The organism is Exiguobacterium sp. s130, assembly GCF_018619055.1.
Lineage (GTDB): Bacteria > Bacillota > Bacilli > Exiguobacteriales > Exiguobacteriaceae > Exiguobacterium_A.
This window is the reverse complement of sequence record NZ_JACSNI010000007.1, coordinates 56,657-113,350: the sequence shown is the minus strand read 5'-3', so window position 1 is coordinate 113,350 and position 56,694 is coordinate 56,657. Positions and strand designations below refer to the sequence as shown.

General features: G+C 46.6%; 61 protein-coding genes (2 of these 61 only partly in view). 28 read left to right on the top strand and 33 right to left on the bottom strand.

The annotated features are described in order from the left end of the window. On the bottom strand, positions 1–588 hold the 5' portion of the coding sequence (locus HZS85_RS14890; protein WP_214856702.1) for a response regulator transcription factor. It extends 90 nt beyond the left edge of the window; 588 of the gene's 678 nt are visible here — the first part of the coding sequence; it begins with the start codon at positions 586–588; its stop codon lies beyond the left edge, outside the window. Positions 589–689: 101 nt separating this feature from the next. Between HZS85_RS14890 and HZS85_RS14885 the strand changes: the two genes are divergently transcribed. The 3 genes from HZS85_RS14885 to HZS85_RS14875 are packed head-to-tail and all read left to right on the top strand — an operon-like array spanning position 690 to position 2,463. Beyond that, complete coding sequence (locus HZS85_RS14885) at positions 690–995, top strand: hypothetical protein (protein WP_214856701.1); 306 nt, start codon at positions 690–692, stop codon at positions 993–995. Positions 996–1,006: 11 nt separating this feature from the next. After that, positions 1,007–1,897: an FAD:protein FMN transferase gene (locus tag HZS85_RS14880; RefSeq protein ID WP_064300705.1), complete on the top strand. Its 891-nt coding sequence runs from the start codon at positions 1,007–1,009 to the stop codon at positions 1,895–1,897. After that, a complete protein-coding gene (locus HZS85_RS14875) occupies positions 1,885–2,463 on the top strand; it encodes a ferric reductase-like transmembrane domain-containing protein (protein ID WP_214856698.1) in 579 nt (192 codons plus the stop codon). Before HZS85_RS14880 ends, HZS85_RS14875 begins: the two co-directional genes overlap by 13 nt. Positions 2,464–2,472: 9 nt before the next feature. Here HZS85_RS14875 and HZS85_RS14870 read toward each other — a convergent pair whose 3' ends face one another. The 4 genes from HZS85_RS14870 to HZS85_RS14855 all read right to left on the bottom strand — a co-directional run bounded on the left by HZS85_RS14870 (position 2,473) and on the right by HZS85_RS14855 (position 5,682). Beyond that, positions 2,473–3,258: an alpha/beta hydrolase family protein gene (locus HZS85_RS14870; protein WP_214856697.1), complete on the bottom strand. Its 786-nt coding sequence runs from the start codon at positions 3,256–3,258 to the stop codon at positions 2,473–2,475. A 132-nt stretch (positions 3,259–3,390) separates the two neighbouring features. Continuing rightward, positions 3,391–4,947 (bottom strand): ABC-F family ATP-binding cassette domain-containing protein, encoded by a 1,557-nt coding sequence (locus HZS85_RS14865; protein ID WP_023469741.1) that lies wholly within the window; start codon positions 4,945–4,947, stop codon positions 3,391–3,393. Positions 4,948–4,978: 31 nt separating this feature from the next. Beyond that, entirely contained in the window at positions 4,979–5,152 is a 174-nt protein-coding gene (locus tag HZS85_RS14860) for a hypothetical protein (protein ID WP_023469740.1), read from the bottom strand. An 86-nt stretch (positions 5,153–5,238) separates the two neighbouring features. Next, positions 5,239–5,682: a hypothetical protein gene (locus HZS85_RS14855; protein ID WP_214856696.1), complete on the bottom strand. Its 444-nt coding sequence runs from the start codon at positions 5,680–5,682 to the stop codon at positions 5,239–5,241. Positions 5,683–5,829: 147 nt separating this feature from the next. Between HZS85_RS14855 and HZS85_RS14850 the strand changes: the two genes are divergently transcribed. From HZS85_RS14850 to HZS85_RS14835, 4 genes are all read left to right on the top strand, one after another. Then, positions 5,830–6,159 carry a hypothetical protein gene (locus HZS85_RS14850; protein WP_035395686.1) on the top strand — a complete coding sequence of 110 codons (330 nt, stop codon included), beginning with the start codon at positions 5,830–5,832 and terminating at the stop codon, positions 6,157–6,159. Further along, on the top strand, positions 6,156–7,355 hold the full coding sequence (locus HZS85_RS14845) for a glutathionylspermidine synthase family protein (protein WP_214856695.1): 1,200 nt from the start codon (positions 6,156–6,158) through the stop codon (positions 7,353–7,355). The genes HZS85_RS14850 and HZS85_RS14845 overlap by 4 nt, the downstream gene beginning before the upstream one ends. A gap of 20 nt (positions 7,356–7,375) precedes the next feature. After that, on the top strand, positions 7,376–8,011 hold the full coding sequence (locus tag HZS85_RS14840; protein ID WP_058704374.1) for a Rossmann-fold NAD(P)-binding domain-containing protein: 636 nt from the start codon (positions 7,376–7,378) through the stop codon (positions 8,009–8,011). 239 nt (positions 8,012–8,250) lie between these two features. Continuing rightward, a complete protein-coding gene (locus HZS85_RS14835; protein ID WP_023469735.1) occupies positions 8,251–9,744 on the top strand; it encodes a peptide MFS transporter in 1,494 nt (497 codons plus the stop codon). Between the two features lie 44 nt (positions 9,745–9,788). Here HZS85_RS14835 and HZS85_RS14830 read toward each other — a convergent pair whose 3' ends face one another. After that, a complete protein-coding gene (locus HZS85_RS14830) occupies positions 9,789–11,060 on the bottom strand; it encodes a purine/pyrimidine permease (protein WP_023469734.1) in 1,272 nt (423 codons plus the stop codon). Positions 11,061–11,218: 158 nt separating this feature from the next. Here HZS85_RS14830 and HZS85_RS14825 point away from each other — a divergent pair, with 158 nt between their 5' ends. Next, positions 11,219–11,914, top strand: coding sequence for an alpha/beta hydrolase (locus HZS85_RS14825; protein ID WP_214856694.1), 696 nt, complete (start codon positions 11,219–11,221; stop codon positions 11,912–11,914). A gap of 87 nt (positions 11,915–12,001) precedes the next feature. Here HZS85_RS14825 and HZS85_RS14820 read toward each other — a convergent pair whose 3' ends face one another. The 5 genes from HZS85_RS14820 to HZS85_RS14800 form a co-directional block, all read right to left on the bottom strand. Continuing rightward, entirely contained in the window at positions 12,002–12,937 is a 936-nt protein-coding gene (locus HZS85_RS14820) for a carbohydrate kinase family protein (RefSeq protein WP_214856693.1), read from the bottom strand. Beyond that, a complete protein-coding gene (locus HZS85_RS14815; protein ID WP_231681717.1) occupies positions 12,924–13,766 on the bottom strand; it encodes a PRD domain-containing protein in 843 nt (280 codons plus the stop codon). The genes HZS85_RS14820 and HZS85_RS14815 overlap by 14 nt, the downstream gene beginning before the upstream one ends. Before the next feature lie 126 nt (positions 13,767–13,892). Beyond that, entirely contained in the window at positions 13,893–15,305 is a 1,413-nt protein-coding gene (locus tag HZS85_RS14810) for a sucrose-specific PTS transporter subunit IIBC (RefSeq protein WP_214856692.1), read from the bottom strand. A gap of 169 nt (positions 15,306–15,474) precedes the next feature. Further along, complete coding sequence (locus tag HZS85_RS14805; RefSeq protein WP_214856691.1) at positions 15,475–16,278, bottom strand: endonuclease/exonuclease/phosphatase family protein; 804 nt, start codon at positions 16,276–16,278, stop codon at positions 15,475–15,477. Positions 16,279–16,364: 86 nt separating this feature from the next. After that, positions 16,365–18,032, bottom strand: a complete 1,668-nt coding sequence (locus tag HZS85_RS14800; protein WP_214856689.1) for a PTS transporter subunit IIBC — start codon at positions 18,030–18,032, stop codon at positions 16,365–16,367. A 251-nt stretch (positions 18,033–18,283) separates the two neighbouring features. Here HZS85_RS14800 and HZS85_RS14795 point away from each other — a divergent pair, with 251 nt between their 5' ends. Next, positions 18,284–18,571 (top strand): helix-turn-helix domain-containing protein, encoded by a 288-nt coding sequence (locus HZS85_RS14795; RefSeq protein ID WP_214856688.1) that lies wholly within the window; start codon positions 18,284–18,286, stop codon positions 18,569–18,571. 53 nt (positions 18,572–18,624) lie between these two features. Here HZS85_RS14795 and queF read toward each other — a convergent pair whose 3' ends face one another. The 9 genes from queF to HZS85_RS14750 all read right to left on the bottom strand — a co-directional run bounded on the left by queF (position 18,625) and on the right by HZS85_RS14750 (position 24,782). Next, positions 18,625–19,113 carry a preQ(1) synthase gene (gene queF / locus HZS85_RS14790; protein ID WP_035412002.1) on the bottom strand — a complete coding sequence of 163 codons (489 nt, stop codon included), beginning with the start codon at positions 19,111–19,113 and terminating at the stop codon, positions 18,625–18,627. Positions 19,114–19,126: 13 nt separating this feature from the next. Beyond that, a complete protein-coding gene (queE, locus tag HZS85_RS14785; RefSeq protein ID WP_214856687.1) occupies positions 19,127–19,843 on the bottom strand; it encodes a 7-carboxy-7-deazaguanine synthase QueE in 717 nt (238 codons plus the stop codon). Continuing rightward, a complete protein-coding gene (gene queD / locus HZS85_RS14780; RefSeq protein WP_023469724.1) occupies positions 19,840–20,295 on the bottom strand; it encodes a 6-carboxytetrahydropterin synthase QueD in 456 nt (151 codons plus the stop codon). Before queD ends, queE begins: the two co-directional genes overlap by 4 nt. Beyond that, complete coding sequence (queC, locus tag HZS85_RS14775; protein ID WP_023469723.1) at positions 20,292–20,948, bottom strand: 7-cyano-7-deazaguanine synthase QueC; 657 nt, start codon at positions 20,946–20,948, stop codon at positions 20,292–20,294. Before queC ends, queD begins: the two co-directional genes overlap by 4 nt. Before the next feature lie 171 nt (positions 20,949–21,119). Then, the gene (gene bshB2 / locus HZS85_RS14770) at positions 21,120–21,770 is read right to left on the bottom strand and encodes a bacillithiol biosynthesis deacetylase BshB2 (RefSeq protein ID WP_214856686.1); all 651 of its coding nucleotides are present in this window, start codon (positions 21,768–21,770) and stop codon (positions 21,120–21,122) included. Continuing rightward, positions 21,767–22,135, bottom strand: a complete 369-nt coding sequence (locus HZS85_RS14765) for a YojF family protein (protein ID WP_029342921.1) — start codon at positions 22,133–22,135, stop codon at positions 21,767–21,769. Before HZS85_RS14765 ends, bshB2 begins: the two co-directional genes overlap by 4 nt. Before the next feature lie 61 nt (positions 22,136–22,196). After that, positions 22,197–23,012: a pyridoxine/pyridoxal/pyridoxamine kinase gene (gene pdxK, locus HZS85_RS14760; RefSeq protein ID WP_214856685.1), complete on the bottom strand. Its 816-nt coding sequence runs from the start codon at positions 23,010–23,012 to the stop codon at positions 22,197–22,199. A gap of 131 nt (positions 23,013–23,143) precedes the next feature. Next, on the bottom strand, positions 23,144–24,148 hold the full coding sequence (locus HZS85_RS14755) for an inorganic phosphate transporter (RefSeq protein ID WP_035412015.1): 1,005 nt from the start codon (positions 24,146–24,148) through the stop codon (positions 23,144–23,146). Positions 24,149–24,164: 16 nt separating this feature from the next. Beyond that, a complete protein-coding gene (locus HZS85_RS14750; RefSeq protein WP_035412018.1) occupies positions 24,165–24,782 on the bottom strand; it encodes a DUF47 domain-containing protein in 618 nt (205 codons plus the stop codon). Between the two features lie 341 nt (positions 24,783–25,123). On the opposite strand from HZS85_RS14750, the gene cbpA reads away from it, so the two are divergent. The 5 genes from cbpA to HZS85_RS14725 all read left to right on the top strand — a co-directional run bounded on the left by cbpA (position 25,124) and on the right by HZS85_RS14725 (position 31,415). Next, positions 25,124–25,762: a cyclic di-AMP binding protein CbpA gene (gene cbpA, locus HZS85_RS14745; protein ID WP_035412021.1), complete on the top strand. Its 639-nt coding sequence runs from the start codon at positions 25,124–25,126 to the stop codon at positions 25,760–25,762. Positions 25,763–25,821: 59 nt separating this feature from the next. Then, positions 25,822–26,592: a pyrroline-5-carboxylate reductase family protein gene (locus tag HZS85_RS14740; protein WP_214856684.1), complete on the top strand. Its 771-nt coding sequence runs from the start codon at positions 25,822–25,824 to the stop codon at positions 26,590–26,592. A 170-nt stretch (positions 26,593–26,762) separates the two neighbouring features. Further along, positions 26,763–27,320, top strand: coding sequence for a TetR/AcrR family transcriptional regulator (locus HZS85_RS14735; RefSeq protein WP_214856683.1), 558 nt, complete (start codon positions 26,763–26,765; stop codon positions 27,318–27,320). A gap of 14 nt (positions 27,321–27,334) precedes the next feature. Next, on the top strand, positions 27,335–30,541 hold the full coding sequence (locus HZS85_RS14730) for an efflux RND transporter permease subunit (protein ID WP_214856682.1): 3,207 nt from the start codon (positions 27,335–27,337) through the stop codon (positions 30,539–30,541). Positions 30,542–30,761: 220 nt separating this feature from the next. Next, complete coding sequence (locus tag HZS85_RS14725; protein WP_214856681.1) at positions 30,762–31,415, top strand: C40 family peptidase; 654 nt, start codon at positions 30,762–30,764, stop codon at positions 31,413–31,415. Positions 31,416–31,469: 54 nt separating this feature from the next. Here HZS85_RS14725 and HZS85_RS14720 read toward each other — a convergent pair whose 3' ends face one another. Then, complete coding sequence (locus tag HZS85_RS14720) at positions 31,470–32,423, bottom strand: LacI family DNA-binding transcriptional regulator (protein WP_214856680.1); 954 nt, start codon at positions 32,421–32,423, stop codon at positions 31,470–31,472. A gap of 14 nt (positions 32,424–32,437) precedes the next feature. Continuing rightward, positions 32,438–32,698: a hypothetical protein gene (locus HZS85_RS14715; RefSeq protein ID WP_035412036.1), complete on the bottom strand. Its 261-nt coding sequence runs from the start codon at positions 32,696–32,698 to the stop codon at positions 32,438–32,440. A gap of 171 nt (positions 32,699–32,869) precedes the next feature. Here HZS85_RS14715 and HZS85_RS14710 point away from each other — a divergent pair, with 171 nt between their 5' ends. Together HZS85_RS14710 and HZS85_RS14705 are read left to right on the top strand one after the other, a co-directional pair. Continuing rightward, positions 32,870–33,328, top strand: coding sequence for a MarR family winged helix-turn-helix transcriptional regulator (locus HZS85_RS14710; RefSeq protein WP_029342913.1), 459 nt, complete (start codon positions 32,870–32,872; stop codon positions 33,326–33,328). A 146-nt stretch (positions 33,329–33,474) separates the two neighbouring features. Further along, positions 33,475–34,107: an NAD(P)H-dependent oxidoreductase gene (locus HZS85_RS14705; RefSeq protein WP_023469709.1), complete on the top strand. Its 633-nt coding sequence runs from the start codon at positions 33,475–33,477 to the stop codon at positions 34,105–34,107. Between the two features lie 55 nt (positions 34,108–34,162). Here HZS85_RS14705 and HZS85_RS14700 read toward each other — a convergent pair whose 3' ends face one another. Beyond that, positions 34,163–34,888, bottom strand: a complete 726-nt coding sequence (locus HZS85_RS14700; RefSeq protein ID WP_214856679.1) for a WecB/TagA/CpsF family glycosyltransferase — start codon at positions 34,886–34,888, stop codon at positions 34,163–34,165. 80 nt (positions 34,889–34,968) lie between these two features. Here HZS85_RS14700 and ung point away from each other — a divergent pair, with 80 nt between their 5' ends. Then, positions 34,969–35,628, top strand: coding sequence for a uracil-DNA glycosylase (ung, locus tag HZS85_RS14695; protein ID WP_197026245.1), 660 nt, complete (start codon positions 34,969–34,971; stop codon positions 35,626–35,628). A 49-nt stretch (positions 35,629–35,677) separates the two neighbouring features. Here the strand turns inward: ung and HZS85_RS14690 are convergent, their stop codons facing one another. After that, entirely contained in the window at positions 35,678–36,508 is an 831-nt protein-coding gene (locus HZS85_RS14690; protein ID WP_214856678.1) for a Cof-type HAD-IIB family hydrolase, read from the bottom strand. 178 nt (positions 36,509–36,686) lie between these two features. Here HZS85_RS14690 and HZS85_RS14685 point away from each other — a divergent pair, with 178 nt between their 5' ends. The 6 genes from HZS85_RS14685 to HZS85_RS14660 all read left to right on the top strand — a co-directional run bounded on the left by HZS85_RS14685 (position 36,687) and on the right by HZS85_RS14660 (position 42,419). Continuing rightward, positions 36,687–37,892, top strand: a complete 1,206-nt coding sequence (locus HZS85_RS14685; RefSeq protein WP_251138014.1) for a hypothetical protein — start codon at positions 36,687–36,689, stop codon at positions 37,890–37,892. Between the two features lie 20 nt (positions 37,893–37,912). After that, complete coding sequence (locus tag HZS85_RS14680; RefSeq protein WP_035412051.1) at positions 37,913–38,605, top strand: response regulator transcription factor; 693 nt, start codon at positions 37,913–37,915, stop codon at positions 38,603–38,605. Beyond that, positions 38,602–39,987: a sensor histidine kinase gene (locus HZS85_RS14675; protein WP_214856675.1), complete on the top strand. Its 1,386-nt coding sequence runs from the start codon at positions 38,602–38,604 to the stop codon at positions 39,985–39,987. Before HZS85_RS14680 ends, HZS85_RS14675 begins: the two co-directional genes overlap by 4 nt. A gap of 93 nt (positions 39,988–40,080) precedes the next feature. Beyond that, positions 40,081–40,458 (top strand): DUF1499 domain-containing protein, encoded by a 378-nt coding sequence (locus HZS85_RS14670; RefSeq protein ID WP_056064860.1) that lies wholly within the window; start codon positions 40,081–40,083, stop codon positions 40,456–40,458. Continuing rightward, positions 40,455–41,882: a dihydrolipoyl dehydrogenase family protein gene (locus tag HZS85_RS14665; RefSeq protein WP_035412058.1), complete on the top strand. Its 1,428-nt coding sequence runs from the start codon at positions 40,455–40,457 to the stop codon at positions 41,880–41,882. The genes HZS85_RS14670 and HZS85_RS14665 overlap by 4 nt, the downstream gene beginning before the upstream one ends. Before the next feature lie 3 nt (positions 41,883–41,885). After that, the gene (locus HZS85_RS14660; protein ID WP_056064864.1) at positions 41,886–42,419 is read left to right on the top strand and encodes a DUF420 domain-containing protein; all 534 of its coding nucleotides are present in this window, start codon (positions 41,886–41,888) and stop codon (positions 42,417–42,419) included. A gap of 39 nt (positions 42,420–42,458) precedes the next feature. Here HZS85_RS14660 and HZS85_RS14655 read toward each other — a convergent pair whose 3' ends face one another. From HZS85_RS14655 to HZS85_RS14645, 3 genes are all read right to left on the bottom strand, one after another. Next, complete coding sequence (locus tag HZS85_RS14655; RefSeq protein ID WP_035412064.1) at positions 42,459–43,232, bottom strand: flagellar motor protein MotB; 774 nt, start codon at positions 43,230–43,232, stop codon at positions 42,459–42,461. Beyond that, positions 43,207–43,992 carry a flagellar motor stator protein MotA gene (gene motA, locus HZS85_RS14650; RefSeq protein WP_035412066.1) on the bottom strand — a complete coding sequence of 262 codons (786 nt, stop codon included), beginning with the start codon at positions 43,990–43,992 and terminating at the stop codon, positions 43,207–43,209. Before motA ends, HZS85_RS14655 begins: the two co-directional genes overlap by 26 nt. A 98-nt stretch (positions 43,993–44,090) precedes the next feature. Next, the gene (locus HZS85_RS14645) at positions 44,091–44,330 is read right to left on the bottom strand and encodes a hypothetical protein (protein ID WP_214856674.1); all 240 of its coding nucleotides are present in this window, start codon (positions 44,328–44,330) and stop codon (positions 44,091–44,093) included. Between the two features lie 159 nt (positions 44,331–44,489). On the opposite strand from HZS85_RS14645, the gene HZS85_RS14640 reads away from it, so the two are divergent. Continuing rightward, positions 44,490–45,881 carry a TrkH family potassium uptake protein gene (locus HZS85_RS14640; protein WP_214856673.1) on the top strand — a complete coding sequence of 464 codons (1,392 nt, stop codon included), beginning with the start codon at positions 44,490–44,492 and terminating at the stop codon, positions 45,879–45,881. A gap of 51 nt (positions 45,882–45,932) precedes the next feature. On the opposite strand, the gene HZS85_RS14635 is transcribed toward HZS85_RS14640, so the two are convergent. Continuing rightward, entirely contained in the window at positions 45,933–46,997 is a 1,065-nt protein-coding gene (locus HZS85_RS14635; RefSeq protein ID WP_251138013.1) for an SDR family oxidoreductase, read from the bottom strand. Then, positions 46,997–49,129: a PAS domain-containing sensor histidine kinase gene (locus HZS85_RS14630; protein WP_214856671.1), complete on the bottom strand. Its 2,133-nt coding sequence runs from the start codon at positions 49,127–49,129 to the stop codon at positions 46,997–46,999. Before HZS85_RS14630 ends, HZS85_RS14635 begins: the two co-directional genes overlap by 1 nt. Positions 49,130–49,474: 345 nt before the next feature. Here HZS85_RS14630 and HZS85_RS14625 point away from each other — a divergent pair, with 345 nt between their 5' ends. After that, entirely contained in the window at positions 49,475–49,819 is a 345-nt protein-coding gene (locus HZS85_RS14625; RefSeq protein ID WP_235147606.1) for a restriction endonuclease, read from the top strand. Between the two features lie 171 nt (positions 49,820–49,990). Then, a complete protein-coding gene (locus HZS85_RS14620; RefSeq protein WP_214856669.1) occupies positions 49,991–50,467 on the top strand; it encodes an LURP-one-related family protein in 477 nt (158 codons plus the stop codon). Between the two features lie 45 nt (positions 50,468–50,512). On the opposite strand, the gene HZS85_RS14615 is transcribed toward HZS85_RS14620, so the two are convergent. After that, positions 50,513–51,136, bottom strand: a complete 624-nt coding sequence (locus HZS85_RS14615) for a DUF1836 domain-containing protein (RefSeq protein ID WP_214856668.1) — start codon at positions 51,134–51,136, stop codon at positions 50,513–50,515. Positions 51,137–51,247: 111 nt separating this feature from the next. Between HZS85_RS14615 and HZS85_RS14610 the strand changes: the two genes are divergently transcribed. Next, positions 51,248–51,895 (top strand): diacylglycerol/polyprenol kinase family protein, encoded by a 648-nt coding sequence (locus HZS85_RS14610; RefSeq protein ID WP_214856667.1) that lies wholly within the window; start codon positions 51,248–51,250, stop codon positions 51,893–51,895. A gap of 3 nt (positions 51,896–51,898) precedes the next feature. Here the strand turns inward: HZS85_RS14610 and HZS85_RS14605 are convergent, their stop codons facing one another. The 3 genes from HZS85_RS14605 to HZS85_RS14595 all read right to left on the bottom strand — a co-directional run bounded on the left by HZS85_RS14605 (position 51,899) and on the right by HZS85_RS14595 (position 55,389). After that, entirely contained in the window at positions 51,899–52,759 is an 861-nt protein-coding gene (locus tag HZS85_RS14605; protein WP_214856666.1) for a tetratricopeptide repeat protein, read from the bottom strand. 166 nt (positions 52,760–52,925) lie between these two features. Then, positions 52,926–54,050, bottom strand: a complete 1,125-nt coding sequence (ald, locus tag HZS85_RS14600) for an alanine dehydrogenase (protein ID WP_029342897.1) — start codon at positions 54,048–54,050, stop codon at positions 52,926–52,928. A gap of 121 nt (positions 54,051–54,171) precedes the next feature. Then, a complete protein-coding gene (locus HZS85_RS14595) occupies positions 54,172–55,389 on the bottom strand; it encodes a PucR family transcriptional regulator (protein WP_035395605.1) in 1,218 nt (405 codons plus the stop codon). A 144-nt stretch (positions 55,390–55,533) separates the two neighbouring features. On the opposite strand from HZS85_RS14595, the gene HZS85_RS14590 reads away from it, so the two are divergent. Further along, positions 55,534–56,694: the 5' portion of an alanine/glycine:cation symporter family protein gene (locus tag HZS85_RS14590; protein ID WP_214856665.1), read on the top strand. Its footprint extends 216 nt past the window's final position; only the first 1,161 of its 1,377 coding nucleotides appear in the window; it begins with the start codon at positions 55,534–55,536; its stop codon lies beyond the right edge, outside the window.

Below are 56,694 nucleotides of genomic sequence, written 5' to 3'. Positions count from 1 at the left end.
GAGTCGGACGAGCGCATCGAGCGCGTTATCCGTAATATCCGCTCCGATTCCCCATACGACTTCGATGATCAATTCACGACTCATCACCTGTTCAGGTCGTCTTAAGAGCAAAGAAAGGAATTCAAATTCACGTCGTGTTAAATCGATTGGATGTCGCTCGTAGGAAATCATTTGTGAGGACAGATCGAGGACTAGTCCATTGAAAGAGACCGTCGACACGAATGCCTTTTGTTGACGACGACTGAGCGCGCGCAGTCGTGCCAGTAATTCATTCGATTGAAACGGTTTAACGAGATAGTCATCGGCTCCACTATCGAGACCATGAACGAGATCGATTTCCGTATCACGAGCAGTCAGCATCAAGATGCCACCTTCGAACTGTTCTTTCCGTAAGGTAGCGGCGACTTCGACTCCGCTCTTACGAGGCATCATCCAATCGAGAACGAGTAAGTCATAGCGATACGTCTGACATTGGAGGAGCGCTTCCACTCCATCCTGCGCAACATCTACCTGATATCCTGCCCGCTCCAAATGGAGGCGTAACATCTTTGCAAGACGCTGATCATCTTCTGCTACCAAAACGTGCATGCACATCGCTCCTCTTTTTTTCTCATTATCCCATAGTTACCGTCAGTTAGTTGTCAGTTTTTTTCGATACAGTAAACGTAACAAGAAGGGAGAGGAAACAGATGAAACCCAAACCATTTGCGAAATGGCTCGTCGGGCTTAGTAGTTCCGTTTTCATCGGACTTGCGATTGGTCAGTTGAGTGTCAGTTCGAACGATTCCTCGACGACACCTGTTTCGACAGGCGATACGTATTCGAACGATACGACATTACCATCTCAAGGGAATCAGTATAGCGATGATGAAGGCGAATACGAAGGGGATGATGGATATTACGAAGACGATGATGATCAATGGCAAGGTGATGAATCATCTGGCTTCAGTCAACCCGGTGGATCGAGTGACGGTCAGTCTAGCCATTCGAGGTAAGGAGGAGGAAGATGGAGCGACAATTGTATGCGATGCATAATCAGGTGCGGTTCGTGACGGATCAGCCGATCGATGAAGCAGAATGGGAGGAGCTTGTCCGATTCTTTCATTATGTGGATCGGCAGTGGTCACGCTTTGATGAGCAAAGTGAAGTCAGTCGATTGAATCGCTTACGGATCGGCGACACGTTATCGGTGTCCTTACCGTTAGCCCGCTTGCTTGCCCGCGCTACACGATATTTCGAGCAGACCGAACGTTATTTTTCCCCATTCCTGCTGGCGCAACAACAAGCCAATGGCTATCGACAATCATTTCCCTTCACACAAGCTGTCGCTTATGAAGAGGTTGCTCCACCAGAAATCGCTCCATTCATCATTGAAGGATGTGACGTGACTCGAGTCGGAGGCGGTTTTATCGACCTAGGTGGCATCGGAAAAGGAGCTGCCGCGATGATTGCAGCGCAACGACTACGAAAAAGCTGGAATCGTGGATTGATTGAAGCGGGAGGCGACGTCATCGTCTGGTCTGATGAGGAACCATGGAATATCACGATCACGCATCCCGAGACCGAACAACGCGTCGCTGATGTGCAGTTGCGACAAGGCGCGGTCGCGACATCGAACCGTGTCTATCGATCGTGGAAGACGGACGGACAGACGCATCATCATTTATTGGATGGACGAACAGGACGTCCGACGAAAAGTCCGATTCTTCAAGTGACCGCATCTGCGCCACAACTCTATGAAGCGGAAGTCATGACGAAACTTGCCTTTCAGATGACAGAGACAGAACGTCAAGAAAAGCTGTTTCGTTGGTTTCCAAAAGGGCGATTATTGATTTTGGATACTGCTGGGGAATGGCGAAGTGAACAGAAAGGAGTGAGTGAGACATGGACTGGATGAAATGGTTGTTCTCAACATGGACGATGATCCGGTTGAGTGGATTAAGTGGGCACTTCTTCATGACGATTTCTGTCTTAGCGGGATTGCTCGGTTCCTACCCGGCATTCAAAAAACAAAAAGCACGACTGCATCACGTGCATTTATATAGTGGCTGGGCAGGTTTGCTCGCAATCGTCCTTCATGCGACGCTCATCATCGTCGATTCATACGCACCACTGACGATCTTTGAAGTCCTGATTCCGAGCCAAGCTTCTTATGAACCACTCTGGAATGCGCTAGGAACGATTAGTCTCTACTTATTCGGGTTCGTTCTCGTGACTTCGGATTTCTTAAAGGAGACGTTAGGCAAGACGCTTTGGAAATTGACACACTGGCTCGTCTTACCTGCTTGGCTATTAATGACGGCACACGGTCTATTCATCGGTACGGATACCGGAACACTATTTACGACGATTTGGTACGCTGTCTCAACACTGACGATGTTTACGCTCGTCCTATACCGGATGCGGATCCGTCCTATGCAACGGACTCGAACTTCAGCAAAAGAGCGCTCAGTCGTACACTGAGCGCTCTTTTCATTGTCGTGCGAGCCAAGCTGTCCATTCGTTAAAGGCAGCGTCTCGATTCTCGATATAGTTGTGATCACTATCGACGATCGCTTCCTCGAACGGACTGTCGGGTAGCAATAAGTCATGATGGAGCGCTTTGATCGATGTTTCGTCCCGTTCTGACGTCATAAGCAACATCGAGCGATCGGCTAGACGTTCTTTTAGCGTCAGTAAGTTCCAAGTCGTATGATGCTGCTTCAACTCGTCGAGTAACGCGTCAGCAGCGGCACCATTCAGGAAAGCAGCTCCTCGCTCGAGTACACCGTGTAGCGCAGCTTCGTATTCCGGATGTTCGAGGACAAGCTGACCGACGAGACCAAAATTAAAAGGAGAAATCCCGACATAATGTGCAGCCTCCGGTGTCTCAGCAAAAGCATGCAGACCGGCGAAGCCGCCCATGCTATGACCGACGACGGTAACCTGATCTGCCTTGATGCCATGTTCGGCAGTGAAAGACTCTGAGCAGACGTGCTGTAGTGTCGCGGTCGCGTCTTCCAAAACATGTTGGAATCGGAAGGTTCCAGGGCTCCCGATCGTTCCACGATACGACGTGACGAGTACATGGTATCCTGCGCTTTGAAGTTGAACTGCCCAGTCCATGTTCAACTGTTTCCCGGGAAATCCGTGGAAGAGGACAATCAGTGGAGCATCCGCTGTGTGTTCAGGTGAATAGAGACGGGCAATCAACTGTTCTGAACCACCGCTTGGAACATGGAGATAGGATAGTGTTGCCTTTTTCGTGATCGTTTCCAAAAAAACACGCTCCTTCATAATCATTTTCTAAGTCTTAGTGTGCGTGAAGATGCACGATCATGCAATGATTAAGTGTGTGAACTAAAAAGATGGGATACCCTTCTGGGCATCCCATCTTTTGTATGATGTAGCTTAGAATACTTTTGTCGTCCATGATTCACAGTTCCATAAGTCTGTCGCAACAGCTTCATAGAATTCTGGTTCGTGTGAGATCAACAGGACTGTTCCTTTGTACTCTTGTAACGCACGTTTTAATTCTTCTTTGGCTTCGACGTCCAAGTGGTTCGTCGGCTCATCGAGTACGAGGATGTTCGATTCCGTATTCATCAATTTACAAAGACGGACTTTCGCTTTTTCCCCACCGCTGAGCACTTCGATTTTCGATTCGATGTGTTTCGTCATCAAACCACACTTCGCGAGCATGGCACGGACTTGTTGTTGTGTCAGAGACGGGAACGTATTCCAAATCTCTTCGATACATGTATTCGAGTTCTTCTCTTTGACTTCTTGTTCGAAGTACCCGATATGCAAGTTCTCGCCTCGCTCAACGACACCCGAGACAGCTGGAATTTCACCGAGCAAACTCTTGAGCAACGTCGATTTCCCGATTCCGTTCGCACCGTGCAACGCAATCTTCTGCCCACGTTCGATCGTCAGATCAAGAGGGCGCGAAAGTGGCTCATCGTATCCGATGACGAGACCTTTTGCTTCGAACATCAATTTACTTGGTGTCCGTGCTTGGAGGAAGTGGAACTCTGGTTTTGGACGCTCTTGCGCAAGTTCGATGACATCCATCTTATCGAGCTTCTTCTGACGTGACATCGCCATGTTCCGTGTCGAGACACGTGCCTTGTTCCGAGCAACGAAGTCCTTCAACTCAGAGATTTCCTGCTGTTGACGCTTGAACGCAGACTCGAGTTGCTTTTTCTTCGCTTCATGGATCGTAACGAAGTTGTCGTAATCACCGACATAACGATTCAATTCTTGATTTTCCATATGATAAATCAAGTTGATGACGCTATTGAGGAATGGAATGTCGTGCGAAATCAAGATGAACGCATTCTCATATTCATTCAAGTAGCGTTTCAACCATTCGATATGCTGGACATCGAGATAGTTGGTCGGCTCATCAAGTAAGAGAATGTCTGGTTTTTCAAGAAGGAGTTTGGCGAGCAGGATTTTCGTCCGCTGTCCACCACTGAGCTCTTGTACATCCCGATCGAGTCCGATTTCATCAAGACCAAGACCGCGCGCGATTTCTTCGACTTTTGCATCGATCGTATAGAAGTCGTTATTCGTCAGAATGTCCTGCAAGACGCCAACTTCTTCGAGCATCTTTTCAAGTTCTTCTGGCTCGACTTCGCCCATTTTACCGTACAAATCATTGATTTCCTGTTCGATGTCGAACATGTACTGGAATGCACCTTTAAGTGCATCGCGGATGGTTAATCCTTTTTCAAGGACAGCGTGCTGGTCTAAATAGCCGACGCGCACATGCTTCGCCCATTCGACTTTTCCTTCATCTGGCTCAAGTTGCGACGTAATGATGTTCATGAACGTCGATTTTCCTTCACCGTTCGCACCGACGAGACCGATGTGCTCGCCTTTTAACAGGCGGAAGGAGACATTTTCGAAAATGGCGCGGTCACCGAATCCGTGACTTAAGTTAGATACCGTTAAAATACTCATAATTACTCCTTATTTCATGAATTCCTGTGACTTAGACGCCTGTCCGTTTTTTCTGGTTGTTTGCTTTTTTCGTCTGTTGGCTCGTCAATTGTTTCGTTTGTGTTCCTTGTAAGCCAGTCGGACGTTTTGTTTGCGCTTGTTTTTTTGCTTTCAAGCGTTCGATCATTGCCTCTTGCAACGATAGTTTTTTTGGTTGTTCACTCATGTTCGTTCACCTCGATTGATTCGTTCTTACTTTCTAGTATGCCAAAAAAAACGTCTCTTGGAAATGAAGAGACCTGATTTTACATCTCAAAGTGTATCGGCGAGATAGACGACGTAACAATTCCGGTCGATATCGATTTCACAGCTGTCACGCTCAAAAATACCGTGGCCTTCGACTTCGATCTTGTCTTTGATCAAAAAACGCATCGCTTGGATGTGATTCGGAACCGTTGATGTCTTTAGGAGCGGTTGAGCGCTGTCGGACAAATACTGTCTGAACTCGATATGAATTTGGTGCGGTGGATAAACGCGTTCTTCTGTCGCACGCGGTGATGCCTTGATATGATCGACGATCAATTGATCGTAATCACCTGCCATCTCATTGGAACGAAGCTCGTATTGATGTCCTTCGATGATATGGAATTCACAAAGTTGGTGGGCGATGATCTCTTCCGGTTCGATCGCATAGCGATCATATTGATAGATCGGCTGGAATTCACCATTTTCTTCAACATAGTAGGCAAGTGACATGCGTAAATCCTCCTTTTCATTCTATAGATACTATTACCACCTTCAAGGAAAAAAAGTTCCGGCAGAACAAAGAAACTTTTCTCTCCAAAAAAGCGTATACTATCCATAAAGAGAGTAAAAGGAAAGGGGACTGAGACAGTGAATTGGATGAAACAAGCGACACTAGCTGCAACACTGTTGATCGGAACGACACTGAGTGGGTGTGGATCGGATGATGCACGAGCGGAACGACCAGATGATCCGGATTGTGATGACTATGAGTATGATAATGATGAAGGCGTTTGGTACTGTGATGATAGTTCATCAACCCATTCAGGATACTATTACTGGGGTGGTAGTTATTTCGCATCACGTGCCTTGATGCATAGTGCGATGCGAACAAAAGGGTATACGCCGAAATCAAAAGAAGTAAAGAGTTATAACACGAAGACAAAGGGATTCGGAACAGGCTCATCTTCCGGCTTTTTCGGCGGATGAGTAGACGACAAACCTTTTACGGAGACATCGATCGTTTTTGGGATGTGCTAGACGGGGAACCGTACGCTGTGACGGAAATCATGCCCATCTCGGAAGAACGAATCGACCAACTGCATATCGCGGCGCAAGAAGTTTACAAGATATTTGAAAAAGTACTTCCGATTCTTCGATCGATGGATGATGAGGCACTGCTAGAGCTTGGCTTCCCGTCTGAGAGTCTCGCTTTTTTACGACTCGAGACGATGCGACCGTTGACCGTCATCGGACGCTTTGATTTCATTGCGACGGCAGATCGTATCTCACTCATGGAATGGAACGCGGATACGCCGACTTTCATTAAAGAAGTATTTGAAGTCAATGATGTCGTAGCGGAAAAACAAGGTTTTGAACGGGTCAACGATGGGGAAAACAAATGGCTGAAGGCAACTGTCTGTCGTGCGATCGAAGCCGCGATACATCGGACGAAACAGCATCCGCATGTCGTCTTCACCTCACATGGTGACCACATCGAGGATCGATTGACGGCTGAGTATTTGCAGTCGTTTTGGAGTGATGCGACCTATTGTCCACTTCATGCATTAGAGATTCGTCCGGAAGAAGGTCTGTACGATGAGGCTGGTAAAAGAATCGATATCTTATATCGTCAAACCTTTCCGATCGAGATGGCCTTACTTGACCGGGATGAGGACGGAAGAAATTTAGGACAATTACTCCTGCAACTCGTCGAGACGGGTCGACTCGAAATCATCAACCCGCCGTCTGCCTTTTTAATGCAAGCTAAGTCGGTTCTTGCATTGATCTGGATGTTGCATGAAGCCAATCATCCGTACTTGAGCGAAACGGACCACATGACGATTGCGCGTTATTTTTTACCGACGTACTTATCCGCTGATCCATTCATTTCAAGCCAGCGATCATTCGTTAAAAAACCGATTTTCGGGCGTGAGGGAGATACCGTGACGGTCCATGATGGACACGGAAATATCATGTTAAAGAACGAACAGCATACGTTTCGTGATCAACCGGCTGTTTATCAAGCGTATCAAGAACTACCGACGTACTCACTTCAGGAAGAGGGAGAAGTCGCGTATATGTACGGTGTCTTTATTTTAGGAGGAAGACCAAGTGCGATTGGTGTACGTGCCGGAGAACGGATCACTGGAAACCGTTCTTATTTCGTACCAATTGGTCGATAGCATGAAGGAGGGAGAAACGTATGAGAGCAGCAATTTTAGGAGCATCTGGTCTAGTCGGACAAGAACTCGTGGATCGTTTGTTGGCAGAAGATGCATATAGCGAGGTACATGTTCTCGTTCGCCGCCCGATGCGCCGTTTTCATCCGAAACTTGAAGAATGGGTGATTGATTTTGATCGTGTGACAGAAATCGAATTACCTGTCGTCGACCATGTCTATTGTGCACTGGGCACGACGATCAAACAAGCAGGATCGCAAGAGGCATTTCGTTTGGTTGACTACACATATCCGATTGAACTTGGCCGTGAATTGTTAGACCTCGGGGCGACACGATTTGCCTTAATTTCGGCGCTCGGTGCCCATCCGAATGCCAAAACCTTCTATAATCGTGTAAAAGGGGACACAGAAAACGGATTACGTGTACTGGGGTATGACGCGTTATTGATTTTTAGACCATCCTTGTTATTAGGGGATCGAGATGAATTCCGCTTAGGCGAACAAGCGGCTGCGAAAATTTCGACGGTTTTACGCCCCTTGTTGAAGCGGAGCGCCATTGCTCCAATCGAAGCTGGTCAAGTCGCTGCGGCGATGATACGTGAAACATTACATGCACCGCCTGGAATTACAATCATCGAATCGAAACAGATGCAATCCTGAGCAGTCGAGTAGTCGACTGCTCTTTTTGTTATTCTTGTAACGTAAATAATATTTGACTCGTCAAATGATTTGCGGTTGAATGGTAAAGTGCTGTCTCATATATAAAAAAAGAAGTGAGACAATTCAGGCAAAACAGTGTATTCGTATCCTATCTGTTTCGTCACGCTTATCGTTTGGGGAAAGCGGGAAAAGATGATGGATTATGCACTTATTTAGGATTGATGAAAGGAGCCGATCATATGGCAGAGTTTGATCGCGATCAGGTCTATAAGACCGTTCCGCAAAAAGGATTCTTCGGGAATCCGAAAGGGTTGTTCACCCTCTTCTTCACTGAGTTTTGGGAGCGTTTCTCCTACTATGGCATGCGTGCCATCCTTATCTTCTACATGTACGATTCAGTTGCCAACGGTGGTCTAGGTATCGATAAGACGACAGCTGCGTCAATCATGGCCGTTTATGGTTCGCTCGTCTACATGTCAGGGATCATTGGGGGATGGGTAGCTGACCGTTTACTCGGTACGTCACGGACCGTCTTCTATGGTGGTATCTTGATCATGTTAGGACATATCGTCCTTGCTTTACCAGCAGGCATTACAGCCCTCTTCATCTCGATGGGACTCATCGTCATCGGTACTGGTTTCTTGAAACCGAACGTATCGAATATCGTCGGTGATTTGTACAGCAAGACGGATAACCGCCGCGATGCTGGTTTTAGTATCTTCTACATGGGGATCAACGCTGGGGCATTCCTCTCACCACTCGTCGTTGGTGAAGTGGCTGACCGCGGTGGATATCACGCTGGTTTCGCACTCGCTGCCATCGGGATGTTCGCAGGACTTGTCGTCTTCGTCTTGACGAAAAAGAAAAACCTTGGTCAAGCGGGTACGTACGTCTTGAACCCATTAAAAGGGGACGAGAAAAAACGCTTCATCACGATCGCATCAATCGTTGTCGTCGTCGTTGCGGTACTCGGTGTCGTTGCATCGATGACAGGACTGTTGACGATTTCTCGTTTTACTCTAATGGTCACGATTCTCGGGATCTTGATTCCGATCGCTTACTTCACAGTCATGCTTCGTAGTCCAAAGATCACGGATGATGAGCGCTCACGTTTGATTGCGTATATTCCGTTGTTCATCGCAGCAGCGATTTTCTGGGCAATCCAAGAACAAGGTTCATATGTCCTCTCCATCTTCGCAAGTGAACGGACGAACCTTTCATTCTTAGGATTTGAGATTCAACCGGCATTCTTCCAATCGTTGAATCCGCTCTTCATCATCGTGTTAGCACCTGTTTTTGCGAGCTTCTGGGTCAAACTCGGTGACCGTCAACCAACGACGATGCAAAAGTTCTCGTTTGGTCTTCTGTTCGCTGGACTTTCGTTCATCGTCATGACACTACCAGGTATCCTGTTCGGTGTGGAGACGTCAGTTAGTCCACTCTGGCTTGCACTGAGCTTCTTCCTCGTCGTCATCGGTGAGCTCTTCTTGTCACCAGTCGGTCTATCAGCAACAACAAAACTGGCGCCGGCTGCCTTCTCAGCGCAAACGATGAGTCTGTGGTTCTTGACGAACGCGACGGGTCAAGCGGTCAACGCACAAATCGTTAAATACTACACGAATGACACGGAGATTTTGTACTTCGGTATCACGGGTATCGTTGCCGTCATCTTCGGATTGCTTTTGTTCGCTTTCGCACCAAAACTTCAAAAATACATGCGCGGTATTCGCTGATGCATGAAAAAAGACGCTTTCTCGATCGAGAAAGCGTCTTTTTATTAATCATTCGTCCGGATATGGCGTAACCCTTCTGCGAGCAAGGCGACCAATGTTCCGAGGACGAGACCGTTTGACATCAGGGTCGTCACGAGTGGCGGTAAATCGGCCGTTGCTCCTTTCGGTAGTAACAACGCACCGATGCCGACGAGGACCGGGAGACCGACCGTGATCATCGCCGTTTGACGATTCAAGTCGCGGGCTGCTTCCGTGACGCCGATGATCGCCATCCCGGCAACGATCGGTGCGACCATCGCATAACCGACAGCGACGGGGATTTTAGCGATCAATCCGACGAATGGTGTCACGATACTGAGGAAGAGACACGTGATGTTCGCATAGACGAACGCTTTGCGGTCCGTGTTATCTGTTGAAGCAATGAACCCAGCCGTTCCGGAAATGGCGACAGGCCCCACCGTACCGAACAGACCAGCGAAGAGTTGTCCGATACCAGCCGTGATACCAGCTGTTCCGACTTGTCCTTTGACGGTTTCACCACGCTTGGCACTGATGATCCGTTCGATGACCTTGATGTTCGCTAAGACGTTCGTCATTAACAACAACGAGATGATGAGAGCTGTCGGTAATAAGCTCCAGTCGACATGAATACCGCCGAACGGCAATAAACTCGGTAAAGTGAACAGTGGACCATCGAAACTTGGCATCTCGGCACGACCGATCAATGCAAACATGCTCCAACCGACGAGTAGCGTGATTAATAAAGCGTACTGGCGTAAGCGATCACTTCGTTCTAAATAAAGCGAGATCAAGACCGTCAGAATCGAGATGACGGCAGGTAATACTTGAATTCGTCCATCCTCGATATTGAGCAATCCTTTCATGACGGATCCGGACAGTTGTGCCGACAGCAGTAGCATGTAGACACCGATGACTTGCGGTGTAAAAAGAGGGACTAAGCGCCGTAAGACACCCGTCATCGTCAATACGATACAGATGATACCGCTGAGTAGGAGTAAGAATCCAAGCGACTGTAAAGTGTTTGAATAACTGCCGTACAATGTGACACCAATCGACGAATAAAGGGCAAATACACCCCACCAAATTCCAGCAGGACCTTCCATGATTGGTAGACGGTGTCCGAGCAGGACTTGAAAGAGACTTAAGATGGCAAATACGAATAGACAACGAGATAAGAAGGAAAGCGTCTCGGCACCCGAGAGTTCAAACGATGCTGCGATGGCAAGGGGCGGGGCAATGTTAGTACAGATGATGAATAAAAACCATTGAATCGTAGACACAAGGGTACGCGGCAAAACGTGAATCTCCTTTCGAAAAAACAATATTGGTTTCATCTTAAACCAATTCATGAAAAAGAGATAGGGATGCTTACAATGACTGAAAATTCTAATATTTGTTTTCATATGTGATTTAACACATAATATGGAGTATAACGGTAACGGGAGGGAATGAGATGAAAAAATGGAGTATAAGAATCATTGGAACGATTGCTGCGCTGTTGGCACTGCTCGTATTTGCCTTCATGATTTGGGCACAATTCGACTATGATGCTTCTACGCAAGCGAAGTCTTACGTGGAGACAGATACACCCCGTGAACTGACATTTGGAAAGAAGACGAGTGATGTCGGATTCATCTTTTATCAAGGGGCAAAAGTCGATGCAGCGGCCTACAGTTATTACGGTAAGCAACTAGCGAAAGACGGGCACTTCGTCGTCATCCCGAAGCTACCGTTTCGGATTGCGTTGCTTGACTCAAACGAAGGACTCGATATCATCGAGGAATATCCGCAAATCAAAAAATGGTATCTGATCGGGCATTCGCTCGGTGGAAGCGCAGCTTCCACGATCGTTGAACAACATCCAAAAATTAAGGGGATCGTTTTCCTCGCGTCCTATCCGATTGATTCGATTGATGTGCCCTCGTTGACGATTTATGGTGGACGAGATGGTGTCTTACCAGTCGCTGATATCGAAAAAAGTAAACAGGACGTTCGAAAAGATGCGGTATTCCATGAAATCAAGCAAGGGAACCATGCGAACTTTGGTATGTACGGTCGACAAAAAGGGGACAATAGCAGCTCGTTAACGTCAAAAGAACAACAGGATGAGTCATTAGATGAAATCAAACGATTTATCGATACACCTTAATCGATTCATCAATCAAACGAAAAGGATGGAGAGATTTCGGCACTGAGTCCGGAATCTCTCCATCCTTATTTTTACTGAGTCATCGATTCAACTCAAGCGATGAGCGACTTCGTCGAGCGTTGGCAGAGCAGCCATCGCGCCTTTGACGGAAGCAGCAAGTCCGCCTGAAATCGCAGCGAATCGACCGATGTCGTGAAGTTCATCTTCAGACCAATCAAATGAAAAATCGCGTAACGCACACTGGTAGAGTAAACCGGACATGAAGGCATCTCCAGCTCCTGTCGTATCGATTGCGTCGACCGTAATCGCATCGATGACAGCCATCGCACGATCCGTATAGAGAATCGATCCTTCACTTCCTCGCGTGATGGCAAGAAGACGAATCGGATATTCAGCTAACAATTCAGCAGCCCCGTCATCAAGATTCGTTTGTCCAGTTAGAAACGTCAATTCTTCCTCAGCAAGTTTGACGATTTGTGCATCCGGTAGGACAGACCGAATCGTCGTCCGTGCTTCGTCAAGATTCGGCCATAACGACTCTCGTAAGTTCGGATCGTAAGAAACCGGTACTTGGTGTGCTTTTGCACGTGCGATGGCTTTTCGTGTCGCGTTGACGGATTCTCCAGTGATTAAAGAGATCGAACCGATGTGTAATAAATCGACGGATGTGAAATCCTCCGGGACATGTGTTTCGTGGAATTGCATATCAGCGCGTTCCGCATTGATGAACTCAAATGACCGCTCGCCATCCTGCCCATTCGTGACGAGGACAAGACCTGTCTTTTGTGTTGAATCATGGACGAGATGATCGGTACGAACACCGTAATGATGTAACGTATCTTTCAAGAAATGCCCCATCGAATCATCACCGACAGCTCCAAGAAAATAACTATCAGCGCCTAATCGAGCGAGTCCGACAGAGACATTGGCAGGAGCACCCCCAGGATTTTTTTGAAACGTCATGTTTTCAGCATCAAGAGGAATCAAATCAATCAATGCTTCCCCCAAACTAAAGATTTTCATACGTAGAACTCCTTTCAAGATCCGGACGAATCCGTTCGATGTGTAAAGCCATATAGCCGATTTCTGATTCAGGTACACGTGTATCGAGTTCGACAGTCAGCCAATTGCCCATTTGACTCGCACAGGCATAAGCCTCGGCATAACGTGTTTTGACGGCAGATAAAATCACATCATCCATGTCGTGTAAGGTTTCTCCTTGTTCAATTCGGGCGAGGACCAATTTCATATGCGTGAAGAAACGATAATACGTCATCGATGAGGTCTCGATCGTTTGTCCAAAAAAGACTTCAATCTGTTCGCGCAGTTCATTGAGTAACGTCACCGTCTGCAAAGCAGTTGCCATGTTCGGATGAGTCTGGCGTGCATTATATAAGTGAAGCGCGATGTTCGCTGCTTCTTCTTTAGGGAGGGTGACCTGTAACGCGCGTTCGATTTCAAGGACTGCCCATTCTCCGATCGCATACTCCGGTCCATATAAAAGACGAATCTCTTCCGCTAGTCGATTATGCACGACGAGTTGTTCACGTGCTAGCCGTACGGCATGAGCGAGGTGATCCGTCAGACTGACATGAATATAGTCATGAAACGGCGTCTGAAGTTCACCTTCTGCATGCGAGATGATGCGTTCGGATAAGTCGATGATCTCAAGTGGTGTCGTCGTCAGAATCTCTTTGAACTGTTCCGCATTTTCAAACGAAGGGATGAACATTTTTTCGATCTTCGTCGCTTGGATCGGATCTTTTTTCTTTTTTCCAAAGGCGATACCGGGTCCCATGACGATGCGTTCTTGTCCATTTTCTTTAACGACAACTGCATTGTTGTTGAGGATTTTATGAATAATCAGCCTGACGTCCTCCTTTCCAGTCTTTTCTTTATTATAAAGCGAACGTAGACGCTTTGCGAACCGACAAATGCGACCACCGAGTCAGTGGACCCGGTTTGGTCGCATGAAGGATTAAGCAGCAATGTCTGTTTCTTTTTGTTTACGTGCATCAAGACGCATCAAGACGACAGTCGAAACAAAAGCAGTGACGACCGCAATCACGAATCCAACGAGGTAGTTGATCAAATTCGTTGCACCGAGCGGGGCGACGATCGCGATCATCGGGATTCCAGTTAGTCCGTAGGCGTTCGCCGCGACTTGCGTCAAGACGACATAACCGCCACCAATCGCACCACCGATTGCACCGCCGATGAATGGTTTTCCAAGACGTAAGTTGACGCCGTAGATGACAGGTTCCGTGATACCGAGAAAGGCTGAGAACGCAGACGGTAGGGCAAGTGCTTTGAGTTTGACGTTCTTTGTCAAGAAGTAGACGGCAAGTCCGGCACCGCCTTGAGCGACGTTCGCCATCGACCAGATCGGTAAAAGGAAGTTCTTTCCGATACTTTTATCGGCAAGTAACCCTGCTTCGATTGCATGGAAACTGTGATGCATCCCAGTGATGACAATCGTCGAGTAAAGTCCACCAAAGAGGAGACCAGCGACGACTGAGAACTGTTCGTAGAAGAAGACGAGTACGAATGAGATTCCTTTCCCGAGCAACGTTCCGATTGGACCGATGACGATCAACGCCAGGAAACCAGTGACGAGGACCGTAACGAATGGTGTGACGAGTAAGTCGAGCGTCTCGGGTGTTCGTTTCCGGACTTGTTGTTCAATCTTTGCCATGACCCAGACAGTTAAGAGAACCGGGAAGACCGTTCCTTGGTATCCGATTAACTCGATGTTCATTCCGAGGAATTTCATGACTTCAGGATCACTGTTCCCAAGTGTCCATGGATTCAAGAGGGACGGGTGTGTCATGATTCCCCCGATGACGGCACCGAGATACGGATTTGCACCGAATTCACGAGCTGCCGAGAAACCGATCAGAATCGGTAAGATGATGAAGGCTGAAGATGAGAACATGTCGAGTAGCTGAACGATCGGCGAATCGCCTTGAACCCAACCGAATGCTTTGATCATGCCGAGTAATCCCATCAAGAGACCGGCAGCGACGATTGCTGGAATGAGTGGCACGAAGACGTTCGAGAGCGAACGGGCAAGACGGGCGAACGGATTTAATTTTTGAGAGGCGGCCTTCTTAACGTCGAGTGGTTCCTCGCCATCGACTTTCACACCAGCGAGTGGTGCAAACGCAGCAAATACCTTGTTGACGGTACCAGTACCGAAGATGATTTGATATTGACCAGAGCTCGAGAAGGCGCCGCTGACACCATCTAAGTCTTCAAGTGCTGCTTGATCAACCTTTGATTCGTCATGCAAGACAAGGCGTAAGCGTGTCGCACAGTGAGCGGCAGTGATGATGTTCTCACGTCCGCCGACGAGTTCGAGCACACGTTTAGCAGTTTGTTGATAATCCATCGGAAAAGTCCTCCTTTTTCATGAAACGTGCTGAATGAGACAAAAAAAGGCAAGACCGAACAACACCTCTCCTAACGAGGTGTCATTTCGGTCTTGCCAGCCGTACTGTCACAATCCGCACTATTGATTTGATTTCATCTTAAAGGAGAAAAGAAAGCGTTGTCAATACTTAATATTCATTTTTTTGAATCTGAATATCGACCTCAACACCGTAGTGATCGGAAACGACGGGACCGTGAATCCCATCAAACACGACACCGACGCGTTCAACGTCAATTTTCCGATTCGATAAGACGAGATCAATCCGCAATCCTTGTTGATTGTCTTCCCATCCATCGATGTTGCCATTGATCGTCTCAATTCCGACCGTTTCCTTAGCTAGTAGGAAGACGTCGTGCAATCCTCGTTGCATCATAAAGTCATAACCTGTATTTCGTTCTAAGGCATCGTTGTTGAAATCACCGAGGAAGAATGTCCATTCGAGTGGGTCCATCCGAGCCATCAAGTGGTTGAATTGTTCCTGGAACGGCTCGACTTCATCTGCCCACCAGCCAAGATGGCATGTATTGAACGTAATCGGTGTACCGTCGACTTGGATCGTCGCGCGGACGATTTTTCGCGATTTCCAATCGAATGTATCTTGACTACGGCTGACATAATAACTGTCCGATTTTAAGATTGGATGTTTCGTCAAAAGAGCGAGTCCTTCTTCATACTTATCATAGCCGATATGAGCAAAATCCCAGACGAGGGAGTAGGTTTGACCTTGTTCTTTTAGCGCTTGCTGGATCAAATAGGCAAAGTTATCGTTGCGCACATCGTCATAGACGATCGGTGTGTCCATCAATTGACTCACTTCTTGTAGTGCGATGACATCATAATCTTGAGCGAGAATTTGTTGAACGATCTGGTTTAATTTTTCGAGTGGCTGTTCTTCCTGCCATGAATGACAGTTTAGTGTGAGTAGACGCATGAGTGGTCCTCCTGATTTTTCAAATAAGAAAGGTGAAACTCTTATAAAAGAGCTTCACCTTTAGGTAGTTCCCTAATCTCGCAGGTTTATGCGCCGATCCGGTCTTGGATATCTGATTTTAAGATATCGGCTTTTGGACCGTAGATGGCTTGCACGCCATTGTTCTTAAGGATCAGACCAAGTGCACCGTTTGCTTTCCAGTCTGCTTCTTTTGCGACAAGCGCTGGATCTTTGACAGTGACACGAAGACGTGTCATACAGGCATCGACGTCCTCGATGTTTTGCTGTCCACCAAGCAAATCGATGATTTGTGAAGCTTGCGAACCGTCGGCAGGAGATGATGTCGCAGCAGCCTCACCTGAAGCTTCAGTTGTCGATACGTTGATATCGTCAAGATAGTTCCCGTTACGACCTGGTGTCGCATAGTTGAACTTCTTGATGACGAAACGGAACGTGAAGAAGTTCAAGAAGAAGAAGAACACACAGACACCGATGAAGCGAATTAAATCACCAATCAAACCAGCTTTTGCAATCAATGGAATCCGCGTCAAGAGTTCGATCGCACCGAATGCGTGAATCCGAAGATGCATGACATCTGCTAGTGCAAAAGCAACACCGGTTAGTACAGCATAGATGATGTAAAGAACAGGAGCGATGAACATGAACATGAATTCGATTGGCTCCGTGACACCTGTCAAGAAGACTGCAAGTCCAGCAGATAAGAAGACCGGTTTGTATGCTTTCTTCTTATCTTCATCAACTGACATATACATTGCGACAGCAATACCGATCAATGAAGCAAGTGATGTGACGACTTGTCCTTCTTTAAAACGAGCAGGCACGACACTGTTGATCAAATCATTGTATCCTTGTGTGTTACCGGCTTGTTTTAAGTTAACAAGGTCAGTGATCCAAGCGAGCCAAAGCGGATCTTGACCGGCAACCGTCGATCCTTGAGCAGCACCTGTCAGGATTTTGTACGTTCCACCGAGTTCCGTGTAATTCATCGGGACAGTCAACATGTGATGAAGACCGAACGGAAGTAATAGACGCTCGAGTGTACCGTATACGAACGGTGCAATGATCGGTGCAGAATCACGTGAAGAGGCAATCCAGCGACCGAAGTCATTCAATAAGCCTTGAACGAACGGCCAAACGAGTGATAAGGCGAATGCTGCAACGACTGATCCACCGATGACGACGAATGGAACAAAACGCTTTCCGTTAAAGAAGGCAAGCGCATCTGGCAATTTACTGAAGTTATAAAATTTATTAAAGAGAACGGCACCAAGGAAACCAGAGATGATTCCGACGAATACTCCCATGTTGAGAGCCGGTGCCCCTAAAACTGAAGTGAAATAATCTTTTACGATGAGCTCAGAACCAAGCAATGAATCGACCGTTGCTTTTGGATCCGCGATCATGTCAGTGTTGACGCCGAAGATAGCTCCTGTGACGCGGTTGATCAAAATGAAGGCGAGTAACGCTGCGAACGCACCACCAGCACGTTCTTTTGCCCATGACCCACCAATCGCGACGGCGAATAAGACGTGAAGGTTCGTAATGATGGCCCAACCTAAATCTTCAACGATTCGAGCAATCGTTTGCATTAACGCGATATCGCCTCCATACATGCCGATCAGTTTCCCGACCGAGATCATGATTCCTGCAGCAGGCATAACCGCGATGACGACCATCAAGGCTTTACCGAGTTTTTGCCAAAAATCGAACGAAATAGCATTTTTCAAGATCATTCACTCCTTTTTATCTCTTTTTCTCTAATATGTGTGTAAGAACAGCGCAATAATGTAAGCGATTAATGCAACCGTTTGCATATAGAATTGTAAGCGATAACTTTTTAAAAAGCTAGTGTTTTATAAGAAAAATATTTAAATTTTATTTTGATTAAAAATTGATAGTTCGGAAAGGTATTCAGATTTAAAAAAAGTGGGAATAAGACTACAGTGAACGTTGTTTGGTTTCAAAAAGAAAAGATGTTGGGCGGATGAAAGAAGGGATTCAACCGATCGGGCAGTACGGTCAGCGGATTCGTACATTACGAGAACGTCATCAGTTAGATCAGCATACATTAGCTGAATTGACTAAAATGACACCTGAGGTGATTCGATGTATCGAAAATAGCATTGTGGATCCGTCTTTTTCGATGATTGAGCGGCTGGTCCGTGCTTTGCAGATTACTTCGGATCATTTGTTACGGCATATTTATATTTGGTCATCTGAAGTCATCGGTCAGCACGATCGTACGACCTTGATCGACATCCCATCGAGTTAATAGGTATGAAAAAGAGGAACGGTGGAAAAGTCCACTGTTCCTCTTTTGAGCGTTTAACGATTATCGACAGTCTCAGGATAGAGATCGTGATTGAATAGACGATGTTCTGCCATTCGTTCATATTTTGTACCAGGTTTTCCGTAGTTGTAGTACGGGTCAATCGAAATTCCACCACGTGGCGTAAATTTCCCCCACACTTCGAGGTAACGCGGTTCCATCAATTTCACGAGATCTTTCCCGATGACGTTGATGCAGTTCTCGTGGAAATCACCGTGATTACGGAAGCTGAATAGATACAATTTAAGTGATTTCGATTCGACGAGTTTTTCATCCGGGATATACGAAATGTAGATTGTCGCGAAGTCCGGTTGATTCGTAATCGGGCAAAGGCTCGTAAATTCTGGTGCATTGAATTTCACGAAGTAATCATTTTCCGGATGGCGGTTCGGAAACGCTTCGAGTACTTCTGGTTGGTATTCGAAAATATAAGGTACGGCTTTTTGGCCGAGTAATGACAAATCGTTTAAGTCTTCAGGTCGCATGAATCATTTCTCCTTAAACGCCACGGTCGTTTGCAAAAACGAGGGCATGTAATTGTGGTAGAACACGCGCGTGATTAAAGCGTTCATCACGGGCGACGCGTTCCCAAAGTGTTTTTAGATCGTGTAACATCCGTGGGGCGATCGTTCCTTCTTCGTGCGGATCCGGATTTCCAAGTGATAGATAGAGCGTTTTTAAGGCATATCGCTCTGAAATCATCGCCGCGAAGTCGAGATCTGCCTCATCAAAGATGACGATTTTAACGGCACGCTGTTGTTCCGGTAGACGCTTGAAAAAAACATCCAAACGATCAAAATCAATCTTCATGCCACTTGAAGGGGGTTTAGGACTGAGTGTGACGTCATCGATATCAAGCAACCAATTTTGCCAGTAAGAACCTTGTGTCTCAACCGACATCGTGATGTTTCGTTCTTTTAATGCCTCAACCAGCGTACCGATCGAAGCATGAAGTAACGGGTTCCCACCGGAAATCGTGACATGTCCGTAAGAGCCGAGTGCATCGAGGCGTTCCATGATCGTCTCTGCCGTCAAGAGTTCGGGTTTTTCAGAACCATCCCATGTGAAGGCGGAGTCACACCACGAACAGGAATAGTCGCAGCCACCAGTTCGGACGAACATCGTCTTTTGACCGATTGATCGTCCTTCCCCTTGGAACGTTGGTCCGAAAATCTCGAGAACCGGAATTTTTGGCGTTTTCGTTAAGGCACTCATGCTTCGTTCATCCACTCACGACGGACTTCAGCAAAAGCAGTCGGCGTCTCATAGAGTTTGACGAATTCGACACGAAGTCCACGTTCGTCTGGAAGGTGTTGACCGAGCGTCTCAAAAATCCACGCCGCCATGTTTTCAGCTGTTGTATTCATGTATGGTAATGATTCATTTAAATAACGGTGATCGAGAAGTGGTTCGAGATGTGTTTTAAAGATTTTCTTAAGATCACCAAAATCAAGTGTCATACCGCGGTGATCAAGAAAACCACTGATGCCCATATCGACATGGTACGTATGACCATGAAGCGCACGGCATTTTCCATCGTAATCATATAGGTGGTGCGCTGCGTCAAACGTTAATTTTTTGACGATCATGACGCGAGATTTCGTATAGATAAGCGAGTCGCCAGTCGGGCGCTCGACCGTTTCAGGTGCTTCGTAATTGAATGTCATGTGTGTTGAACCTCCTTGATGTATGCATCTAATCCATTTTTTCGTAATTCACAGGCCGGGCATTCGCCGCAACCATCTCCAATGACGCCGTTGTAACACGTCAACGTGCGATTTCGAACGAAATCAAACGCACCGAGCGAGTCGGCAAGCGCCCACGTTTCTTTTTTGTCGAGCCACATGAGTGGCGTGTGCAGTACGAATGGATAGTCCATTGCAAGGTTCAATGTCACGTTCAGTGACTTGATGAAGGCATCACGGCAGTCTGGGTAACCAGAAAAGTCCGTTTCACATACGCCAGTGACGATATGACGGATTCCGCGTCCTTTCGCGAGGACGGCTGCGAACGAAAGAAACAGGTGGTTTCGTCCATCTACGAAAGTAGAAGGGAGACCATCTTCATTCGTCGTGATGGTTTGGCTGTGGTCAGTCAAGGCGTTACTCGTTAGTTGACTGAGAAGAGAGAGATCAAGCTCATGGTGTTTGACACCGAGCTCAGAGGCGATGTCGCGTGCGACTTCGAGTTCTTGTGCATGACGTTGTCCGTAATTAAACGTCACGACTTCGACTTCTTCATACTGTTTCAATGCTTGAAACAGACAAGTCGTCGAGTCTTGACCGCCACTAAAGACGACAAGAGCACGTTCGTTTTTCATAATGTACACTTCCATTCCTAGTTTTTATAACGGAGGAGGTTACGAACTCCGGAGACGTAGTCTCAACTATTCACACTAGCAGAAGCCGTCAAAAAAGTCGACGTTTTCTAATGAAGGCCAAAAAAGAGATGCTGATTGTCGCTCGGACGATCGGCATCTCTTAATAGGAAATTACAGCGGATAGTGGTAATAGCGTTCTTTGACGAGCAGGTCACGGATGTTCGAGTCTTCCGAGATGACTTTCATCAAACCACCTGTTTGTGAAGCGTGTGCTTCGAGTGCCTTGATCTTTTGATCCGTATAGGCACTGACATCGTGAATGAATGTTCCTTCTCCAAGCTCTTCTTTCGTATTGTTCGCAAAAGCGACCGCAAGGAACTCAGGGCGATCGGCAGGATCCATCATCCGAAGGGCACGAACGACGGCGCGAGCTGTCGCTTCGTGATCGGGATGGACCGCGTAACCCGGATAAAATGAAATCAAGCGAGTCGGGCGCGTCTGTTGAATCAAGGTAAGGATACGGTCAGCAAGTGCCGCTTCATCCTCGAATTCAACGGTCTTATCGCGAAGTCCCCACATTTGGAGATCCGAAATCTTCATTTTTTCAGCTGCATCGATCAACTCACGTTTGCGAATCGTTGCGAGCTGTTCCCGGTTCGTAAAGACAGGGCGTCCCATGTTACGGCCCATCTCACCGAGCGTCAAACAAGCATATGTGACAGGACCACGATTTTCTGCGTGCTCGATGATCGTACCAGCAGAACTGAAGGCTTCGTCATCCGGGTGAGGGAAGACGACGAGTAAATGATCTTCGTGTGTCATGCGTCTACCTCCTCTGCACCTTGAGCGAATGGTGTCGGGCTAAGTTCAAAAGCAATCGCAAGACGTCCTTCGATATCGTGACCGGCAATCAACAATTGATCGCCAGCAAATTCGAAGTCAGTCAATCCTTCACCGTATAACCAGCCGTGGGCAAGTTTCAAACCGATCCGGTAAGGTCCGTTTCCTGTGATCAGACCACGTTCGTAAGTGATTTCCGCATTACGGAAAAACATCCCTGCGCTATGGAAAGTTGGATCTTGGTGCGTCGCATAGGCACCGTTCGTCGTCTCAACGTGTACGTATAACGGTGTATTCGCATGTTCGTCGATATAACGCTGTATTTCTTGTAAATCAATGGCTTGCATAAACTTTTCTCCTCTCCTATACAGAAAGAAGTCCGCGGATATCGCGGACTTCTTAAGCGGATCAAGACTTGACTGTACGATGTGCAGCGTGATCAGTTGGTCCGACGTATTCATTCAAACGGAATGAATGACGAATCGCGGAAGTGATGAAAGATTTTGCTGTACGGACAGCAGCTTCTACCGATGCACCTTTTGCGAGTTCGGCCGTGATTGCTGCAGAGTACGTGCAGCCGGCACCGTGCGTGTACGGTGTCTCGATTCGTTCGTCCTCAATCAGGATAAACTCTTTTCCGTCATAAAGCACGTCAACTGCTTGTGGATGGTCAATCTTACTGCCACCTTTAACAAGAACGTATTGCGCACCTTTTTCATGAATCCGCGCTGCTGCAAGTTTCATTTCGTCTATCGTTGCTGGCGTTTTACCAAGACCCGATAATTGACCTGCTTCAAAGACGTTCGGTGTGACGACTGTCGCAAGTGGTGTCAAGACATCACGAAGTGCGTTCGCTGTATCAGGGTTTAGCACCTCATCCTCGCCTTTACAGACCATAACAGGATCGATGACGACGTTTTGGACGCCGGATGATTTGATTTTTTCGGCAACGGCTTCAATGATTTCGACAGTCGGGAGCATTCCCGTCTTCATCGCATCAACACCAATACCTCCAAGGACCGTGTGGATTTGTGTCCGGACGAGTTCTGTGTCGATTGGGTAAACCGCATGATGCCAAGAATGATCAGGATCTTGAGCGACGATGACCGTCAAGGCATTCATTCCGTAGACGCCAAGTTCTTGGAACGTCTTTAAATCAGCTTGAATGCCAGCTCCACCACTCGTGTCGGAACCAGCAATCGTTAAGGCTTTACGTTTTGTCATGGGGCATTCCTCCTAAAGAAATAGACAATCCTTCTTGTTCTTCATCATAGCGAATTATGGGAAAAACAACAACTGTCGACGCTTCTGACGTACACAAAACCCCACCTCTTTTGAGTAGGCGGGGCAAGTACTTATTTAATGAATAAGAAGTCGAGAATATAGTAGATCATAGCAGCTAAAGCCATTGAAATCGGCAATGTGATGACCCATGTGATAAGCATGCGTTGCGCTGTTCCCCACTTGACACCTTTCTTACGGTGTGATGTACCTACACCCAAGATGGCAGAAGAGATGACGTGTGTCGTCGAAACCGGAAGATGAATCGCTGTCGCTCCAAAGATGATCGCTGCTGATGTTAAGTCAGCTGCAACCCCATTGACTGGACGGATTTTCATGATTTGACCACCGACGGTTTTGATGATGCGCCATCCACCGACAGATGTTCCGAGACCCATTGCGATCGCACAGGAAAGTTTAACCCAAGTGGCAACTTCGTGATCCGTTTGGAAACCAGACGAAATCAAAGCGAGTGTGATGATCCCCATCGCTTTTTGCGCATCATTCGTACCGTGTGTGTACGATTGTAATGCAGCAGTTGCGATTTGGACGTGGCGGAAGCGACGATTCGTTTTCGCCAAATTTCCTTTTTTGAAGATGATTTTAAAGACTGCATATACGATGAAACCGAGTGTGAAGGCGAGTACTGGTGAAATCAGCAAAGCTTCAACGATTTTCAAGAACCCTTTTGCTTCGATGCCACCAAATCCAACAGAGGCAACAGCTGCACCAGCAATCGAACCAATCAGTGTATGCGACGAACTTGACGGAATACCAAAGTACCAAGTCAAGAGATTCCAAGCAATGGCTGAAATCAAGGCAGCGATGACGACATAGCTCCCGTGTTCAAGTGTTGACGGGTCAACGATGTCACCAGAGATCGTTTTTGCGACTCCAGTGAATGTGATTGCACCTAGGAAGTTCATCGATGCAGCCAAAATGATGGCATGGCGTGGTTTCAAAGCGCGAGTCGATACAGCAGTCGCGATTGAGTTCGCTGTATCGTGGAAACCGTTGATGAAGTCGAAGCTAAGTGCGAGAATCACGATTATGGCGGTGATGATAAACAGGCTATCCATCTCGTTAGCTCCTCACTTAAGCGTTTTTCATGATGATCGTTTCAATGACGTTAGCTGCGTCTTGGCAGTAGTCCGCGATTGATTCGAGCGATTCATAGATTTCTTTGTATTGAATGATTTTAATTGGATCTGTTTCTGTTGCGAACAATGCTTTGATTGATTTACGGCGTAAGTTGTCACAAATCGTCTCTTGTTCTTTGATTTTAATGACATGTTCACGCATCGGTTGCAATTTACGTGCAACAAGAAGATCCATTGACGTTGCGAGTTCTGAAACAGCGATGTTGATTTCATCAACGAACTTAATCATGTGCTCGTCTGCTTGAACGATATTGTAGATTTCGAAAATAGCAGAACATTCTTCAAAGCCATCTAAGACGTCATCGAGTGCGTTAGCGAGTGCGAGTAAGTCTTCGCGATCGATTGGCGTGATGAACGCGTTGTTCAAGTCGATGATCAACTGATGCATCAAATCGTCCCCAGCTGTTTCGAAGTCTTTTACTTTATGTGCAAATTCTTTTACATCCGCGATGCCGTTGATTTTAAAGTCAACGAAGAATTGCGAAGTCGTTTTTAAGTGTCCTGCGATTTCTGATAATTTAACTGCGAATGGATCTTGTTTTTTACTAAACATTTCTTCTGCCTCCATATTAAGAACAAGAATAGAATAGTGAAGCAACTTCACGAGTTCGATTGTAGCAGACGGTATTGTAAAAGAATACATTTATGAAGCGTCTTTACGAAATCTTAATAAATCTTAATATGAAGGTGATTGTAGATTTAATAAATTATCTGACAATAGGAGATTACATGTGTACTTAATTGAAATAGGTTGGATTGCGTTGTGATTACAAGCGAATGTCTTGTGATTGTAAGAATAAAAGCGCATCAGAAGTGGGAAAAGAGGATATGGCGTATGAAAATCGAATGATATGATTAAGTCTGCGTAATTAGGTAAAAGAGGAGGATTTTATTATGCTCGTTCAAAGTTTATGTATCCCGAAGCACCAATGTGTCACGATTTCCGAAACAGCGACGATCCGTGAAGCGCTTGACACGCTTGAAAAAACCGGATACCGATGTGTCCCGGTTCTTAGTCAGACAGGACAGGATTTCAAGGGGAATATCTATAAGATGCACATTTATCGTCATGGGATGAATGGTGGCAGTTTAGACGACAATGTCATGTCGCTGATTAAGAATACATCCAAATACATCTATACAGGAAGTAATTTCTTTGAAGTCTTCTTCTCAATTAAGGAATTACCGTATATTGCGGTCTTAAATGACGACGGTCATTTTTTCGGTATCTTACCGCACGGGAAGATGCTTGGAATGCTTGAGGAAGCGTGGAATCGTGATTCGGGAAGTTACGTCTTAACGGTAGCCTTAAGTGAACAAAAAGGGGCGCTCGAGAAAATTTCGAAGATCGTTAACAAATATTCAACGGTGGCGAGTCTGATGACTCTCGATGCAAAGAGTAGTGTCATGCGTCGCGTATTAATTACGTTACCAACGGATTGTGACGAGAAGACGAAGAAAAAAATCGTGAAGAAACTTGACGACAAGGGTCTTCGTGTCGTCGCTGTTGAAGATTTAGCTGTTCGTGTATAATGGACCCGCATAAGACCAGTCATGACTGGTCTTTTTTTGAGGGAAAGGAAGGATAGACGATGAAACTATTAGTAGTAGGAGCAGGTGCGATGAGTGAGGCGCTCGTTCAAGGGTGGGTCGCTTCTGGATTTAAGCGTGAGGACATTACGATGACGAATCGCAGTGGTGGAGCACGCTTGACGGAAGTCGCGGCGCGACACGGCATTCAAACGGTCGAGCAAGAAGATGTCTCCTTATATGATGTCGTCATTCTTGGCATGCAACCCGATGGTGTACTTGCCTACGTAGCAAACCAACAATGGACGCATCAAACGATCGTTTCGATTGCGGCTCACATTACACCGAACGAAATCGAACGGTTAACAGAACGTCCGACAGTTGCTGTCATGCCGAATACACCCGTTGCCCATCGATTAGGAATGACTGGACTATGGTTCGGCTCACGCGTGAACGAAGAGATCCGAAGTGTAGTCGAGGCATTATTTGAACGTGTCGGAGAAATCGCGGAGGCAAATGAAACAACGATGCCAGCGTTCATGGCGGCAGCTGGATGTAGTCCAGCATTCTTCTATGAAATCGTAGCTGGTATGGTACCAGTTTTGACGGATGCCGGTTTTGAAGAGGGAAATGCACGTCGAATCGTTGCTCAAGCGATGAAAGGTTCAGCAGAGATTCTCATGCGTTCTAATGAGAGCACAGATCGTCTCATTGCTGACGTTGCAGCACCTGGTGGACCGACGGATCGTGGTGTCCAAGTGTTACGGGAGCGGCACCTGTTCGAAACGATGCAAGCGGCGCTACGAGAGAGTGCACGTGAAGCAAACGAATAATCCACTTCAGAACGCTTACGTATAATAAAATGCGTAAGCGTTTTTTTCGTTCACGAAAGTTTCACGTGAAACATAAGCAAAGCGATTGCATCTCGAAATGAGAATCCGTACACTATAAAAAGAAACCGTCCAGACGGTACAGTAAAATAGATAGGAAAAGGGGGAGGCTTTTGGCTAGTGCAAAAGCGCAAGAGACTCGTCGTCGGATTCTTGAAGCAACGACGACGATTATTTTGCAACAAGGATTCACCCAATTGACGCTTGAAGAAGTAGCGAAACAAGCAAATGTCTCAAAAGGTGGACTATTGTATCATTTTGCTTCGAAGGAAGCATTATTAATGGGGGTCATCGAGGCGCAAGAAGCACGACAATTTGAACTATATGAACAGCATCAGTTGACGATGGGACCGATGGAAGCGTTCGTGACGTTGCAAATCCAGCAACAAGAGGAGTTCCATCTCGACATGGATGCGCTTCTTTACTTGTTGTCCTTATTAAAGGATCATGCGACGTTCGTCGAGGAACGAAAGCGACAAGCGGAGCAGTTCTTCCGCCAACTGACAGAACAGATGGATCCGGTTGAAGTGTTATCGATTCGCTTTATATTAGACGGTTTGAAATTGTCGGAGCATTTTCAGTTTGGCGCACCGTCTCCAGATGTGCGACAACGATTAATTCAGCAATTAATAGAACGTGCACGACGACTAGATAAACAAATTGAAGAGTGAGGGAGAATCATACGATGAAAAAGATCATCCAGTTTTCGGTGAACAATAAGTTTGCCCTCTGGCTCATGACGATCATCATCACGGTTGCCGGTATTTATGCGGGAACATCGATGAAGCTCGAGACATTGCCAGACATCACGACACCGACCGTGTCGGTGACGACGATTTATCCAGGTGCTACACCAGAACAAGTTCTAGATGAAGTCAGTCGAGAACTTGAAAGTAAGGTTGAAAATTTGTCAGGAGTCGATACTGTACGTTCGACGTCCTTCCAAAATGCATCGAACCTACAAATCGACTATAACTTCAGTACGAATATGGAAGAAGCCGAGCAAAAAGTAAAAGAAGCTCTTTCAAACGTAGAACTACCAGAAGGTGTTCAGGATCCACAAGTATCACGGATTTCCTTTGATGCATTTCCAGTCATCGGATTCGCTGTCTCAGACAAGGAACGATCCCTATCTGAATTGACGAAACTCGTTGAAAACGAACTTCAACCAAAGCTTGAAGGAATCGAAGGGGCGCAGACGGTTCAAGTCGCGGGTCAAGAGATTCGCCGGATCGAAATTCGCTTCGATGAGAAAAAACTCGAACGTTACGGTCTAACCGAAGAGAATGCGAAACAATTAATTCAAGCTAATGATTCCCGTTTAGCGCTTGGCTTGTACGAGTTGGGAGATAAGGAACAAGCAGTCGTATTAGATGGAAAAGCAACGACGGTCAAGGAATTAAAAGATCTTCGTCTTCCATATACGCCGCCAGTATCGAATACTCCTGAAGCAGGACAAGCAGGACAAGCAGGACAAGCAGGACAAGCAGGACAAGCAGGACAAGCAGGACAAGCTCCATCGTCAGCCCCTGCGGCATCCCAAACGACAACAGCGACAGGCGCAACGTCCAGTCAGGCAACACAGACGGCGCCAACGCAAGTACCAACTGTCACGTTGTCGCAAGTTGCGACGATTGAGGATAAAGGGATCGAGGAATCGATCTCGCGTTCGAATGGTGAACGATCGATTGGTGTTCAAGTAACAAAGTCGCAAGATGCGAATACAGTCGATGTCGTCAATGCAGTCAAGCAGACGATCAAAGACTTCGAAAAAGAAAACGGTTCGGTCAATGCATCTGTGACACTTGATCAAGGTAAACCAATTGAGGAATCCGTTTCGACGATGATCAGTAAAGCATTGATTGGTGCGTTATTTGCGATTGTCATCATCTTGCTGTTCTTACGAAACATTAAATCAACGATCATTGCTGTTATTTCGATTCCGTTATCCCTTCTGATGGCAATTCTTGTCTTGAAGCAAATGGATATTTCCTTGAACATCATGACACTCGGAGCGATGACGGTCGCGATTGGTCGAGTCGTTGATGATTCCATCGTCGTCATCGAAAATATTTATCGTCGTTTGACGGATCCGACGGAAAAGTTAAAAGGAAAAGAACTGATCATCAGTGCAACACGAGAGGTTTTCATTCCAATCGCTTCGTCGACAATCGTTACGATCGCGGTCTTCTTACCACTCGGATTCGTTACGGGATTCGTTGGTGAGCTGTTCTTACCATTCGCTTTGACAGTCGTCTTTGCACTGTTCGCGTCCTTGATCGTTGCGGTTACGGTCGTTCCGATGTTCGCGGATTCGCTCTTTAAGCGTGGTAAAGCACCAAAACCGGAAAAAGAAGAGGGCGGAAAGTTGGCGAATGGGTATCGCCGTATGCTGAATTGGTCTCTTAATCATAAACTCATCGTCTTTGGTCTTTCAGTCTTGCTTTTGATCGGTAGTTTTGCTCTCGTACCAACGATTGGTGTCAACTTCTTGAATCAAGAAGGAGAAAAGACACTCTACGTCACTTACAATCCAAAACCAGGTCAAACGTTGGATGATTCGTTAAAAGCAGCTGATCAAGCAGAAGATTATTTCAACAAACAAAAAAATATCGATAATCTTCAGTTTACCGTCGGTGGAGAAAATCCATTGAATCCAGGGAATACGAAACAAGGTGTCTTCATCGTCCAATACGATCCAGACACGGAAGATTTCGCAGATGTTAAACAGACAGCCATCAAACAGCTGAATGCTGACATTCCGACAGGAGAATGGAAAGAGCAAGACTTTAGTGGTGGCGCAGCTTCGTCAGGCGTCTCGTATTCGATCTTCGCGAATAATATTGAAGATTTAGAAGCAGTAACACCGAAATTCGTTGATGCGATCGAAGGCGAAACGAAATATGTTCGAAAAGTAACGACAGATTTAAAAGAAGCGTATACGCAATATACGTTCGAAGTCGATCAGCAAAAAGCGGCTGAATTCGGCGTTTCAACAGCACAACTTGCGCAAGGCATTGCGAATGTCCAAGGAGAAGAAAAACCACTTTCTACTATTAAGGTAGATGGGAAGGAACTCGATGTCATCGTTCCAAACGAACAAACGACATACGATTCCGTTCAAGATTTGGAAGAGACGGATGTTGTGACACCGCTTGGCGTTCGTAAACTGTCCGATTTTGTTGAAGTGAAAAAAGGAACGACTCCTGATTCGCTCAACGAACGTGATGGAAAACTCGTCGCTACCGTGACAGCAGAACTAAAAACGGATAAAGCAACAGAGGCTTCTCAAGCGATTGAAAAGTCCGTTAAAAACATTGATCGTCCGACAGGCGTCTCGTATGAGCAAGGCGGAGTTACTGAACAGATCCAAGAATCGTTCACACAACTTGGTCTAGCAATGGCAGCAGCTGTAGCCATCGTCTATCTCGTCCTTGTCATTACGTTCGGAGGAGCATTGACGCCACTCGTCATCTTGTTCTCACTTCCGTTCGCAATCATCGGTGGGCTCGTTGCACTTCTGATTACAGGCGAGACGATTTCTGTATCGTCCTTAATCGGTGCCTTGATGTTGATTGGGATCGTCGTGACAAATGCGATCGTCTTGATCGACCGTGTCATTCATAAAGAAGCAGAAGGTTTATCGACGCGTCAAGCACTACTCGATGCAGCAGGTACACGTTTACGTCCAATCTTGATGACAGCCCTTGCGACGATCGGTGCCCTTGCACCACTCGCGCTTGGACTCGAAGGCGGCGCATTAATTTCAAAAGGATTAGGCGTGACGGTCATCGGTGGACTTACAAGTTCGACATTGTTGACACTCCTTATCGTGCCGATCGTCTATGAATTCTTAGCACGTTTCCGTAAAAAGAAGTCAATTGATTCTTGAAAAAACGATTAAATCACTAAAACGGACAGATATGCAGAAATGGCGAGAATAAGCCATTCTGCATATCTGTTTTTTTGTTTTGTTACAAAAGTATTACAAGAAAGAATTCGCGTTAAATAACTGTAACATGATGAAAATCTGGAACATGATAGGATAAATACAGAAATTATCTGACAATTCAGACGTACAATACATTCATACATAAGAGGAGAATGAATCGATGAAAGCTGTCACTCGTGTTTTGTTAACCTTAACGTTACTTATCAGTAGTTGGACACTCGTCCCAGCATCAACGCAAGCTGCAACAAGTAAAAAAGTAGTAGTATCAGTGGATGTGTTGAATATTCGTGCAAAAGCTGCTGTATCGAGTAAGCGAGTCGGGCAATTGAAACTTGGACAAGCTGTAACCGTCGTAGGTCAACTCAAAGAATGGTATCAAATCCGTCATCAGGGGAAATCAGCATACATCGCCTCTACATATACGAAAGCATATAACGCTAAAGCGACGAAAGGTCTTAGTAAAACAGGATCAACGATCGTTTCGGTAGCAGAAGGTCTTAAAGGACGTCCTTATGTTTTTGGTGCGACAGGTCCTGTTAGCTTTGATTGCTCAGGATTTACGCGTTACGTTTATCAAGCACTAGGAAAATCACTCCCACGTACGGCAGCGGCTCAATACTCAGCAACAAAACGTACGGCACCAGGCGCTGGTGATCTCGTCTTCTTTACACATGGAAGTGGGATTCAACACGTGGGAATCGCTGTCGATGGTGGTACGATGATCAATGCGAACTCGTATTATGGAAGAGTCGTCAAAGAATCGTTCCGTGGCGGTTACTGGGGATCACGGTATGTAGCAGCAGGGGCACTTTAAACGAAATGAAGCGGCGAATTCAAATCGGTGAACTCGTCGCTTTTTTATATGGATTCAGGTATAAGGAAGAACGGTCGTTCCAGCAATGAACGCCGAGGGCACTTCAATTTGTGGACGAGCAACGAGATCTTCGCGGACGGTCAATTGAAAAGCATGTTGTCCGATCGTAGCATATGGAATCGCGATCGTCGTCATCGCTAAGACTTCAGCGAGTTCACTTCCATCAAAGCCAATGACAGAGAGATCTCCCGGGACCTGATAGCCTTGTTTTCGTAGTTCCAAGATCAGACCTGCCGCCACGTGATCACTGGCAGTCAAGATGGCGGTCGGACGTTGTTTTTGTTGCATCCAGCGCCTTGCGACGGTCGCACCATCTTCGATCGTTAAGGTCTGTTCGTAGACGAACTCGTCACGTACGACCTCTTGATATGCATGTTTACGCGCCAAGCTATTTGTGCTGTCAGGTCGCCCAAGACAGATGCCGATACTTGTATGTCCTTGTTGACGAAGATGTGCAAGTCCCTGTTGAAAGGCCGTATAGTGATCGATATAGACAGCAGCGACGTCTTCGTGGTGTTCACAAAAGACAATCGGTCCATAACGTTCATACGATAAAATCGCTGATAACGGAAGGCTGTGCGACACGACGATGAGTGCGTCGATCTCCTGTTGCGCTAGCGCATCAAGAGCGAGTTGCTCATGCGTTTCCACATAATTCGTTTGCCACGTCAAGAAACGATAACTGGCGTCAAAGGCAGCTTGTGCGATGCCTTGGAGAATGGCGGCGTGATATGGATGATCAACGAATGGGAGCATGACACCGACCGTCTTCGTCATGCCCGTCGAAAGATGGACAGCGGTTTGATTACGGATATAGCCAAGTTTTACTATCGCTTCTCGGACAGCTTGTCGCTTCTCGTTAGCAACGTAAGGGTGATCATTTAGTACACGTGAGACTGTCGTGACGGACACGTTTGCTTCACGTGCCAAGTCTCGGATGTTCGTCATCGCGCATCCCTCCTTTAGGTCTGGCGAGATAATCGTTGTTCAAGTCGGCGCCAATCCTGTCGCGAGACGGGAGCCGAGAATGGAGATGTCTGTTCAGCCAATTCATTGATTTTTGAGAGCAGTCGTGTTTTTTCTTGAGGAGATAAATCAGGATATTGATCAACCAACGTGTGTTGACACAAATAATAGCCTGCTGGTGTGTGCAATTGTTCAATCGCCCATTCAAAAGCAACATTCCGCTTGAATAGCTGGGTTAACCGAGTATGGATCGACATGATGATTACCTCCTTTTTAGTGTATATCAAGACGATAGGCTATGAAACGCGTTTCACGGCAAGAACTATTTTTGAGCAACGGATTGATTGAGAAAATTCAGCAAGAATTGACCGAGTAGACAAAGAAGTCTATGATTGTGACGATACAACACAAAGAGGGGCGAACGTAAAATGGAATCGACAGACTCGAAGCTGGCATTAAAAATGCTCGTTGTTCTATCTCGGACGATGCATGCGGTGACGGAGCAAGTGAAGGCAGACATCAAAACACATCAGTTGAATTTATCGGAATTCGGAGTTCTTGAATTGCTTTACCACAAAGGGGATACGCCTTTACAACAGATTGGCGATAAAATTCTGTTAACGAGCGGCAGTGTGACGTATGTCGTCGATAAACTCGAAAAGCGTGGATTGATTGCGCGAAAATCATGTGCGACGGATCGTCGTGTCACGTTTGGAACTCTAACGGAAGCTGGACGCGAACTGATGGAAGAAACATTCCCGAAACACGAAGCTTTTTTAGCAGACTTGTTCAAGGATTTGTCGGTTTCTGAAAAGGAACAGTTGATTGATCAATTGAAACGAATCGGTTTACGAGCCGAACATTACACGCCGCTCGAAAATGTATAAGGATTAGCACTCATAAGATCAAGAAAGCTCGAGTCATAGACTTGAGCTTTTTTTTGTTCGTTTGGAAGTCAAACTAATTGACAAACGAAAAGGTGGTTGGTATGTTTAGTTACAGAATTTACTTTAAATAAAAGGGAGAAATAATAATGACTAAATTACTTTATGTAACTGTTAACCCGAAAGCTACAGAACACTCTTTCAGCCTTCAAGTCGGTGAAGCATTCCTCGAAAGCTACAAAGCAGCGAATCCTTCAGCTGAAGTAGAAGTTCTTGACCTATATAACGAAACAGTCCAAGAAATCGACACAGACGTGTTAAGCGCATGGGGCAAATTCGCAACAGGCGAAGAATTAACAGAAGTGGAGATCGCAAAAGTTGGTACGATGACAAAACATCTCGAACAATACATGGAAGCAGATGAGTATGTCTTCGTCACACCAATGTGGAACTTCTCTTTCCCAGCACGTCTCAAAATGTACATCGACAGCGTACTTCTTGCAGGTAAAACATTCGCTTACACTGCAGAAGGTCCTAAAGGTTTGATGGAAGGCAAAAAAGCACTCCACATCCAAGCGACAGGTGGCGTGTACACAGGATCTGGTCTTAACTTCGGTGATGACTACCTCCGTCAAGCACTTGCTTTCACTGGTGTAACAGACTACGATGCCCTCTTCATCGAAGGTATGGCGATGAACCCAGAAAAAGCAGAAGAAATCAAAGAAGCAGCAATCGCAAAAGCGAAAGAACTCGGTCGTTCATTCTCGACTGTCAACGCATAAGATAAGCGTAAAAAGGCTCCCGCCGTGTCGGGAGCCTTTTTGTATTTGTATTGAGTTAAGAGAGCGTTGATTTTTTGCGAAGCACAAGCGTCAGGAAGAGCAACAAATCTTTTAATTTCTCAAAGCCGCGGGGATGCGTCGAGATACGATAGAGCCACTCTAGCTTGAGGCGACGGAATAATTTTGGAGCACGCTTACTATGTCCGGACCAGACATCGAATGCACCACCGACACCGATGAAGATGCCGTGATCGACTTGATCATAAACAGAAGCGATCCATTCCTCCTGTTTTGGCGCACCGAGTGCGACGAGGATAAGATCAGCTTGTACTTCTGCGATCGCTCGCGTTGCTTCCTCTGTCTTTCCAAAACCGTGAAACGTACCGACGAAGCGGATGTTCGGAAAACGAATCGATAACTGATGGATCAACGATTTCATAACTTCCGGGCGTCCACCAAGCAAAAAGACACGCTTCTTCAGTGCATCTGCCGTCCGCAATAGTTCACGTGCCGTCTCGATCCCTGGCAATGTCGCAGTGAGGGGCGCTCCCATTCGTTTACTGGCAGCGGTCACACCAATACCATCTGGTGTGATAAACGTCGCCTGCCGCAAAATGGCTTCGTAAGAAGGTTCGCGCAATGCACGCAACACGAGCTCAGGATTCGCCGTGACAAGAAAGGCTTTTCCGCGGTCGTGTAAGATTGTTTTAATATGGGTATACCATTGCGAAGGTGTCGCATCGACGAATGGTAGTCCAAATAATTGTTTTGTCTGAATCATAGTTTCCCACCTCATCATCCATCATAGCAGAATCAAGACGTACGAACAGCGACTTGAGACTGAAAAAGGAGCGGATCCACGTGCATCCATCTTGGCAAACGGTGTTAAAAGAAGAAAAGGAAAAACCTTATTTTCAGGAGCTGTGGGCTTTTTTGAAGGAAGCCTATCAAACGACGACCGTCTATCCTCCGAAAGAGCGGATCTTTCATGCGTTTGATGCGGTCGCACCGGAAGACGTCCGGTGCGTCATTTTAGGACAAGATCCCTACCATGGTCCACGACAAGCGAACGGACTCAGCTTTTCTGTCCATGACGGAGTTCCGATCCCGCCGTCCCTTCGAAACATGTATAAGGAACTCGTCGCGGATATCGGTTGTCCGGCTCCGACATCCGGAAATCTCGAAGCTTGGTCACGACAAGGTGTCTTTTTACTGAATACGTCGCTCACGGTTGAAGAAGGAAAAGCGGGATCGCATGCTAAAAAAGGCTGGGCATCATTCACGGATCGGGTCATTGAAGTCCTAGGAACACAGACACAACCGATCGTGTTCATCCTATGGGGAAATCACGCGAAGAGTAAAAAGGTGCTGATTGATACGAATCGTCATCTTGTTCTCGAAGCCGTTCATCCAAGTCCCTTATCAGCGAGCCGAGGATTTTTCGGTAGCAAACCTTATTCGCAAACGAATGCTTGGCTGAAAGAGCAGGGAAGAGAGCCAATTGACTGGTGTTTATCGTAAATCAAAAGCGTGTGTTCCGTTGAATGCGGAACACACGCTTTTGATTTACTCAGTGACTTGAGATAGTCGGTTCTTCATCCATCATGAACTTTTCGACGACGAGGGCGACACCATCTTCATCATTCGAAGCGGTCATATACTGGGCTTTTTCTTTAACGGTATCGGCTGCATTCGCCATCGCGACGCCAAGACCTGCCCATTCGATCATCGATAGATCGTTGTTGCCGTCTCCACAAGCAATGACTTCTTCCTGAGCGATACCAAGCTTCTCAGACAGTAAGGCAAGGCTTGTGCCTTTTGTGACACCGTCTTCCGTGAATTCAAGGAAAAATGGCTTTGAGCGAGCAACCGCGAGTTCCCCTGCAAGCTCTTGTTGAAGCGTCTGCTCGACCCGCGCGAGGTGTGTCTCTTCTGCCATCATTAAACACTTGACGACAGGTGTTTGAATCGCTGTTTTAAAATCAGCGACGGGAATGACGTCCATACCAGTCAATTGTCCTTCGAGTGTCGTATACTCGTTCGGTTGTTCTGTCAGAATCTCATGTCCGACATACGTGTGAATGTAGACATCCTCACGTTTACTTACATCATAAAGACGATGGACCGTCTCCGGAGAGAGGGTACTGAGGAAAAGTGATTCGTTCGTTTTGCAATCGATGATCGAAGCTCCGTTGAAGCTCAGGATGTAGCTTCCGTATCGTGCGAGTTCTAGTTCTTCTGCAAGATCAAGCATCGCATATGTCGGACGACCGCTTGCAAGAACGACTTTCTTCCCGCGACGTTGCGCAGCAAGTAAGGCTTCTTTCGTACGTGGTGAAATCGTATGATCCCTTGTCAACAAGGTATCATCTAAATCGAGAACAATCATTTTGTACGTCATACATTCAAACCCCTTTCAATTATCTGTATATCGTAACAACTTGTGTCCCATTCGACAATATACTCTCCATTGAGAGAGTATGATAAAGTGGAAACAGAGCCCGTACGGAAAGGATTCCAACTTTATGAAATATCTCTTCATGATCATATCAAGTCTATTATTAGCAGGATGCAGTACGATGTTTCCGCATCCCGCCTCTCTACTCGAACATCCGTCCCTTCCGGCATGGGAGCAGTCGTTGAAAGAGCGGATTGACCGCGATTTGCCGAAACAGGCAGAAATCGTGGCGCCACGAAATCAAGCAGTATCCCGTCTATACGAACTCGTTGATTTAGATCGAAACGGTAAGGATGAGGCGATCACCTTCTACCGTAGTGAGCAGGATGGACGTTTCACGATTCATCTTCTCGTTCATGAACGACAAGGTGAAAAATGGCGACTTGTGACACGGCAGACAGTTGCTGATGGGCGAGCCATCGATCGACTCGAAGTCGTATCTGACGCGCAACATAAACAAAACCATTTAGTCATCGGGATTACCAGTTATGGTGAAAACACGTTATATATCATTGAACAGCTGTTGTCGAAGCAACGAGATGTCACGAAGGTGGATCGGTATGACCGCCTGTCGGTGAATGATTTGAATCAAGATCGCGAGCGAGATATGGTGCTTCTACAAAAGGGAAGTCCATCTCGTTTGATCTATTATAAGGATATCTTGTCGGAAAAGCGTCAAGAGACGACGCTAGCGACAAAAGATGGCGATTTATTCGCAGAACATGATTTATTTGAAGTCGATACGATCAATGCTGCGCGCAATAAAGGCTTGATTGTCTCTTATACACGTGATGCTAAGATGCACATCGCATTATTCCGTTTAGCGAACGATACGTTGGAACAAGTGCGCTTCGGTCAAGTCGATGAGATCGTTGAACCAATGTATACGTTTCCGAAGGATGTCGATCAAGACGGAATCGTCGAGTTCGGTCATCAATATACGCCGGGCGGTAGTGAAGGGCGTGAAGGTGAGCCGAAACCACGTATTACCGCGTACTACACATGGAATGGATCGGACAATCCGCCATTTCTTGAGAGTGGATTCGAACTACGGGAAGAGCAGTACATTGATCAGGAATACAATTTCGTTATGCGTTTCCCGGCCAATTGGGCGACACGGGAAACGATCGAAAAACGTGAAAATCGCGTTCGTTTCATCAATCGGGATACGAAGCAGGTTGATTTTGAATTAGAGATCATTCCAAAGAATCAATACATTGCTAGTGACCAAAAACGAAAAATTAAAGAGGGCATCGACTATGTCTATGTGATCGATGCGACGAAGGATTATGAAATGTTCGTCAATCGTGTCACACTCGTGGAATAAAGAATCAGGGGGAGAAAAGAATGACCAAAATACTAGTAGCCGAGGATGAACACGCGATTCGCAGTTTCATCGTCATCAATTTGAAACGGGCAGGCTATGACGTCATTGAAGCAGAAAACGGAAAAGAGGCACTCGCGCAATTTGATCAACAAACCTTTGATATTCTGTTACTGGATATCATGATGCCGGAAGTCGATGGTTTCGCTGTCTGTGAACAGGCGCGGGCGAAGGATGAAGTGGTCGGGATCATCATGCTGACGGCACGGACGCGAGAAGAAGATAAAGTCATGGGACTAAGCGTAGGGGCGGATGACTACATCGCGAAGCCGTTCAGTCCAGCAGAATTACTCGCACGTATCCAGTCGCTCCTGCGACGGGTAGAGACATTACGCCGCAGAAAACAGCCGCGTGAACTTGTTTCTGGACCGTTCCGAATTGATTTAGGAGCGAAGCGTGTCCAAAAAGACGGCATTGACGTCGAAGTGACGCCGACTGAATATGATTTACTTTGTCATTTCATTAAAAATGAGGATCAAGTCATGTCGCGAGATGAACTACTCGATGCGGTATGGGGCGAGAACTATTTCGGCGATCGAAAGACAGTCGATGTCAACATTCGCCGTCTTCGTCAAAAAATCGAAGAAAATCCAGCGGAACCGAAGTTCATCGAGACACTGTGGGGACATGGATACAAGTGGCGTAACGAAGAATGAAGCGCCAGATATTGATTCGATTCATGACGATCATCACGGTGACGGTCCTACTTGTCATCGGGATTCTCTCATTCGTGACCTATAACTATTATTACGTGACGGCGACGGATGTCTTGAAACGTCATGCGAATGCGAGTGCGGTGTTGTTTGCAAATAGTGGTCTCGCTTATGATTACACGGATTCAGAAGCGACGATTCATGATGTACTCGATTCTTATGCCTATCCAGATGCAGAAATCGAAGTGTTGGATGCGACAGGCATTCCGCGTTATTCCTCGACAGGGTTCATTTCGCAACGTAAATTGACGCGAGAGGCAGTCAATCAAGTAAGAGCGGGTCAAACCGTCACGAAACGATATGACGATGAGGCGACGGGAGAGCATTTGCTGGAAGTGACGGAACCTGTCGTGTCATTCGGTCAGACGACGGGAGCGCTCCGTTATACGACATCGCTTGAACGAATCAACCGACGTGTGATTGAAATTTGTTTAGCAATCGTCCTCTTGGGTACAGTAGTTTGGGGACTTGCCTTCATTTATTCCTCACGTCTGGTGTCTTCGATCGTTCGACCTATCCAAGAGGTCATCGGTGCGTCGGACCAAATCGCGAAACAACATTACGACGTTAAGGTGAACGAGGAGTATTCGTTCGAACTTGGAGAACTAGCACGGACGATCAATTATATGGGGCAACAGATCAAACAACAGGAAACATTGAAAGATGAATTCATTTCGGGTATCTCCCACGAGTTACGGACACCGTTGACATCGATCAAAGGCTGGAGTGAGACGTTACTCGTCGAACAGGATCAGTTGCCGGAAGAGGCGTCGCTTGGGATGGGCATCATTCATTCAGAGACGGAGCGTTTGATTTCGCTCGTTGAACAGTTACTCGATTTCTCAAAACTCGAGACGAGTCGTCTCGTCCTATACCGTCAGGAAGTCAACTTAACGGAAATCATCGAGACCGTCGCAGCGCAACTACGTCAAAAGCTGGAAGAGAAAAATGTTCAGATCGTGCAAAAGTTACCGGCGCAAGTCATTGGTCTATACGACGAAAACCGATTGAAACAAGTCTTCTTGAACCTGCTTGATAATGCAATCCGTTTTTCACCAATTGGAGGAGCGATTACGGTTCGACTCGTTCGTTCCGAGCGTGTGTTATTCCTTTCTTTCAGTGACGAAGGACCTGGTATTCCGAAAGAACACCTACGTCATGTCACGGAAAAGTTTTATCAAGTGCAAAAAGGAAAGGGCGGAACGGGACTCGGGCTATCGATTTGTCGAGAGCTTGTTGAAGCACATGAAGGCAAGCTATTCATCGACAATCAGCCAGAAGGCGGCGTCATCGCGACGATTCTGCTCCCTGTCACGAAAGCGTAAACACTCAGACAGGCAGAGTGAAACAGAAACTGGTAAAGTAAAGTGGATTATAGTACGAAATGGATCAAATGATAGGAAACGGAGGAATCAGTCATGGCACTTGGTGTTTCAAATGGTACGCTTCAACCGCTCTCCGGAAAACCGAATGCGGTATCTACTCAAACCGATCTACAGGATATGAAAATGCGTCCGCTCCCGTTCAAAGGAACGCTTGCGGATTCGAAGTTCCACCTCTTACGTATTCTACAAAGCCTCGACCGAGTCAAAATCGTTAAGGAGGAAGGAACATACATCCATGCCATCTTCACGAGTAAAGTCTTTCGCTTCAAGGATGACGTCGAATTTTACTTCGATGAAGCCGCACAAGTGATTCATTTCCGTTCGGCATCACGTGTCGGATACTCTGACTGGGGCGTCAACCGTAAACGGATGGAAGACATCACACGTCGGTATGAGGAGGGTTTGCGATGAAGACCTATCAATTAGTTGTCATCGGTGGTGGTGCAGCCGGAATGACGATTGCTGCCGGTGCAGCAAGTCTTGGTGCACATGTTGCCCTGATTGAACGTCATGCACATCTAGGTGGAGATTGTCTCCATTATGGTTGTGTTCCTTCAAAGGCTTTGATTGAAGCCGCACACGACGTGCACGTCATGAAGCGGACGGCTGAAAAATACAACGTGACGCTGAACGGAGACGCGGTCTATTCTAAAACGAAAGCAAGCGTTGATCGTGCGCGTAACATCATTCAATCCCATGATGGAACGAAACGATTTGAAGATCTTGGTGTCGATGTCTATATCGGAGAAGCGACATTCCTTAGTGCACATGAAGTCGAAGTAGCGGGACAGCTTGTCGTTGGTGAAAAGTTTGCGATCTCAACAGGATCCCAACCGATCATTCCACCGATTGATGGGCTAGATACGATCGATTATTTAACGAACGAGACGATCTTTGAATTAACAGAGCGTCCTGAGCGGCTGCTCGTTATTGGTGGTGGGGCGATCGGTCTTGAGCTGTCGCAAGCTTACGCGCACCTCGGAACGGAAGTCACAGTTATCGAGGGCATGAAGACGCTGCTCGGAAAAGAAGATCGTGACATGGTCGAAGTCATTCAACGTCAGCTCGAGCAAGAATTGACGTTGCATCTCGATACGAAGGTCACGCATGTCCGCAAGTCAGCTGGAGGCATCGAAGTGACGGTCGAAGCAAATGGGGAATCACGTGTCATCGAAACGGATGCCGTTCTTGTCGCGGTCGGTCGTAAGCCACGCATCGAGGCGTTACGTCTTGATCGGGCTGGTGTTCATGTCGAAAAAGGATTCGTTCAAGTCGACGGTTCGCTCCGGACAAGTCAGCGGCATATCTTTGCCGTCGGAGATACGATTGATTCCTTACCGTTTACGCACGTCGCAGGACTAGAAGGAAAAACCGTCGTCACAAATGCTTTGTTCGGTTTACGGACGAAACCTGATTATCGAGCGGTCCCGTGGGTAACATTCACAACGCCTGAATTGTTCCATCTCGGTTTGACAGAAGAAGAAGCACGTAAGAAACACGGTGACATCAAAGTCTACCAGACGGGTCTCGATGAAGTGGATCGTTTCGTCATCAATGGTCAGACGGAAGGGCGCGTCAAGCTCATCGCCGATAAACGCGGGAAACTGATCGGGGCACATGCGATCGGAGAACAAGCCGGCGAGTGGATGCAAGAAGTCGTCTATGCAATGGCACGTAAAGATAAGGTCGGTCAACTGTCACGTGTCGTGCATCCGTATCCGATTCGTGGTGCTGCCGTTCAGCGTGCTGCTGATGTCTACTGGCGTGAGCGTTTATTCGCTGGTCCGATCCCAAAATGGTTGAAACGTTATTTCGACTGGAAACAAGGAGAATGATTCATGCAACAACCTGCTACTAAACGGAATTTTGTCCCACTCGTCATCCTGTTGACTCTTGTCATCAACCTACTCGTGGCTCTCTTATTTTTTGCGCCACCTGTACAAGTCGACTCAGGATTCGATTGGACGTTACTTCCTTTTTTGAACGCCATCTTTAATAGTTTTACCTTCATGCTGTTGCTCGGGGCATGGATTTCGATTCGTCGCGGTAACCGTGTGAATCATCGCCGCTTCATTGGTGGTGCGATGACGACGACAACGCTATTCTTGATTTCATACGTCACGTACCATGCAGTCAGTGAATCGACGAAGTTCGGTGGAGAAGGATTTGTTCGTCCGATCTATTTCTTCATCTTGATTACGCACATCATTCTAGCTGCAGTCATCGTCCCGCTCGTCTTGATGTCACTCGCGCATGCTGTGAATCAAAATTTCGAGAAGCATAAAAAATGGACACGCTTTACGATGCCGCTTTGGTTATACGTCAGCTTCACTGGCGTCATCGTCTATATCATGATTCGTCCGTATTATTGAAAAGGTCCTTCGTGGTAACCAACCACGAAGGATCTTTTTTTACGTGCCGGACTTAACTTTCGTTTCGTCGAGTACGTTTGCTTTTAAGTCGATCAATGGTCGAATCAATACCTCGACACGTCGATTCTGACTACGACCGGCTTCTGTTTGATTGGACGCAATCGGTTGGAACTCTCCGTAACCGCTGACAGTAAACCGTTTTGGTTCGAGCTTTGGATTGCGTTGTAAGGCACGCATGAAACTGATCGCCCGGTCTGCACTGAGTTCCCAGTTTGATGGATACTGTGCCGTATTGATTGGGATATTATCCGTATGACCGGAGACTTGAATCTGACGTTGTCCTGCCTTGACGAGTAGTGCACTCATGCCTTCTGCGATTTGAAGCGAGCGTCCTCTTACTTCTGCTTGAGCTGGCGAGAAGAGGGCTCGGTCACGAATCGTGAAGACAAGTCCTTCATTTGTAATTTCCACCTTGATGTCTTTTTCGAGCTGTTCATTTTTGATATATTTGTTTGCTTCGTCTTTAATCTTCTCGAGTTCTGCGATTTCATAGCTTTGTGCCTTCGTTCGCGCGTCGAGTTTTTTCGAATCCTCTTCTTCTTGAGTGGAGAGCGAGCTGTTCGTAATCATCCCTGAACCACCATTGAAGACGGAGCTAAACGACTGGGACATCGCTTTTAGCTTGACGGCATCGACATTACTCGAAGCAAAAAGAACGATGAAGAGTGCTAGAAGTAAGGTCAATAAGTCGGCGTAGGGAATCAACCAGCCTTCGGAGATATGTTCGTCATGCGGCTTCTTTTTCCGCTTCATAGTTCGCACGCTCCTTCGGTGTCAGGTACACGAGTAGCTTATCTTCTAAGTTTTTTGGTGATTCACCGTTTTGGATCGACAGAATGCCTTCGATCATCATCTCGTACAGTTGAATCTCGCTCGCTGATTTTTGCTTCAGTTTCGTTGCGAACGGGAACCAAAGGACATACCCGGTGAAAATCCCGAACAGCGTCGCGATGAAGGCACCTGAGATCGCATGACCTAATTTTTCAATATCCGACAGATCGGATAAAGCGGCAACAAGACCGACGACGGCACCGAGAACCCCAAGGGTCGGAGCGTAAGTTCCAGCTTGCGTGAAGATGTTTGCATTGGCATGATGCCGTTCCGTCATGTTTTCGAGGTCGCGCGTCATGACGTCCTCGACATATTCAGATGGCTGCCCATCGATGACCATCATGACACCACGCTTCATGAACGCATTGTCGACTTCTTCTAAAGCTGCTTCTAATGACAGCAGTCCTTCTTTCCGTGCTTGCGTCGAAAGTGTCAGAAACTGTCCGAGTAAGACTTGTTTCGTCATTAATTTTTGTTCGAAAAAGATGACTTTAAACAGTGCCGGTAGTACCTTTAGGCGTTCCTTCGGGAAGGAAATCATGATGGCAGCGGCTGTCCCGACGAAGATGATGACGAGGGCTGCAGGGTTAAGTAGGGCGACTGGAGGCGCACCTTTTAAGATCATTCCTCCGATCAATGTGATAAGACCTAGTATGATCCCGATTATCGACACGATATCCATGATTGATGTGTGCCACCTTTCTGTATGTAATGCGTATAAGAACGAAAAATAAAAGAGCAGAAGACACTTCTTCTGCTCGGAAATCCAAAAACCGAGAATCAAGCGCCGTTTTCATCGATTAGCATTTGAATGCTTTCGTTTCGTTCGTCACGCTCTATATCGGTCAGTACGTCGTATTTTTTTAACACTTGATACAATTCATTTAGAATCGGTTGCTCCAAATGTAGTGACAAGAGTTCCTCAAATTGATAATACAATTGCGCAGGCATCCATTGTGATTGCCGTTCCAGCCTTCGCCAGACATCCTCAATCGAATGATCAGCCATCTTAGGGTCCACTGTTTCCCTCAACCTCCTTTAATGATTACACGTCCACTTTTATCTAGTTTACCAAAAAAATAAGAAAACGTTTAGTCGATTGCATATTTCGATAGAACTTCTTAATTCGAGGGAGTATGATAAAGACAATTCTGTCTGAAAAAATCTAGGGGGAGTAAGATGTTCTCGCATAAAAGACGTTCACCACTGGCACGTTTTGGTCGTGTGGGTGAATTGATGTATCATCAGTTGTTCGATAAACCGGCACGCTTCATCGCGACGGGTTTCACATTGACGATTTTGCTAGGTGGTTTTTTGTTGTGGTTGCCTATTTCGCAACAGGAGGGGCAAGATATCTCCTTCATCGATTGTTTGTTCGTCGCGACTTCTGCCGGAACCGTTACCGGTCTCTCGACGATTAATATCGCGGAAGCCTTTAATCTGTTCGGGCAACTTATCATGATGCTCTTGATTCAGGTAGGAGGGCTCGGCTTCATGACGATTGCGCTCGTCTTACTGAGCGTGACAGGGCGAAAAATCGGAATTCGTCAGCGCATCATCATCCAAGAGATGTTCAACCTCGATAGCCCAGGGGGAACGATTCGTCTTGTTCGAAATATCATCGTCACGACAGTCCTTGTCGAAATCGTTGGTATGTTCTTGATTGCGCTCGATTTGTTCATTCAATACAAATATAGCTTTGGGAAAGCACTTTACTACGGTTTGTTCCACGCCGTATCTGCCTTTAACAATGCAGGGTTCGCACTTTGGGGCGATAACTTGATTGGTTTCCAACAAGATACGACGTTCATCCTGACGATTGCGGCGCTCTTGATGATTGGTGGATTAGGCTTTACGGTCATTGCTGACATCGCGGGAAAACGAAGCTTCAAAAAAATCTCTCTGCACTCGAAATTGATGGTGCTGTCGTTATTCGTCATCAATGGACTGGGTGTCTTAGCGATGATGCTCTATGAATGGGTGTCTCACTTAGGTTCATTACGCGACGAGTCGTTCTTTCATGCACTTCATATCGTATTCTTCCAAGTCGTCACGACACGGACGGCTGGTTTCCAGACAATCGACTTAACGACGATGGTGCCGCTCTCGATCGGCTTGATGATGGTCTTGATGTACATCGGAGCAGGTTCCGCGTCGACAGGCTCCGGGATCAAGGTCACGACGGCGGCAGTTATCTTAAAGAATGTCTGGACGTATCTACGCGGACAGCGTGAGACCGTGCTGATGCGACGGACGGTGCAAGCACAGGCAATCCAAAAAGCGTACGCGATTGCTGTCTTCAGTTTACTGTTCATTGCTTTAATTACGACGTTCCTGGCGTTGACCCAGCCGAACATTTCCTTTATTGGTTTATTCTTTGAGACCGTCTCCGCATTCGGGACGGTCGGTCTATCATTGAATGTGACACCAGAGTTAAACAGCTTTGGGAAGTTTTTGATCATGTTCATGATGTTACTCGGACGTGTCGGCTCCTTAACGATTCTGTTCACGTTCGCGACGCAACGAGATCGAACGATTCGTTATCCAAAAGAGAATATGTTGATCGGGTAACCGATGAAAAAGTCCAATCGACTTCCCTTGAGGAAGAACGATTGGACTTTTTTAGTGTGTCGCGTGTGTTTGGTAATAATGGACGAGCCGAGGCATCGTTTCTGTTAGGTCCGGACAAATGATTCCGGTATCTCGTAAATCACGTAAGACCTGTGTTGTATCGTATTGAACGGGATGGATGAAATAATCGAGTGTCTGACGTTGCATCTGGAGTCGTTTTGCGACGGTGGGTGTCAACGCTGTACTGATGAGCCGAAATGGTACGATACCACGCGGGTAACGTCCATAATAGGCGACATGTAACATCTCGAAAATCGCGCGTGCGCCATGTGGAAATGGATCCGTCAGATGATATGTCTTATTTTTTCCGACGGGTGCATGACTGAGATAAGCAGTCGCTTCAATGACATAATCATATGGCACGAGATTGACGAGCGCGTTTGCTCGACCAGGATACGGAAGAGGAGCAAAGGATTGCAGGAAACGCATCGCGTTCAAAACAAAATAAACACCATCCCATTTCGGTGTTTCACCTGTTTCAGAATGTCCGACGACGATGCCGGGGCGGATGATTGTATAGGGAATCGTTCCGAGTTCTTTGCGTAAGCGCACTTCAGCAAGGTATTTTGTTTCTTCGTAAGCATTTTTAAAGCGACTTGCCTGTAATTCCTCTTCGAGAATCGTGCCGGAGCGCAGACCGGAGACATACGCTGTACTGAAGTAGATGTAGCGTTCTAAAGCACGGCACGTGTGGGCAAACTGCGTCACGTTCGCGGTACCGATGACATTGATCCGAAAGGCAGGTTCATATGCCGTAGCTAAATCGTATAGCGCAGCAAGATGAAAGATATGTGTGACCTCTTGTTGCAGGATCATCCGTATATCAGACGATAAAGCAAGTTGTTCGACCGTGATATCGCCTTCGTGCAACACGAGTTGCTCGGGTCGTAAAGATGTGCGTTCTAAAAGGTCATCGCGTCGCTTAACAGCTGCGTTTCGTTCTGACGATAAATGAAGCACATGAAAACAAGCGATTTGATTTGGAATTCGTGCTAGTTGTTCAATTAGTTTAGTCGCTAAAAAGCCGGGAAAACCCGTCATGAAATAGGTCCGCATCAATTCCATTCCTTTCTTGGATCGCGTTCAAGAACGACGGTGAACGTCGAACCATCATTGATTTCTGATTCAACTGAAATCGCTCCTCCGTGTGATTCGATGATTTCCTTACAGATGGCAAGACCGAGTCCGGTACCACCAATTTTCCGGATGTCCGAGTTATCGACCCGGTAAAATTTCGTAAAGAGCTTGTCGAATGCATTTTGTGGAATACCGAGTCCGTAATCGGTCACGGAGAACGTCGCTTTCTCTTCGTTTGCTGAGAGACGGACTTGAATGTGATCCGCCTGTGGAGAGTATTTAATAGCATTCGAAAGCAAGTTCAACATGACTTGCTTGATTTTGTGCTCATCCGCAAAAACGAGTACGGGATCTTCCGGTAGTTCCAATTCAATCCGGTGTTCGACGGTTTCCCGATAGGTATCGACGGTCGATGTGAGGAGATCGCGTAATGAGAACGAGGTAAAGGTATACTCCTGTTTTCCACCCTCTAGACGCTGAATATCTAAAAACTCATTTAATAGTGTCGTCAGCCGTTTGGTCTCTTCGTGAACGATTTCGACATAACGTTTGATTTTATCAGCTGGTTGCTCTCGGTAGCGAAGCAATTCCATATACCCGAGGATCGATGAGAGTGGCGTCCGTAACTCATGCGATACGGTACTGACAAGTTCATCCTTGACTTGATCCATCTTTGCTTCCTCAGTTCGGTCACGGAAAACGAATAAGAAACCATGACGAGAAATACGACTCTTTTCCTTCTTGATCGCCGTCGCATAAAATTCAAAATAAAGTGGACTCGATTCGTTCGGTCGCTGTAACGTAAAACGAAACGATAGTTCAGAATGTTTTCCGGCGAGTAATTCTTCTACTTGTCGGAGCATCTCGAATCGAGTGTTCAAATCGAGATTCGGAATCAGACTGATCCGTTCTTGGATTTTACTTGGCGCAATCCCTGGTACATCAAGTAACTTGCGTGCTTTGACGTTCATGAAGATGAAACTTCCATCCTCTTCCGTCAGCAGGAATCCTTCATTAGAGGCTTGAAGAATCGATTGTGTGATGTCACGTTGACGCATGATGGCATTTTTTTCACGTTCAAGCATTTTCTCGATTTTTTTTCGTTCCGTGATATCACGAACGACGGCGACGCGCATACGGATATTGTTGTAGATGATTTCACGTGGGAAAACTTCAATTTCGACAGAAGTTCCGTCGGCACGTTGACCAAGAACTTCATAGGGTTCTTCTCGATGTTCTTCGATTCGTTGTAAGACACGCGCATGATGATCCGGATGAATCAACTCAAGCGTCGTTTTTCCTTTCATCTTTTCAAGCTTCGTCCGGAAGATGACCTCTGCTGCGCGGTTGGCATCGATGATGATGCCATGGTCATGAAAAATGACGGCTTCGACGACGGACTCCGAGAAGAGTCGGAAGCGGCGTTCACTTTTCGTCAGGTGCCATTCGATTTGTTTTTGTGTCGTGATGTCCTGAATGAGTAAAAAGTACGTATCATTCGGCAGACGTGTCATATAAAGCCGTCCATGGAACGTCGAACCATCCAGACGATGATAGGTCCATTCATTTTCCGCTTCCCGACCATGGAGTAAGAAGAGTTGTTCATCGGATAAATCTTTCAGGTTCAGTTGTTCAAGATGTTGACGGCGGGTAGCAACTTCCTTTGCGTCATGGAGAATCGTCGGTTTTAGACCGATGATGTCTTCGGCATGATCGAATCGGAATAAGGTACTGGCAACCTCGTTATATGCTCGAATCCGAAACTCCGGATCTGTGATGAATAAGGCAGCATCAAAAGTTGAATCAAATAAGTCTTCTATTTTAAGAGAAGCGACATGGACAAGAAAATAGTCAGTCTCTTCAATCGCTGTGACTGTTAACTGATGTGTCGTCAAAATGACGGTTTCCTGTTGGATCGGAAACAAATCATCCGTAATCGAAAAAAGTTTCTGGATCGTTTCTTTATCCGGAGTGGTCATGAACTGGTGTTGAAACGCGTCATTATGAAAGTGAATCTTTCCATCTGCATCGACAAGAAGTACGGGTTCTTTCATAGCACGTAACGTCGAATGGATGATCCGTAGCGATGAAGGGGATGAATGTTCTGCCATGAGCTACCTCCTTACTGGTCTTCGACCATGGATTTTAAGACAGTCTTTCCTCGTTAGTTTACTTCTGCAAGACGAGCCGCGTTTCCTGTCGAAGGAAGCAACCAACGAAGAATTTTAGTATAGTGAAAAAAAGGTCACGACGAAGTAGAGGGGAAAAGTAGGATGAAACAATTAAAAAGAAAACGATTGTTACTAGCAGCTTTGTTTGCCATGATAGGAGTTTTCGGAACTTATTTTTTTTCAAGTTCTTGGGAACCTTTAATCTTAATCATCAGTATAGTAGGGTGTATCCTTTTTCTTCTTTTGTCCGTTTTAACGCCGTCGCTTGAAAAAAGACTCGATCGAATGGAAGGACGAGAATTTGAAGAATGGCTTGCCGATTTATTTGAAACAGCAGGATATCGGGTCGAGTTGACACCTGCCTCACGCGACTTCGGAGCAGATTTGTTGATAGAGGATGAACGAGGGTATAAGATTGCCATCCAGGCGAAGCGATACAGTGCGGCTGTAGGGCTCGAAGCGGTTCAACAGGTCGCTGCCTCGGTTCCATTCTACGGAATGGACGAGGGATGGGTCGTTACGAATTCGACCTTTACAGAAGCCGCGTATCAACTGGCAGAACCGAATCAAGTTCGTCTCATCGATCGGGAAGAATTGCTCGCATTTGCAAAAGAGATGAACCTGCATTGAACTTGTCGAATGATTGTCGACAAAAGGGGGTTGTCAATTTGAAGAAACGGTGCAATAATCATTTTCGTTAACGAAATATCATACAGATAAAGAAAGTTAAACTATACAGGATGTCTAAATAAACTGGGGACGAAAAACCAGCACGTTTTAGCAGTGAGAGGAGAATTTCTGTTGCGCAAAGTTGTCTATGTGCAGGGTTGCGTTTTTTCGCAAGGTCATGCCGCGATTTATGATGAAGCGCACCAAATGATCGGTGCGGTTCAACACGACGAAAACGGTCGTGTTCAAGTAATGAATGGTGAAGGTAGAGGGGTAGCGTTTGGTAAGTTCATTCCGACATGCAAGAAATGGGTCGTGATGAACCATGATGGACAAGAGGTAGGTCAAATGCGCGAGAAGTTTTCGCTCTTCTCGAAGAAATGTGAGTACAACGTATATGAGCGTGGTACGTTCACGATTTCCTTCGACCTGACAAAAGGAAAATTCTCCGTACGGAGTGCAGCCGGAGAAGTCGTTGCGGAATTATTGCAGGACGGTGATGAATACCGTCTTGTCAAGGATGCTGACAAGCTCTCGATGTACGAACTACTCTCTGTCCTGAAAAGTCTGACGAATAACGTCCACTTTAAATCACTGACAGCTGTTTAATAAAAAAAAGATGCCTTCCATGACATGGATGGCATCTTTTTTTCATCATGTCGTTTGCAGGACATGATGGAGGCGTTGTTTAGCTTCATGTGTCAAATGCGACACACGACGGGCGTAGAGGCAGAGTTGTAAGACATGAACGGTTTCAGGGCGGTAGGCGTTAATCCGCTCGAGCGAGCGTTTGAGACGCTTCTCCGTTAATTCGATCGGTCCACTTGTCTCCGCGTGCTGCGTATAGACGAGATAAAAATTAAGAGGGCTGATTAAATCATCCTCATCGATATTTGGGTTCTGGAAGACGATCGTCAGCAGTTCCCGTGTTTCTTCTAACGAGAAGAGGTGTTTTAAATCATCCAACAGGTAGATGATGGCGGCTTGATTGATCGAGTATTTTTTCCCACGATGCGGTACGCCGATGATGTCCCGAACTTCACGTTTCGTCCAGTTCTGGATCGTCGTCGCTGACATGTGTTCTCCGATTAGAGCATTTGCCAAATGGACGATTTCATTGATCGATAAACCATTTTTTAATGGATCGAATTGTTTCAGGCGATTGATTACCTTTGGCAATTCCGTTCCTTCCATTGCGACGAGGGGTTCGATTCCTTTCCCCTCGTTCAGGCGTTGCAGACAACTTGATAATGTTTGGACTGCTTGAGCATCATACATTTCCAAAACTTCCTCTCTAGGACGTCATTTGACCTTATGTTATCAAATGAAGGTTCAATAGGGCAAATGGCAACTAAAACAACGTACAATAATAGGAAAGGGGGAATCACGATGGAATGGTTTGCTGCCATTGGCACGATTGGAATCGTCGGCTTCATTCTCGTCATTCTTGAATTCGTTGGACGCCGTTTCGGATTTTCTCCCGAGACGGTTCGGAAATGGATTCATGTCGCTGTCGGTCACTGGGTATTTCTTGCGCTGCTATGGCTTGATCACTGGTACATCGCCATCGTACCATTACTTTTCTTTGCTCTCGTCAATCTGTTGACATTACGAAAAGGAATCGGACAGATGCATGGCGTCGACCGTCCTTCTTATGGAACGGTCTATTATCCGCTCGCATTGGCAGGACTCGTCCTATTCTTCTTCGAACGACAACCGATGGCATTCGTTGCGGGAAGCATGGTGCTCGCTTGGGGAGATGGTCTCGCGGCACTCGTCGGAAAACGCTTCGGGAAGACGTTTTACGTCCGCGGTGAGACGAAACGTTCCTTTGAAGGAAGTATCGCTTTGTTTTTAGCGTCATTCCTTGTTTTGACTGTAACGTTCTTATTTTATGGACAACCGATTTGGCTCGCTGTCAGTTACGGCTTCTTGCTTGCAAACATCGCAGCCTTAATCGAAGCAATCTCATATCGCGATCTCGACAACTTAATCTTGCCATGGACGATCGCGGCACTCGTTGCGTTTGCTTTTTGACTTTCAGTCGCGTAACAACAATTGTTTGAAATAGAGAAAACGTAGTCGAATATAGTCTGGGTACGCACGCCATCCTGCATGACGGATGGTCATATCTCGACACATATCACGGAAAACATAGCGATAGATTTTTTCTTCGGAATCGTCATAAACAGCTGCGTACAAGCCGTGCTCGAGCATATTGGAAATGCGTTCGTCGAGTTTAGCGTAGAGTGTATCGTCGCTGTCTTCACGCAATGTAGCATGTAGCATCTCGTATTGAATACCTTGATTAGCAGAAGCAGTCGCATGAAAGACAGCTGTTTTATCGAGATGAGATACCCCGATGATTAACGCATAGAGTGTTTCCAACATATCGATCGAATGACCGTCTAGTTGTTGGATGGAATCAATAGCCATCAGCGTATCGATTCCAGATGCGCCAACTTTTTTTAAATATGTAAACGCATGGACAGCTGATTCTCCATAAAATTGTCGATGATTGTAATGGACGGCAAGAGAACGATGTCCTGCCGGTTCTTCCGGGAACCGTGTGATGGCTGAAAGGAAAAACTGTTCTGCTTCGTGCATATATCCTTCCTCTTCACTGATGATACCGAGAAGAATGTATCCTTGCACATGCTCGCCGATTTGCTGGTGCGTCTCTTCAATAAGTCGACGCGCTTGAGTGAGTTCGTTCTTGAAATAAAGGGAATGGGCTGTAGCAATGTTGAGCAATGGATGGGATGGAACGAGAACACGTAAGCGCTCGGTTGCGGCAATACGTATGTTCTCTTCTGTATCAGATGTCAGTGCTTCGAGTAACGCAACTTCAGCGACATGGCTCTGAAGTTCATGAGAATGAGCGGTTACGGTTTGTGTCATGTAATGAAATCACCTCTATTAGTTCAAAATCATATATTTTCATCATATGACAAGCCGAGTGGTGCCTCAAGAAATAATAAAGAGATTCGTCCGCAATTTCTTCTTTTCATAAAAAATAGCCGATCATTCCTAGAAAAGGAAGCATCGGCTATTTTTACTTTCGAAATTATGCGTGTAAGTGAAGTACATCTTCAACGGATTTGTACGTGTATCCGAGATCGCGTGCGACCGCTTCATACGTGACGAAGCCTTGCGCGACATTCAATCCTTTTTCGAGAGCATCGTTTTCAGCAAGCGCACGATGTGTGCCTTTATTCGCGAGTTCAAGGACATACGGAAGCGTTGCGTTCGTCAATGCCAGGGTAGACGTACGTGGAACGGCACCCGGCATGTTCGCGACCGCGTAATGAACGACACCGAATTTTTCGTACGTTGGATCATCATGCGTCGAGATGCGGTCAACCGTCTCAAAGATTCCACCTTGGTCGATGGCAACGTCAACGATGACAGCACCTGGCTTCATCCGTTTGACCATGTCGGCAGTGACGAGCTTCGGTGCTTTTGCACCTGGAATCAAGACAGCACCGATGACGAGATCACTTTCAGCGACCGCTTCAGCAATCGTGTACGGGTTTGAGATCAATGTGTTGATCGAGTTACCAAAGATATCATCTAACTGGCGAAGGCGTTCTGGACTAACATCGATGATTGTAACATCTGCACCAAGACCGACAGCGAGTTTCGCAGCATTTGTTCCGACGACACCGCCACCGATGACTGTTACTTTTCCACGACGAACCCCAGGGACACCTGCAAGCAGGATGCCCATACCACCGTGTGGTTTTTCCAAGAACTGTGCACCGATTTGTGATGCCATACGACCGGCGACTTCACTCATTGGTGTTAACAATGGAAGTGTGCGGTTCTTCTCGACTGTCTCATAAGCGATTGCTGTGATGTTCGAATCAACGAGTGCACGTGTCAGTTCTGGCTCAGCAGCTAGGTGGAGATACGTGAATAATGTCAGGTCCGGACGGAAATATTGGTACTCTGAAGCGATTGGCTCTTTGACTTTTAAAGCCAGTTCGGCTGTTGCCCAGACTTCAGCAGCAGTCGCGATGATTTCAGCACCAGCTTTGACGTACTCCTCGTTCGTGAAGCCACTCCCCATGCCTGCCATCGATTCAATGATGACACGATGTCCTTGTGCATGTAACGCTGCTACCCCGGCAGGTGTTAATGCAACACGGTTTTCGTTGTTTTTGATTTCCTTTAATACTCCAATGATCATGTGAACGCGATCCCCTTTCGCAAATAAACAAATCAATTTCTCTTCTTCTTCAGTATACGAGAAATGAAAGCGCTCTACTTTATCGGTGTTTTCAAAAATAACCGATATCCTTTGTGTAAAATCACAAAGGATATCGGTCTGCTTTTAGGTACAAATAGAGTAAGGAACGTTCGGGTAGTGATTCCATCCGGATACCAGCTTCCTCCTCGATCCGTCGCATCCGATATAGGATCGTGTTCGGATGCACATGGAGATGGGAAGCGACTTGCTTGACGTTCCCATCGTAATGAAGAAACCATTCTAGCGTCTCACATAAAGAGGAGGCATGTTTCACATCGTAAGCACGCAATCGCTCGATTTCTTCGAGACGGACCGTTCGTCGTCGCAGACGTTCTGAAAAAATTGGCAAGAGCTGAAACAAGCCGAGACGTTCGTAACGCGTCACGTTCTTCAGTTCGAATGGAAAGGCATCTTTCAAACGCAAGACGATGCCCGCTTCTTCATAGCGCTCGGGAATCGCTTGGACGCCTGTGAAGACTTCACTACTTGCTGCGACAAAGTCCGTGTAATCGAACCGCTCCGCGAGTAATTGGCGGAAGGACTGGATGAAGGCGTCAAACTGTAGACGCTCTTGTTCTGCGTCGCGGTCGTTTGTGCTGATCCACAAGATAAAATCTGTTTCATCATATGCGTAAAGTAATGGACGAACCGTCTGTTGGATCGTCAATAAATAGCGCAGACGATCCGCAAGTCGTGGTGTGATTGCTTCTGAAAAACGGATGACCGTCAAACGACTAATGCCAGGGGGTGCGACATGGAGCTTAGAAAACATCTTCAGGATCTCCGACTCGGATAGTTCTTCATGTAATAACTCAAAGAAGAATTGTTCCGTCTGCTCTTCCTTCCGTTTTTTCTGCATATCGATCGCTAGTAACTGACGTTGAGCAAGCAGAGCTCCTTTCTTTAAATCTGCTAGTTCTGATGGAGTGAACGGGGTACTGCGAGCAATCGACCAAATGTAGCCGAGAATTTCTGAATCTTGTTTGATGGCAATGGCGACGCGGTCATTCAGTCCAACATCCGTGCGCGCAGAAATGATGAGCGGATCGTCTTGAGTAGCGAGACTCTGGATGACTTCGTCTTTCCAGAGTTGGTCGATGACCGATTCCGGTACCCGGCGACCGATGATCGTTGCGACACGAGCAGGGTCCGTGTCAGCAGTATGCGTACTATAGGCAAGGAGACGGTGATTACGATCTTCAATCGTAATCGGCGCATTTAAGGCGATACCGATCGCTTCCGCTAAATCGTCTAACGAATGGTATGAAGCTTCTAACATGGAGGAATCCCTTCTTTCTCTCTCGTTCAGTATCTTTAGTATAGCTTCTGTTGTGTAAAATCACAAAAAGTATTCTTTCGTATTGTATGAAAACACAACTCCATGCTACGGTAAGCCTCGGAAAAAGAGAGAGGATGAAATGGCATGGATGTGTTACGTCTGATATCTGCTTGGGTCTGGGGAATTCCAAGCATGGTGTTGTTAGTAGGAACGGGAGTGTACTTTACGATTCGTTTACGTGGTCTTCAGTTTCGTCGCTTGAAACAAGCGTTTCAATTGTCAGTTCAAAAATCAGGACAGGGTGAAGGGGAAATTAGTAGCTTTCAGATGTTAATGACGTCTCTTGCAGCGACGATCGGGAACGGAAACATCGCGGGAATCGCGGTCGCCTTAACGATGGGCGGACCGGGTGCAGTCTTTTGGATGTGGATCATCGGTTTGATCGGAATGGCGACGAAATATGCGGAAAGTCTTCTTGCGATTCTTTTTAGAAGTCGAAATGAACGCGGCGAAGCTGTCAGTGGACCAATGTATTATATCGAAAAGGGACTAGGTGCAAAATTTAAATTCCTCGCCATCTTGTTTGCGGCATTTGGTTTGATTGCATCATTTGGTGTCGGGAACACCGTGCAAGCGAATGCGATGGCAACGGTGCTTGAGCAATCGTTTCATGTACCGCTTCTACTCTTCGGCATTCTGCTCGCGCTGGCAGTCTATGTATCGATTCGTGGTGGGCTCGAACGCGTCAGTGCGATCTCGACGATCTTCGTTCCGATCATGAGCTTGCTCTATATCGGTGCCGCTTGTGTGCTTTTGGTAGTGAAAGCAGATCAGATTCTACCAGCCCTTGGTTTAATCTTTGCGTATGCTTTCCAGCCGCTTGCACCTGCAGGCGCCTTCACCGGTGTATCGATCATGATGGCAATGCAAGTCGGTGTAGCACGAGGCATTTTTACGAATGAGGCAGGACTCGGGACAGCAGCCTTGATCGCCGGATCTGCGAAAAGTGAACGTCCGGTCGAACAAGGATTGATCTCGATGACAAGTACCTTCATCGTGACTTTGGTCGTCTGTACGATGACGGCACTCGTTCTTCTGACGACAGGATTTTGGGATCCGTCAGGCGGGTTACATTCAGGTGTAACGCACGATGCGAGCCTTTCCGGGGCAGCACTAACGGCAACCGCCTTTGCGAGCGTCCTTGGATCATTTGGAGAATGGACTGTCGCATTCTCCGTCTTCTTCTTCGGTTATTCGACGATCATCGGTTGGTATGTCTATGGAGAGAAGTGCTTGGAGTACTTG

Excerpts from the sequence above, each read along its gene's own strand:
- HZS85_RS14885 (WP_214856701.1), top strand. The coding sequence starts at position 690 with ATGAAACCCAAACCATTTGCGAAATGGCTCGTCGGGCTTAGTAGTTCC.
- HZS85_RS14880 (WP_064300705.1), top strand. The coding sequence starts at position 1,007 with ATGGAGCGACAATTGTATGCGATGCATAATCAGGTGCGGTTCGTGACG.
- HZS85_RS14875 (WP_214856698.1), top strand. The coding sequence starts at position 1,885 with ATGGACTGGATGAAATGGTTGTTCTCAACATGGACGATGATCCGGTTG.
- HZS85_RS14865 (WP_023469741.1), bottom strand. The coding sequence starts at position 4,947 with ATGAGTATTTTAACGGTATCTAACTTAAGTCACGGATTCGGTGACCGC.
- HZS85_RS14860 (WP_023469740.1), bottom strand. The coding sequence starts at position 5,152 with ATGAGTGAACAACCAAAAAAACTATCGTTGCAAGAGGCAATGATCGAA.
- HZS85_RS14855 (WP_214856696.1), bottom strand. The coding sequence starts at position 5,682 with ATGTCACTTGCCTACTATGTTGAAGAAAATGGTGAATTCCAGCCGATC.
- HZS85_RS14850 (WP_035395686.1), top strand. The coding sequence starts at position 5,830 with ATGAAACAAGCGACACTAGCTGCAACACTGTTGATCGGAACGACACTG.
- HZS85_RS14845 (WP_214856695.1), top strand. The coding sequence starts at position 6,156 with ATGAGTAGACGACAAACCTTTTACGGAGACATCGATCGTTTTTGGGAT.
- HZS85_RS14840 (WP_058704374.1), top strand. The coding sequence starts at position 7,376 with ATGAGAGCAGCAATTTTAGGAGCATCTGGTCTAGTCGGACAAGAACTC.
- HZS85_RS14835 (WP_023469735.1), top strand. The coding sequence starts at position 8,251 with ATGGCAGAGTTTGATCGCGATCAGGTCTATAAGACCGTTCCGCAAAAA.
- HZS85_RS14825 (WP_214856694.1), top strand. The coding sequence starts at position 11,219 with ATGAAAAAATGGAGTATAAGAATCATTGGAACGATTGCTGCGCTGTTG.
- HZS85_RS14820 (WP_214856693.1), bottom strand. The coding sequence starts at position 12,937 with ATGAAAATCTTTAGTTTGGGGGAAGCATTGATTGATTTGATTCCTCTT.
- HZS85_RS14810 (WP_214856692.1), bottom strand. The coding sequence starts at position 15,305 with ATGGATTATCAACAAACTGCTAAACGTGTGCTCGAACTCGTCGGCGGA.
- HZS85_RS14805 (WP_214856691.1), bottom strand. The coding sequence starts at position 16,278 with ATGCGTCTACTCACACTAAACTGTCATTCATGGCAGGAAGAACAGCCA.
- HZS85_RS14800 (WP_214856689.1), bottom strand. The coding sequence starts at position 18,032 with ATGATCTTGAAAAATGCTATTTCGTTCGATTTTTGGCAAAAACTCGGT.
- HZS85_RS14795 (WP_214856688.1), top strand. The coding sequence starts at position 18,284 with ATGAAAGAAGGGATTCAACCGATCGGGCAGTACGGTCAGCGGATTCGT.
- queF (WP_035412002.1), bottom strand. The coding sequence starts at position 19,113 with ATGCGACCTGAAGACTTAAACGATTTGTCATTACTCGGCCAAAAAGCC.
- queE (WP_214856687.1), bottom strand. The coding sequence starts at position 19,843 with ATGAGTGCCTTAACGAAAACGCCAAAAATTCCGGTTCTCGAGATTTTC.
- queD (WP_023469724.1), bottom strand. The coding sequence starts at position 20,295 with ATGACATTCAATTACGAAGCACCTGAAACGGTCGAGCGCCCGACTGGC.
- queC (WP_023469723.1), bottom strand. The coding sequence starts at position 20,948 with ATGAAAAACGAACGTGCTCTTGTCGTCTTTAGTGGCGGTCAAGACTCG.
- bshB2 (WP_214856686.1), bottom strand. The coding sequence starts at position 21,770 with ATGACACACGAAGATCATTTACTCGTCGTCTTCCCTCACCCGGATGAC.
- HZS85_RS14765 (WP_029342921.1), bottom strand. The coding sequence starts at position 22,135 with ATGCAAGCCATTGATTTACAAGAAATACAGCGTTATATCGACGAACAT.
- pdxK (WP_214856685.1), bottom strand. The coding sequence starts at position 23,012 with ATGACAAAACGTAAAGCCTTAACGATTGCTGGTTCCGACACGAGTGGT.
- HZS85_RS14755 (WP_035412015.1), bottom strand. The coding sequence starts at position 24,148 with ATGGATAGCCTGTTTATCATCACCGCCATAATCGTGATTCTCGCACTT.
- HZS85_RS14750 (WP_035412018.1), bottom strand. The coding sequence starts at position 24,782 with ATGTTTAGTAAAAAACAAGATCCATTCGCAGTTAAATTATCAGAAATC.
- cbpA (WP_035412021.1), top strand. The coding sequence starts at position 25,124 with ATGCTCGTTCAAAGTTTATGTATCCCGAAGCACCAATGTGTCACGATT.
- HZS85_RS14740 (WP_214856684.1), top strand. The coding sequence starts at position 25,822 with ATGAAACTATTAGTAGTAGGAGCAGGTGCGATGAGTGAGGCGCTCGTT.
- HZS85_RS14730 (WP_214856682.1), top strand. The coding sequence starts at position 27,335 with ATGAAAAAGATCATCCAGTTTTCGGTGAACAATAAGTTTGCCCTCTGG.
- HZS85_RS14725 (WP_214856681.1), top strand. The coding sequence starts at position 30,762 with ATGAAAGCTGTCACTCGTGTTTTGTTAACCTTAACGTTACTTATCAGT.
- HZS85_RS14720 (WP_214856680.1), bottom strand. The coding sequence starts at position 32,423 with ATGACGAACATCCGAGACTTGGCACGTGAAGCAAACGTGTCCGTCACG.
- HZS85_RS14715 (WP_035412036.1), bottom strand. The coding sequence starts at position 32,698 with ATGTCGATCCATACTCGGTTAACCCAGCTATTCAAGCGGAATGTTGCT.
- HZS85_RS14710 (WP_029342913.1), top strand. The coding sequence starts at position 32,870 with ATGGAATCGACAGACTCGAAGCTGGCATTAAAAATGCTCGTTGTTCTA.
- HZS85_RS14705 (WP_023469709.1), top strand. The coding sequence starts at position 33,475 with ATGACTAAATTACTTTATGTAACTGTTAACCCGAAAGCTACAGAACAC.
- HZS85_RS14700 (WP_214856679.1), bottom strand. The coding sequence starts at position 34,888 with ATGATTCAGACAAAACAATTATTTGGACTACCATTCGTCGATGCGACA.
- HZS85_RS14690 (WP_214856678.1), bottom strand. The coding sequence starts at position 36,508 with ATGACGTACAAAATGATTGTTCTCGATTTAGATGATACCTTGTTGACA.
- HZS85_RS14685 (WP_251138014.1), top strand. The coding sequence starts at position 36,687 with ATGTTTCCGCATCCCGCCTCTCTACTCGAACATCCGTCCCTTCCGGCA.
- HZS85_RS14680 (WP_035412051.1), top strand. The coding sequence starts at position 37,913 with ATGACCAAAATACTAGTAGCCGAGGATGAACACGCGATTCGCAGTTTC.
- HZS85_RS14675 (WP_214856675.1), top strand. The coding sequence starts at position 38,602 with ATGAAGCGCCAGATATTGATTCGATTCATGACGATCATCACGGTGACG.
- HZS85_RS14670 (WP_056064860.1), top strand. The coding sequence starts at position 40,081 with ATGGCACTTGGTGTTTCAAATGGTACGCTTCAACCGCTCTCCGGAAAA.
- HZS85_RS14665 (WP_035412058.1), top strand. The coding sequence starts at position 40,455 with ATGAAGACCTATCAATTAGTTGTCATCGGTGGTGGTGCAGCCGGAATG.
- HZS85_RS14660 (WP_056064864.1), top strand. The coding sequence starts at position 41,886 with ATGCAACAACCTGCTACTAAACGGAATTTTGTCCCACTCGTCATCCTG.
- HZS85_RS14655 (WP_035412064.1), bottom strand. The coding sequence starts at position 43,232 with ATGAAGCGGAAAAAGAAGCCGCATGACGAACATATCTCCGAAGGCTGG.
- motA (WP_035412066.1), bottom strand. The coding sequence starts at position 43,992 with ATGGATATCGTGTCGATAATCGGGATCATACTAGGTCTTATCACATTG.
- HZS85_RS14640 (WP_214856673.1), top strand. The coding sequence starts at position 44,490 with ATGTTCTCGCATAAAAGACGTTCACCACTGGCACGTTTTGGTCGTGTG.
- HZS85_RS14635 (WP_251138013.1), bottom strand. The coding sequence starts at position 46,997 with ATGCGGACCTATTTCATGACGGGTTTTCCCGGCTTTTTAGCGACTAAA.
- HZS85_RS14630 (WP_214856671.1), bottom strand. The coding sequence starts at position 49,129 with ATGGCAGAACATTCATCCCCTTCATCGCTACGGATCATCCATTCGACG.
- HZS85_RS14625 (WP_235147606.1), top strand. The coding sequence starts at position 49,475 with ATGGAAGGACGAGAATTTGAAGAATGGCTTGCCGATTTATTTGAAACA.
- HZS85_RS14615 (WP_214856668.1), bottom strand. The coding sequence starts at position 51,136 with ATGTATGATGCTCAAGCAGTCCAAACATTATCAAGTTGTCTGCAACGC.
- HZS85_RS14610 (WP_214856667.1), top strand. The coding sequence starts at position 51,248 with ATGGAATGGTTTGCTGCCATTGGCACGATTGGAATCGTCGGCTTCATT.
- HZS85_RS14605 (WP_214856666.1), bottom strand. The coding sequence starts at position 52,759 with ATGACACAAACCGTAACCGCTCATTCTCATGAACTTCAGAGCCATGTC.
- ald (WP_029342897.1), bottom strand. The coding sequence starts at position 54,050 with ATGATCATTGGAGTATTAAAGGAAATCAAAAACAACGAAAACCGTGTT.
- HZS85_RS14595 (WP_035395605.1), bottom strand. The coding sequence starts at position 55,389 with ATGTTAGAAGCTTCATACCATTCGTTAGACGATTTAGCGGAAGCGATC.